This is a genomic window from Qipengyuania aurantiaca (assembly GCF_019711375.1).
Taxonomy (GTDB): Bacteria; Pseudomonadota; Alphaproteobacteria; order Sphingomonadales; family Sphingomonadaceae; genus Qipengyuania; species Qipengyuania aurantiaca.
Map to the genome: position 1 here is coordinate 2,200,749 of NZ_CP081295.1, position 55,642 is coordinate 2,256,390.

Genomic DNA, 55,642 nt, shown 5'->3' on the forward strand with positions numbered 1-55,642 from the left:
GAACGGCATCCGTATCCTCGACGAAGAAGATCACATGCGGGTTGCCCACGTTTACCGCACCGGGGTCCTCCAGCATTTCCCAGCCGACCGGCATGGAGAGCGTGTCCATCGGATAGGCAAGGGGGATCGCGTCCCAGTCGAAGCGCGGCGCTCCCATGTCCACGCTTGCCCCGCCGTCGGAGGGGGATGCCGAAAGCAGCCCGCCGGCGGTCTCGATCCGTGCCTCTTCGCCGTGAAGCAGCGCAACGGCGCGCGTGGCGTTGCCGCAGGCGCCCACTTCGCTGCCGTCCTGATTGAAGATGCGCATCCGGAAATCGGCGCTCTTGCTCGGTTCGAGCAGGATCAGCTGGTCGCAGCCGATGCCTTCGTGGCGATCGGCAATGGCAGCGGCGCGGCTCGTGTCGAGCGCAGGCAGGGCGTTTTCGCGCGCGTCGAGCACGACGAAATCATTGCCGAGGCCGTGCATCTTGATGAAAGGGACGCGCATAGCCCAGCGCATCTAGGGTGTGGGGCGCTGAGCGTCCAGTGTCAGCCGGCGCGGCTGCCGCCGTCGGCTTTCTTGTCGTCCGAATTGGCCACCGGGTTGAGCGGCAGCGCTGTGGCCTCGCTTGCCGCATCGTTGGCAAGGCGCCCCGCCTCGGCAAGGCGCTCCAACACGCGCTGCGCGGGTTCCGGGCGGCCGTAATGATAGCCTTGGCCTTTCAGCTTCCCCCAACGACCGAGCGCGTCGAGAATATCGGCGTTCTCAATGCCTTCCGCCGTGATCGGCAGCTTGAGCCCGTCGCTCATCGAAATGATCGCATCGACCAGCTTGTCGTTGCTGTCCTGCTTGTTGAGATCGCGGATGAAGCTGCGGTCGATCTTGAGGCGGTCGAAGGGCAGGCTGCGCAGCTGCGAGAGGCTGGCATAACCCGTGCCGAAATCGTCGAGGCTGACCTTCACGCCCTGGTTGCGCAGCGAGGTGATCATCGAGCGGACCATGCCGATATTCTCGTGCAGGCAGGTCTCGGTGATCTCGATCTCGAGGCGGTGGGCGGGGAAGCGGTGCTTGACCAGCAGCTTGAGGATTTTCTGGGCGAACCAGGGGTCGCGCATCTGGACCGGCGAGATGTTTACCGACAGCGTCAGCTCCGGATCCCACTGGCTGGCGTCGGCGAAAGCGGCTTCGATCAGCTGCTCCGACATTTGAGCGATCACGCCGATTTCCTCGGCAATAGGGATGAAGATCTCGGGCGTGACCATGCCGAGTTCCGGCGAATCCCAGCGCGCGAGCATTTCGAAGCCGACCAGCCTTCCGCTGTCGAGGTCGATCTGCTGTTCGTAATAGGGAACGAACTCGCCCGCCTGCACGCCGCGGCGGATGCCGGCTTCCAGCTCGTTGCGGAAGCGCAGCTCGTTTTCCATCGGCGGTTCGAACCAGTAGAAGCGGTTCTTCCCCTTCTTCTTGGCGTGATACATGGCGATATCCGCCTTGTGCATCAGGTCCTGCGCGGGAGTTTCCTTGCTTTCCGGATCGATCTGGAGCGAGCTGGCGCTGCCGATCGAGATGGTGACCTCGATGGCGCTGCCCTGATGCACGACTGGACGTGAAATCTGTTCGATGATCCGCGTAGCGAGCAGGTCGATGCGGTCGCTGGCGTCGGTGTTGTAGGGCACGACGCAGAGGAATTCGTCCCCGCCGAGCCGGGCGATCATCGCTTCTTCGGGCAGCAGGTCGATAATGCGCTTGGCGGTGGTGCTCAGCACGGCATCGCCCATGGCATGGCCGTTGAGGTCATTGACCTGCTTGAAATTGTCGAGATCGATGGCAATCGCGGCGACGGCGCGCTTGCGGCCGGTCCTTTCCTGCAGCATCGCGTCGAGCAGCTGCGCGAGGCTCCGGCGGTTGAGGCACCCGGTCAGGTCGTCGTAATCGGCCAGCCTGCGGGCCTCTTCTTCCAGGCGGCGGTGCTGCGCAATCTCGCCGGTCAGCGCCTTGTAGCGATTCCAGCCCAGCAGGATCAGCGCGATGTTGAGGAGGAGGGCTGCGGTCAGCAGCAGGTTGGGCGACGAATCGCCGTTCGCTGCGGTGGCGGCTGCATCGAGCAGGGCGTTGCTGGCGGTGGCCACGAACAGCGCAATGGCCGCAAGGACCACGCCCAGAGTGACGAGATCCTGCCCCTTGCGCCCGCGCAGGACGCGCGGCAACGCCCCCTTGGCGAGGTCGCGCTTTTCCAGGTCAGGTACTGGTTCTTGCGGCAAATGTGCCCCCACATGCTGATCTGCACTCGCTCGAATATCCACATGAGGCTAAAATCGGGTTAATTTTTCGCTACCGCTACCTCCTCGCTGGCCAGTGCGGGGATGGCTCGCTAGGCAGGCGCCAGTATTCCATCCCATACCCTAGGAGAGCCTCCGCATGGCCCGTTACTGGCTGATGAAATCCGAACCCTTCAAGTACAGCTGGGACGATCTCGTCGCCGAAAAGGAAGGCACGTGGGACGGGGTGCGCAACCACCGCGCGAAGAACAATCTCGCCGCGATGGAAGTGGGCGACCAGGCGTTTTTCTATCACTCGCGCGAAGGGCTGGAGATCGTCGGCATCTGCGAAGTGAGCGTGGCGGGGATCACCGACCCGACCGACCCCGAAGGCAAGTGGGCGGCGGTAAAGATCGTCCCCAAGACCAAGCTTCCTTCGCCTGTCTCGCTCAAGCAGATCAAGGCGGAGCCGCAGCTCGCCGATTGCGAATTGGTCAAGCTGTCGCGCCTGTCGGTGGCCGAGATCAAGCCGGAAGAATGGTCCATCATTCTCGAGATGGCGGGCATCTGACGCGGCGAAGCGAAGGAACGGCGCGGGGCTCTCGCCGGTTCGCTTAGGGAACCCACCCTTTGCGAACGGAGAGCCCGATGGCCCGATTTACCAACAAGCGTTTCCTTATCACCGGCGGCACCAGCGGCTTCGGCCTCGAAGCGGCGAAGATGATCGTGGCCGAAGGCGGCCATGTCGCGGTGACGGGTATGAGCGAAGGGCACCTGGACGAAGCGCGCGAGGCGCTGCCGGATGATGCACTGGTCCTCAAGAACGACGCTTCCGATCCCGAGGCGGCGAAACAGCTGGCGGCCAGCGTACGCGACCGGTTCGAGCAATTGGACGGCGTCTGGCTCAACGCAGGCTACGGCAAATTCGGCCCCAATGACGAGAACGACGCCACATTCTTCGACACAATGATGAACACCAACGTCCGCGGGCCGGTGCTGCAGATGGCTGCTATGATGGCGGACATTGCCGATGGCGGTTCGGTGCTGCTGACTTCCTCGGTCGCGCCCTATCTTGGGCAGGCGCAGGGCGCGGTCTATGCGGCGACGAAGGCGGCGTGCCTGGCGCTCGCGCGCAGCTGGTCGAGCGCCCTGGCACCGCGCAAGATCCGCGTGAACTCGGTCGCGCCGGGACCGATCGATACCAATTTCATGGAAGGCATGGGCCTGTCGGACGAGCAGAAGGAACTGTTCGTGTCGCAGATCAAGGATCAGGTGCCGCTGGGTCGATTAGGCGAAGCGCGCGAGGTGGCCGAGGTCGCGCTCTTCCTGCTTTCGGAGCAGTCAAGTTACGTCACAGGCAGCGAATATTTCGTCGATGGCGGCATGACGAAGCGCTGACGCGGCCTGCCGCATTCGGGTTTCGGGTGGTCGCAATCAAGCGGAACGGGATGCACCCTCGCCCCGTTATCTCCCTGTAAGCGCGCCGTTTTTGGCGTAACAAAACAAAAGGAGAGGCCCCATGGGCGAACTGACCGAAAAGATCAAAGGCAACACCAACGAAGCCATCGGCAATGTGAAGCAGCAGTCGGGTGATCCCGAAACGCGCGCCGAAGGCCGCCAGCAGGAACAGAAGGGCGAAGCCCAGCAGTTCAAGGGCGAAATCGAGGGCAAATTCGGCAACGACATTTGACGCCGACGCTTCACGCTGAGTTTCAGCGAGGAAGGGCCGTCTCCTTACCGGGAGGCGGCCCTTTCGCTTGAGTCACTTGTTCCTGAGGCCCGACACGGTTGCTCCGCTGGCCGCGAGCTGTTCGATCTCGATGTGGCAGTGGATCAGACGCAGGCCGCTGCGGCCTTCTGCGGCAACGAGCGCGTCCTTGAATTCCTGCGTGGTCCGTGCAGTCGCCGACCAGCCGCCGAAGGCTGTGGCCAGCGCGGCAAAATCGGGATTGGCGAGGCGGGTGCCGCTGATCCTCTCTTCGCCCGGGAATTCGCGCTCCTGATGCATGCGGATGGTGCCGTAGGCGGAGTTGTCGACCACGATGACGATTAGGTTTGCGCCGTGCTGGACGGCGGTCGCCAATTCCTGCCCGTTCATGAGGAAATCGCCGTCACCCGCCACGGCGACCACGGTGCGGTCCGAGTGGCGCAGAGAGGCGGCGACGGCGGCTGGCACGCCATATCCCATGGCGCCGCAGGTCGGGGCGAGCTGCGTCGGATAGCCCTCATAGCGCCAGTAACGATGCCACCAGCCGGCGAAATTGCCCGCTCCGTTGCAGATGATCGTGTCGGCAGGGAGCGTGTCGCGCATGAACTGGACGCACTGGCCCATGTCGAGCGCGAAATCGGGCGAAGGGTGCGCAGTCGCCCAGGCCTGCCATTCGGCATGCGCCTCGGCCCCGGCGTCGAAGTCGAGCACCTCGCCTTCGTCCCACAGAGCCGCGCTTTCGGCGAATTCGTCCATCTCGGCGCAAATCGCGAGATCGGCCGGGTAGACGCTGTTGAGTTCGTTCGGGTCGGGATGGATGTGGACCAGCTTGCGGTCCCCATCGACCAGCGGCGGGACGGCGTAGCCATCGGTCGTCGCCTCGCCCAATCGCGCGCCCACGGCGAGGACGAGGTCGGCATTCTTCACCCGCTCGACCAGCTTGGGATTGGGCCCGTAACCGAGGTTGCCCGCATAGACGCGGCTTGAGGGCGAGATCGCGTCCTGCCGCCGGAAGGCCGTCGCCACCGGGATGCCGAGCCGTTCGGCGAAGAGCTGGAAGTATTCGCGCGCCTTGGCGTTCCATCCCGCACCGCCGATCACCGCGATGGGTGAGGCGGCGTCGGCAAGCAGGGCCATCATCGCCTGCATCGCGTCGGGGCAGGGGGCCTGCGCCGGACGCTCGACGCGGGGGCGCGGCTTTGCCCCGGTGTCGCGGCTCAGCATGTCTTCGGGCAGGGCCAATACGACGGGTCCGGGGCGGCCTGAAATGGCGGTGGCGTAAGCGCGTGCGACATACTCGGGAATGCGATCGGCCGAATCGATCCGCGCGGCCCATTTGGCGATGGGGCCGAAGAAGGCTGCAAAGTCGACTTCCTGAAAGCCCTCGCGGTCACGCATCTCGCTGTCGACGTCACCGACAAACAGGATCATCGGCTGCGAATCCTGCATCGCGACATGGACGCCTATACTGGCGTTGGTCGCGCCCGGACCGCGGGTGACGAAGGCGACACCCGGCCTCTGCGTCATCGCGCCATCGGCGCAGGCCATCATCGCCACCCCGCCTTCCTGCCGGCAGGTGACGAGGTCGATCGCGTCTTGCTGCCCCAGCGCGTCGAGCACCTGGAGAAAGCTCTCGCCGGGGACGGTGAAGATCCGCTCGCACCCCTGTTCGATCAGGCAGTCGACGAGCAGCTTGGCGGCGGCGGGGGTAGGTCGCGTGGTCATGGCCACGCCGGTTAGCGAGGCGTGCGGTCTCGCGCAATCGAATGCATCGCGGTTCCCACTTATCCCCGTGATTTGGAAAAGCTGTCCCGAACTGGGGCAGGGCGGATTTGCGGGGAAACCGATAGTTAAAAAAACGTTAAACAGGCATCATGAGACGCGCACTTGTCCTCTCGAACGAAGCCGCCCGCCACTGGATGCGGGCCAGCTTGCCGACCCGCCGCCGCATGTTTGCGGACACGCCGCAAGGCACGCTGGTCGACTGGAAGCTGACGGCGAACGACGTGCGCGGTGTGGCGACGACCTATTTCGCGACTGTCGCTGCGGTTCTCGCCTTCATCATCTAAAAAGGGGCGAGGGCCAAGAGCCCTATTCTTCGTGCATCCCGGAGGCGCGCTCGGCCTCGAGTAGACGCTTGCCGAGCCATGCCGACACGAGGCACATGGCTGCGCTTATCAGCACCTGTTCCACGATCGGCACGCCCGCGGCGCTCATCGCCATGGCAAGAAGTGATCCGCCCACCATCGCGCCCGAATTGACGATATTGTTCGCCGCTATCGTGCGGGAGGCCTTGTCCGGCGCCACGCGCGTGGTGAGGAAAGCGTAGAGCGGTACGACGAACATACCGCCCGCGACCGCAATGCCGAGCAGGCACAGAAGGATGACCGAGGCCATCGGCCAGGCAAGGAAGCCCGCGACGTCGAGCAACTGGTCCGGCTTGTCCGCCTGCCACAGCTTGCACACGGCATAGAAGGCGACCACGAAGACGCCCATCGCGATCACCGATTGCGGGGCGTAGCGCGCCGAAACCTTGCCCTTCAGCAGCGCACCCACCGCGACCGAGCCGATGGCAACCCCGACCGAGAAGACCACGAGAAAGATGCTTGCCACTTCCTTGCTCGCCATGATCACGTTCTTGGCGAGCGGCGGGAACTGGATGAAGAGCACTGCGCCGATGGTCCAGAAGAAGCTTATGGCAAGGATAGCGTAGAAGACTTCCGCCTGGTGCATCGTGTCGCGCACCAGCTTCACCGAGGCGCGCAGGATGTGCCAATCGAGCTTTTCGACCGCGCCCTGCGGCGGAGCGTCCGGCACCTGCCGGGACACCAGATAGCCCACGACGGAGGTCAGGATAATGCCAACGGCAGCCACCTCGACCGGGATCCAGCCGGCAAGGATGGTGCCCGCCAGAATGGCGATATAGGTGCCCGCCTCGACGAGGCCGGTGCCCGCCAGCACTTCCTCCTTGCGCAAATGTTGCGGCAGGATCGCGTATTTGATCGGGCCGAGGAAGGTCGACTGGATGCCGGTCATGAACAGCGCCAGCAGCATCAGGAGGACCGGCACGCTGGTGTCGATGCCAAGGAGGTTCACCGGCATTTCGTACCCGCGCCAAGCAAGGAATAGGCCGGTCGCGCCGATCAGCATGAGCAGGATTTCGAAGGCCTTCACCCGGCGGATGATCGCGGCCTTGTCGCGCATGTCGGCCAGCTGCCCCGCCAGCGCCGAGAGGACGAAGAAGGGCAGGATGAACAGGCCCGAAGCCACGGCGGAGAACATCCCTTCCGCCTCTTCCGAATTGTAGATCTGATAGACGACGAACAGGACCATCGCGGTCTTGTAGAGATTGTCGTTGAAGGCGTTGAAAAGCTGCGTGACGAACAGCGGCAGGAACCGCCGCGTGCGCAGGAGATGCGTACTTGTGAACATGACCCCCCGGGAGGAAACCTTCCGTATAGGAACCCTTGGTAGAGACATCGCGGCGGCGGACAACCCCGCTTGGTATCTTTTGCGGCAGGGCGAATGCCGTTAGGGGAGCATTCCAGATGCTGAATTTGCCCAACATCCTGACCCTGTCGCGCATCGTGGCGATACCCGTGCTGGCTTTCCTGTTATGGTGGCCGGGCTGGGAGGCAGGCTATCTGATGGCGTTCGGCCTCTATGCGCTGATGGCGATTACCGACTATTTCGACGGCTATCTGGCGCGCACCAGCGGAACGGTGTCGAAGCTTGGCATCTTCCTCGATCCGATTGCGGACAAGATCATGGTGGCAGCCGTGATCCTGGTGCTGGCGGCGCAGGGCGTGCTGCGCGGGCCTTATGTGGGCGACGCGCACGTGATCGCGGGCCTCATCATCCTCGTGCGCGAGATTGCCGTGTCGGGCCTGCGCGAATTCCTGGGTGGCCTGCAGGTATCCGTGCCCGTCAGCCGGCTGGCGAAATGGAAGACGACCTTCCAGCTTCTTGCCCTCGGCTCACTCATCCTCGGGCAGGGCCTGCCGGAATGGAACGTCATGCTGGGCAGCGTGGAGGCCAACGTGCCGCACACGGTCGGCCTCGTGACGCTTTGGGCGGCCGCGGTGATGACTGTCATCACCGGCTGGGATTACCTGCGCGTCGGCCTCAAACACATGGATTAAGGCAAGCGCGGCCACATTGCTGCGACGAAACGGTTTGCGGCATAGATGCAACGCGCGTTGCATGGTGAACGATTTATCAACCAATCGCGTTCATACCATGAGACATGAGCGCAACCATTCATATGCTTCTCGCAGCACTGCTCAAGGTCGGTGCCGTCGCAATGATCTTCAACGAGGTCCGTGGTCTCGTACTGGCCGCACCCGTGCTTTACGGCATGTATACATCGGGTGGCACGGGTATGGCGATCTGGCTCGGTATCTGCGCGCTCGGCGGGATTGCGCTCAGCGTGATCGTGCCGCTCTTTGCCTATAAAAAGCTCGACAAGTTCGTGAAGAGCAAGGCGCAGGCGCAGCCCAAAGCCGCCTAACCGGCGCGCAATTCCTCAGCCAGCAATTCGAAATCGTCTCGGCGCGGTGAATTCTTGCGCCAGATGAGCGCGATCTCGCGGCTCGCCTGCCTGGATTTGAGCGGGCGCGCGACGACGTCCGTCCCTTTCAGGATCCCTGCGTCCACGGCCATTTCGGGCAGCATGGTGAGCCCGAGCCCGTTGTCGACCATCTGGACCAGCGTGTGCAGGCTGGTCCCGATCATCGTGGTCGAGCCACGTAGTTCGGGCCGGTTGCAGGCCGCCAGCGCGTGGTCCTTGAGGCAGTGGCCGTCTTCCAGCAACAGCAGGCGCCCGTCGTCGATCATGTCGGCCGTGACGGTCTCCGGCGGATCGCGGGGGTCGTCCTTGGGAAAGGCGACATAGATCGGATCGTCGGCGATATGCGCCTTGTCGACCTCGCCGGTGGCGAAGGGCAGGGCGAGAAGGACGCAGTCTACCCGGCCATGCTGGAGCGATTCGACAGCGTCGTGGCTGGTTTCCTCGCGCAGGAACAGCTCGAGATCGGGGCGTTCCTTGCGCAGGCGCGGCAGGAAACGCGGCAGCATGAAGGGCGCGATTGTGGGGATGACGCTCATCCGCAGCTGGCCCGCCAGCGGCTTGCCCGCCGCCTGGACCAGATCGGCCAGTTCCTCGGTTTCGCGCAGCACGCGGTGCGCCTTCTCGACCACCTGATTGCCAAGCGCAGTGAAGCGAACGACACGGCGGCTGCGTTCGACCAGTGTCACGCCAAGCAGCGATTCAAGCTCGCGAATGCCTGCCGACAGCGTCGACTGCGATACGAAGCTGGCGTCCGCCGCACGGCCGAAATGGCCATGTTCGTGCAACGCGACGAGGTATTGCAGCTGCTTGAGGGTAGGGAGGTAAGTGGACATGTCGTTTCGGCTCTATCCGTTTGCCCTGAGCTTGTCGAAGGGCCGTACTTCACTTCTGGTGACGCGCTAGAAGAAAAAGCGGTGCTTCGACAATCTCAGCACGAACGGAAACTCTACTCGCCCGTGATCACCTCGTCCTGCGCGGCTTCCATCATGCCGGCGTGCATATCGTCGACATGGGTCATCAAAAGGCGGCCATCCTTGACCGCGAAAGCAAGGCGGCCTTCGACCAGTTCGAGCGCGTCCTTGCCGAACACCTCGTAGCGCCAGCCTTGCAGGATAGGCAGTTTGCGCACACCCGCCGCCAGAGCTTCCATCTCGTCCGCGCGGGTCAGCAGGCGGGCGGCTACGTCGATCTCGCGGGCGCGGATCTTGAGGAGGAGCTTGAGCAGGTCCGCCACCAGCGCGCCTTCCTTGCCCAGCGGCGCGCCGCGCTTGGGCTTTTCGGGCATTTCGTCCTTGGGCAGCGGCTCGGCCTTGTCGATGACCTTCATCAGCCGCTTGCCGATGTCGTTGTCTTTCCACGCGTTCGATAGGCCGCGCACCTTGGTCAGGTCGCCCTGCTTCTTGGGCGGATGGCTGGCGATATCGGCCAGCGTTTCGTCACGCATGATGCGTCCGCGAGGAATGTTCTTATGCTGCGCTTCGCTCTCGCGCCAGGCCGCAAGCGCCTTGAGGCGGCCGAGTACGGTGGGATTGCGCCCCGGCGAGCGGATGCGTTTCCACGCCAGATCGGCATTGTTCGCGTAATTCGCCGGATCCGCGAGCTTGTCCATTTCCGCATCCAGCCAGACGCCGCGCCCGGTCTTGATCAGCTTGTTGAGGATCATCGGGAAGATCTTGGACAGGTGCGTCACGTCGCCGATGGCGTATTCGATCTGGCGATCGGTCAGTGGACGGCGGCTCCAGTCGGTAAAGCGCGCGCCCTTGTCGACCGTGATCCCCATCCAGCTTTCGACGAGATTGGCATAGCCGATCTGTTCGTTCTGGCTGATCGCCATCATCGCGATCTGCGTGTCGAAGATGGGGTGCGGTGTCTTGCCGGTGAAATTGTAGACGATCTCGACATCCTGCCCTCCGGCGTGGAAGACCTTGAGGACCTCCTCGTTGTCGCACAGCAGATCCCACAGCGGCGCAAGGTCGATCCCGTCGGCCAGCGGATCGATCGCCGCGGCCTCTTCCTCGTTGGCGATCTGCACCAGGCACAGTTCCGGCCAATAGGTGTTTTCGCGCATGAACTCGGTGTCGACAGTGACGAAGTCGCTCTTCGCCAAACGCTCGCACAGGGCGGCGAGGGTGTCGGTATCGGTAATCAGGTCGTGTATTTTCATCGTGTCTTTTCTTGTCTTGAGCGGAGTACCGCTCCCGGCCTGGACGGACTTGACAAAAAGTCGCCCTTGCCCTGTTAGCGCGCGCGATTCCTCGCTAGAGGGCTGCGCCACGCACCAAGTGATTCAGGCGCGCCCTTAGCGCCATACATCCCAAATTGGAAAGAATTCCAGATGCACGCCTATCGTACCCACACCTGCGCCCAGCTGACCAAGGACAATGTCGGCGAAACCGTTCGCCTGTCGGGCTGGGTGCATAACAAGCGCGACCATGGCGGCGTGCTCTTCGTCGACCTGCGCGATCACTACGGCATCACGCAGATCGTTGCCGACAGCGACAGCAGCGCGCTGCCGGTGCTGGAAAAGCTCAAGCTGGAATCGGTCGTCACTATCGATGGCACCGTGAAGGCGCGTGACGAAGTGGCGGTGAACAAGAACCTGCCCACCGGCGAGATCGAGGTTTTCGCCCGCGAGATCGAAATCCAGAGCCGCGCGGAAGACCTGCCGCTGATCGTGAACCAGGCGGAAGACTATCCGGAAGAAACGCGTCTCAAGTACCGGTTCGTCGACCTGCGCCGCGAGCGCGTTCATAAGAACATCATGCTGCGCAACCAGGTCATCACCAGCCTGCGCCGCCGCATGACCGACCAGGGCTTCAGCGAGTTCCAGACCCCGATCCTCGGCGCATCCTCGCCCGAAGGCGCGCGCGACTATCTCGTGCCCAGCCGCCTTCACCCGGGCCGTTTCTACGCCCTCCCGCAGGCGCCGCAGATGTTCAAGCAGCTGCTGATGGTCGCCGGTTTCGACCGTTACTTCCAGATCGCGCCCTGCTTCCGCGACGAAGACCTGCGCGCCGACCGCAGCCCCGAGTTCTACCAGCTCGACTTCGAGATGAGCTTCGTGACGCAGGAAGACGTCTTCCAGGCCATCGAACCGGTGCTGGCCGGCGTGTTCGAGGAATTTGCGGACGGCAAGACCGTGACGCCCGCCGGTGAGTTCCCGCGCATCCCCTATGCGGAATCGATGCTGAAATACGGCACCGACAAGCCCGATTTGCGCAACCCGCTGATCATTAGCGACGTCACCGACCACTTCACCACTTCGGGCTTCGGCCTGTTCGAGAAGATCGTCGGCACCGGCGGCCGCGTGCGCGTGGTCCCGGCCCCGAACACGCAGGACAAGAGCCGCAAGTTCTTCGACGAGATGAACGACTGGGCGCGCCGCGAAGGTTTCGCGGGCCTCGGCTACGTCACCCGCAAGGGCGGCGAATTCGGCGGCCCGATCGCCAAGAACCACGGCACCGAGGGTATGGAAAAGCTCTACGCCGAACTTGGCCTTGGCGAAAACGATGGCCTGTTCTTTGCCGCGGGCAAGGAAAAGGACGCGGCCAAGCTGGCAGGGGCTGCGCGCACCCGCGTGGCCGAGGAGCTGGGCCTCATCGAGGAAGGCTGCTTCAAGTTCTGCTGGATCGTCGACTTCCCGATGTTCGAATACGACGAAGACGCCAAGAAGGTCGATTTCAGCCACAACCCCTTCTCCATGCCGCAGGGCGAGATGGAAGCGCTGGAAACCAAGGACCCGCTCGATATCCTCGCCTGGCAGTACGACATCGTATGCAACGGCTACGAACTGTCCTCGGGCGCCATCCGTAACCACCGCCCGGACATCATGTATAAGGCGTTCGAAATCGCCGGTTATACGCAGGCCGACGTGGACGCGAACTTCTCGGGCATGATCGAAGCCTTCAAGCTGGGCGCCCCGCCGCACGGCGGTTCGGCCCCGGGCATCGACCGCATCGTGATGCTGCTCGCCGACGAGCCGAACATACGCGAAGTGATCGCATTCCCGCTCAACCAGAAGGCGCAGGACCTGATGATGGGCGCGCCCAGCGTGGTCGCCCCGAGCCAGCTGCGCGATGTGCATATCCGTCTTGGCGGTGCGGCGCTGGAAGCCCAGAAGGCGGCCAGCCCGGCGGAAAAGACGGACCTGAACTCCGAAGCCACGAAGCGCGACGCTCCGCCGGAGGGCTGACCGTCACCTCGGCCTACGGGTAGGTCCGGTTCACGATGAAGGCGTCGCCCCGGCACTTGCCGGGGTTGCGCGCCCACGTGATCATTTCGTCGATGGTGTTGTACCCGCCCTGGAAGCGCGCGACGGTGCCCAGATCAATGCGGGCGCCGCCGTTTTCGGACGGCAGGATGATAGTGTCTCCTGACAATCGTGTGCCGAGAGGCATGATGAGGTGCACGAGTGGCTGCCGCTGCCCGTCGAGAACCGGCTCGATGATCAGGCAGCGGTCGATGAGATCCACCTTGCCTTTGATCGTCGCGCCGAGGTCGATGCCGGCGTATCTGTAGCTGGGGAGCGGCGGCGGTGCTGTGACGCAGGCGGCAAGGGCCGCGGAAGCCAGCAGTAAGGGGAGTGGGGAGCGCATTTCCCCTCAACGCCCAACAAGCAAAAAGGGCGCGGAGATCAAACTCCGCGCCCTCTCTTTTACGACTGCTCGCTGGATCAGTCGTACTGCTGTTCGATCATGTCGCCGAAGCGTTCGCCTTCGCAGATTTCGTTGTAGCACTGCTCGACGATGGCGCGTTCCTGCGCTTCGAGCTGGTTGCTTTCGAGCGCTTCCTGGAACTTGCCCTTGATGTAGTCTTCGCCTTCCTCGACGCGTTCGGCAGCGGCTTCGTCGTCGCTCTCGAATGCGGAGGTAATGCTCTGCCACATCTGGTGCGCTTCACCGGTCATCGTGCCCTTGGTGACGAGTTCGTCGCCTTGGCGTTCGAGTTCCGCGTTCATCTGGCGCAGCGTGCCTTCACGCTGGCTGCAACGCTGCTGCAGGGCCTGCTTCAGCTGCGGGCTGTCGGCCTTTTCGCCGGCCTGGCGGTATCCTTCGACCGAATCGAAGGTGGTGTCGGTGAGGCTCTTGAATACGGTGGTAGCCATGATTTTGCTTCCCTTTTCAAAATGGTAACTGCCCAAGCAACGACCAAAACCGACAATGGGTTCGAATGACCGGACGAGTTGCCCTTGCGCTGCGCCGCGCCGTTCATTAGGGCGTGACGCAACGTAATAACCCCCAAGATGAGAGGGAATATAAATGAGCGATACTGCCGACCGCGTGCAGAAGATTGTCGTCGAGCATCTCGGCGTCGAAGCAGACAAGGTCACCCAGGAAGCCAGCTTCATCGATGACCTGGGCGCAGACAGCCTCGACATCGTCGAGCTGGTCATGGCCTTCGAAGAAGAATTCGGCGTGGAAATTCCCGACGATGCGGCTGAGAAGATCACCACCGTCGGCGATGCGACCAAGTACATCGAAGAGCACAAGGGCTAAGCCCAAAGTGCTTTTTGCACCCGCGTAACGCGGGACCGGACAGGCCCGACCCTGATAATGGGCCGGGCCTGTTGTCTTTTTTGCGGAGAATTTCATGCGTCGTGTGGTCGTTACCGGACTTGGCCTCGTCACCCCGCTGGGCGGCGACGTCGAAACCACCTGGTCAAACCTTATCGCCGGAAAGAGCGGGGCAGGGCAGATCACCCGCTTCGACACCACAGGCCAGAAGGCCACCATCGCCTGTGAAGTGAAGCCCAAGGACCATGAATACGGCTTCGACCCCGATAAGCGCGTCGACCATAAGGTCCAGCGCCAGGTCGACCCTTTCATTGTCTACGGCATCGACGCCGCGGGACAGGCGCTGGAAGACGCCGGTCTCACCGAGATGGACGATGCAACCAAGGAACGCGCCGGCGTCTCCATCGGTTCCGGCATCGGCGGCCTGCCGGGCATCGAGAGCGAATCGCTCGTGCTGGAAGAGCGCGGCCCCGGCCGGGTCAGCCCGCACTTCGTCCACGGACGCCTGATCAACCTCATCAGCGGGCAGGTCTCGATCAAATACGGCCTGATGGGCCCGAACCACGCGGTCGTCACCGCCTGTTCGACCGGCGCGCACTCGATCGGCGATGCGGCGCGTATGATCGCGCTGGACGATGCCGACATCATGCTGGCAGGCGGCGCAGAAAGCACTATCAACCCGCTCGGCGTGGCAGGCTTTGCGCAGGCGCGCGCGCTCAACACGAGCATGAACGACCGCCCCGAAGAGGCTAGCCGCCCCTACGACAAGAATCGTGACGGTTTCGTCATGGGCGAAGGCGCTGGGGTGGTAGTCCTCGAAGAATACGAACACGCCAAGGCACGCGGCGCGAAGATCTACGCCGAAGTCGTCGGCTATGGCCTGTCGGGCGATGCCTATCATGTCACGGCACCGCATCCCGAAGGCCGCGGTGCAGAACTGGCGATGAAGATGGCGCTGAAGAAGTCGGGCCTCGAACCCTGCGACATCGACTACGTAAACGCCCATGGCACCTCGACCATGGCGGACACGATCGAACTGGCCGCGGTGAAGCGCGTGCTGGGCGACGATCTGTGCGGCGCTTCGATGAGCAGCACCAAGTCGGCGATCGGCCACCTTCTCGGCGGTGCGGGCGCGGTGGAGGCGATCTTCTGCATCCTCGCCATCCGCGACCAGGTCGTGCCGCCCACGCTCAACCTCCACGATCCGGACGAAGGCACCGAAGGCGTCGATCTCGTGCCGCTGACCGCGAAGAAGCGTGAAGTGAAGGCCGCGCTCAACAACAGCTTCGGCTTCGGCGGGACCAACGCCTCGCTGATCGTCAAGAAGGTCGACTAAGGTGAAGAAGCTCGCCCTAGTCGGGGCGGTGCTGGCCTTGATCGCCGTGCTGGCCACGGGCTGGTTCGTCGCGCCCTACAACGCGGCGAGCAATCTCGAGGAAGACACGCCCTATGTCGTCAAGCAAGGCGCGACGCTGACCTCGATCGCCCGCGACCTCGAGACACAGGGCATCATCGACGATGCCGACGCCATGCTGCTGCGCGCCAAGGTTCTGGGCGGCGATGACCCGATCCAGGCGGGCGAATTCATGCTGCCTGCGGGCGCGAGCTTTTCCGCGATCGTCGACACGCTGCAGAGCGGGGACGTCATCCGCCGCTTCGTGACCGTGCCCGAGGGCCTGCCGTCCATCCTCGTCTACGAACGGCTGATGGCCGAAGACCTCCTGACCGGCAATATCGAGGTGCCGGAAGAAGGCTCGGTGCTTCCCGACACCTATGATTTCGAACGCGGCGAGAGCCGGGCAGCCGTTCTCGCGCGCATGCAGTCCGCGATGGACACCTATCTCGCCGAGGCGTGGGAAAGCCGCACTGCAAAGGCCGTGGTCAAGTCTCCGCAAGAAGCGCTCGTCCTCGCCTCCATCGTCGAGAAGGAAACCGCGCAGGCCGACGAGCGCCCGATGGTGGCGGGCGCGCTGTCCAACCGCGTGCGCATCGGCATGATGCTGGGCGCGGACGCGACGACGATCTACCCGATCACCAAGGGCAAGCCGCTTGGTCGGCGTATCCGGGTGTCGGAATTGCGCAGCACCAATCCCTACAACACGCGTGCCGTGGCAGGCCTGCCGCCCGGGCCGATCACGAATCCGGGCCGCGAGAGCATCGCTGCAGTGCTGGACCCGGCCGAAACCAAGGCGCTCTATTATGTCGCCGACGGCAGCGGCGGGCACGTCTTTGCCGAGACGCTGGAAGAGCATAACCGCAACGCCGCCGCCTGGCGCAAGCTGCGTCGCGAGCGCGGGGAAATGTGAGCGCAAGTGTGAGCGGCGAGGGCGCGCCCCTGATCCTGACGGCGGAGCTCCCGCCCGAATTGCATCGCCGTTACACCGATTTGCGCACGCAGCATTTCCCGCCCGAGCGCAATTATCTCGAGGCACACGTCACGCTTTTTCACGCCATCCCCGCGCAATGCGAGGAGGAGGCGCGCCGCTACCTCGCGCGGCTGGTGGGCGAGGTTCCGCCGATCAAGGGGCAGGTCGAGGGGTTGATGTCCCTAGGTGGGGGGACCGCAATCAAGCTGTCGAGCCCGGAGCTTCTCGCCCTGCGGGACGAAATTGCCGAGTATTTCCGCGGGATGCTGACCCAGCAGGACCAGCATCGCCCCCGGCTCCACGTGACGATCCAGAACAAGGTCACCTCGAAGGAGGCCAAGGCGCTGCAGGCCCAGCTTTCGGGCCTGATCGAGCCGCGCGAATTCGCCTTTCCGGGCCTCGCTCTCCACGCCTATCGCGGCGGTCCGTGGGAATTCCTGCGCCGCTTCGCATTTAGGGGCAAATGAGTGTTGACCGCATGGGCTTCGCGCCCTAAATGCGCCGCCTGCCGAGCGGGCCAACAGGCGCGCCGCATGGCCTTTCGGGGCGGAGTAGCTCAGGTGGTTAGAGCAGCGGAATCATAATCCGCGTGTCGGGGGTTCGAGTCCCTCCTCCGCTACCAAATTTCCCGCATGACGGATCGCAACGCTTCCCGCCGCCGGCGCGCGCGCGGCGCTGTTGCATTGCGCGTTACCGATCTCGCGTATAGCAAGGCTGCTCGCCCAATGCCGGGGAGGCTAGCTTGGCTGAAATCTTCATCTCCTACGCACGGTCCACGGCCGAGCAGGCGCAGGCGGCTGCACGCGGCTTGCGCGAGGAGGGGTATGAAGTCTGGATCGACGACGCCTTGCCCGCGCATCGCGAATTTTCGGTTGTCATCGAGGAGAAGCTGCGCGAGGTCGATGCGGTGCTCGTCGTGTGGTCGGACGACGCGCGGCGGTCGCGTTGGGTGCTGGCCGAGGCTGATTTGGCGCATGAGCAGGGCAAGCTGGTGCAGTTCAGCCTCGACGGGACGATTCCGCCTTTTCCGTTCAATCGCGTGCATTGCGAGCAGGGTATAGGCTGGTCGGGCGACATCACCGCGGCCCCCTGGCGCAAGATCGTCGCCTCCGTGGAGGACTTGGCGGGGACCGGCGCGGATACCTTGCCGGGCCTGGGTCAGGAGTTCGCTCGCCCGACATCGCGCGACCCGCTGCTGGCAGTAATGCCCTTCGACAATTTCAGCGCCGATGCCGAACTCGACTTTTTCTGCGATGGCATCTCGGAAGAAATTCAGCGCACCGTGGCGAGCGGCAGCAGCCTCAAGGTTGTCGCCCGCGCGTCCAGCTTCCAGTTTCGCGGTGCGGACAAGGACACAGCGCGCGTCGCCTCGGCGCTTGGCGCAACGCACCTCCTCGACGGGTCGGTCCGGCGGGCGCAGAACCGGGTGCGGATCAGCGCCGAACTGGTCGAATGCACCACGCGCAGCGCCATCTGGGCCGATCGGTTCGACGGCGAACTCGACGATGTCTTCGATCTCCAGGAACGCATAGCGGAGAAGGTGGCCGAAGCGCTGAAGGTGGCGCTAACCCCTGCGCACAAGGAGGAGGCGCTCGATCCCGCTTCCTACGAAGCCTACATGCGCGCTCGCGGCATCATGGCCGAAGGCGATCCCTTGTTCGACGATGCCTATCGCGAATCGATCCCGCTGCTGGAACGGGTGGTGGAGGCCGCGCCCAATTTCGCGCCGGCGTGGGAAAGCCTCGCCGAATGCCGCGCCTGGACGCTGCGATCGGGCCGCTACGACAAGGCCTATCACATCGGGCGTGACGGCGTGATCGAGGCGGCGAAGACCGCGCTCAGGCTCGATGCCAAGAGCGGGGGCGCCTATGTCGCGCTCGCCATGCTTGAACCCTGGGGCGCCTATGCGGAGCGCGAGGCGCTGCTGCTGAAGGCGCTGGAAGTCTCGCCGCGCGATACGGCGGCGCTGACCGATATGAGCACCTTCTGCTGGAGCGTCGGGCGGTTCCGCGACGGGCTGCGCTATGCCGAGAGGGCGTGCGAGCTCAATCCGCTCATGCCGTCCGCGCGGCTCAACGTGGCGCAGATGCGCGCCTACGTCGGCGATATCGACATCTGCGTGGCGATGCACGAACAGCTTCACCGGCAATGGCCCGACAACCCCGGGATCCTGATCTCGCTGGTCAACACCGCCGGCACGCTCGGCTATTGGGACGCCTTCGACAGGGCGGTCCCCGATGTCGGCCAGCTCAACGAATGGCAGAGCCGCGACATGCGCGCCGCGCTTGCCTTTGCGCAGGCGGTGCGCACCAAGGACCCCGAGCTAATTGACCGGCGGATGACGCGGTACCGCGAATATCTCGACAAGACCGGGCACCTGCCGCTCAATCTCGTGGTGTCGATCGGCGAATTCGGATTGCCTGACGAAGCGCTCGATATGGCCGAGCGCGCCTCCTACGATTTCGTTTTCAACCCCGATGGCGCGCGGCCGAGCGCCTACTTCCCCGGCACGATCATGGGGCCGTGGAGCAAGGTGCTGCAAAAGCCGCGTTTCGTGCATTTATGCACGCGGCTGGGCTTTTCGGAGTACTGGAAGAGCACCGGCAAATGGCCCGATTGCGAGGATTGGGTGGAGTATGATTTCCGCGCCGAGGTCGAAGCCTCGCTGGAAGCGGCTCAGGGAGAAAAAATGCCCGCACCATAGGTGTGCAGCGTTTCCAGCACCTCGAATTTGGCGTCCGACTGAAAGGCGAGGGCGAGAACCACGTCCTTGCGAATGATCGGCAGGTGCCAGTCGGTGGCCAGTTCCGAAGGCGTGGCATCAGCATCGGTGAAGGCGAAGTCTTCCTCGGCGGCGGAAGGTTCGTCGATATCGAAAAGCGTCTTTAGCTGCTCGCGCATCGTGTCTGACCAGGCGAAAGCCAGATCGACGTCCGAGCCCCGGAAATAGCGAAGTCCCTGCACGTTTTCATGCGTTGCGCGCGAGGCGATGATGGCGCGATAGGCGGCCACCCGCATATCGAACGCATCGCGGAATTGCTTGAGCGTATCGATATGCACGCCGTGGGCAGGCTTGTCCTTGTCGCCCCCAAGTCCCGGGATGGCGCTGCCCCATTCATCCAGCAATTGCCGGGCCTCGCCATGCGCGTCCGCATGAGCAATCATCGCGTCGTAATCGACCGCTTCGGTTCCGGGATCGAGATTGATGCGCAGCACGCCGATCGAGTGCGAGCGCGAGCGCGGCTTGAACTTTGTGAAGCCCTGTATGGCCACGTCGAGATGCAATTCGTCGGTCTTGTCGCCGGTCTCGAACCCGATGTCCGCCATCTGTTTCTCGCTGCCCCAGATCTCGCGGCTGGCGAACATGACGGTCGAATTGTCGACGAGGTAGAAGGGCTGGATCCAGACGAGGTCGGGTTCCTGCGAAGCAAGGTTGTCGCCATCGACCGCATAGCGATAGGCGGGAAACTGCCAGAACAGCTCGCGAAAGGCGACCGTGTCCCAGCCTTCGCGCTGGCCGCCCGCGCAGGAAAACTGCGGATGGTCCGTCACCATCAGGATGCCGTAGGTCGGCTTGCCGAGCGCCTCGTAGCGATAGGGCGAAGGATCGGGCCCCGGCGCGTTGAGGTGGCTGTCGAGATAGTCCTGCATGCAGTGGCGCGGCACTTCGAGGACGAAAGCCCAGTGCCGGCTGCGCAGTGTGCGCCAAGGCGGGATCAGCGACTGGTCGGAGAAGGAGGGGACGAAGTCGGTCATCGCTTGAACAGGCCTTCCAGCAGCCCCTTCATCGGCCGGAACCAGGCGGCGGCAAGGTCGCTGCGCGCTACGCGCGGCTGGATGCCGTCGATGCCATCGATGGGAAATTCGTGGATCACGCGCATCTGGTCGTAATCGATATCGGCGCAAAAGCGGAAGGCGGCGACCGGATGGGTGCTCATCGTGGCGCCGAGGCCGACCTTGGAGCTGGAAATCAGCGTCGAGATGATCTGGCGGAAGCTACCCTCGCTGTTGAAGCTGATGTCGACGTCCTGCTCGCTGTAGAACTCGATGGAGCGCAGGTTGGAGAAATAGGACCGGCAGGTCACCAGCGCTTGATACACGGCCTTGTCCGGGTGTTTCGCATCGCGATATTGCTTGAGTCCGACGGTGCGCATCACGGTGGGGATGGTGCCGAGGGAGGCGAAATTCACGAAGTTGGAGAGCTTCGACATGGTCTCGAAGAGCGAGGCCGCTTGCGGGGTGTCGAATAGCGAATAGAGCGATTGCTCGTCACCCTGCGGCGTGGCGCTCGGCATGGGCGCGCCGGTGGTGACGGTCACGAACTCGCGATAGGCCTGCACCTCGTGCGGCGCGCCGTCCTTCCAGCCGGGCAGGCGGACCTTGCCAAAAAAGCTCTCGGGCTCTTCGTTCTCGCCGAAGTCGATCTCGGCCAAGAGCTTGCCGAGCCCAAGCATTTCGCGCCCGCACACGCTCGACCACGGCTCGCTCACCACGATGACCGGGACAATCCATTCCACCGCCGCGCGGGTCATGGCGGTCAGCGGGTTGGTGCCATAGCGAATGACGGGAATGGCCACGAAGGCCTCGCGCTGGCTGGTGATCCCGCGGTCAGGATAAGGCGTCTCGCCGAAATCGTAAACGTCGCGCGCCGAGCTGATCATCTCGGGGTAATCGAGAAACATCAGCGTGGCGTAAGGCCAGGCGGCGAGGGGGCGATAATGGAAGCCCCGTTCGGCCGCAGTGCCGAGATTGAGGTAAGTGTCGCAATAGGCCTGCACCTTGGCCATGTCCGCCGGCCAGATGAAGGTGTTCACCCGCACATTGGGGAAGTGATAGGGCGGCGGCACGTCCTGGCTGATTGCCGACTGGACGTAGGGCACGAAAGGCCCGTCGCGGATCATGGCGCCGTCTCGGCAGGGGTAAGGCTCTCGAACACGCCCGCGCCGGCGTCGACGACCAACTGCGCCCCGAATGCGCTGGCAGGAGTCTGGAACCCGGCGGGAGCCTCGCCGTCGAGGACGCGGCGAACCACCTCGCCCGCGCACAGCACGCTGGCGGTGTAGCCGTCGAGCGTATGCAGCTTGAGCCGCCTTACGCGCCGCCACTTGTCGAGCGCTTCGACCACCATGGCAAAACGCGCCCTCTCGCGCGCTTCGGGCGACGGCGAGCGCGGCCAGGCCACCGATAGCTGGTCGGCAAATTCGCGCGCCTGCCGTTCTCCGGTCACACGCATACCGATGCCCGACATGCGATAGGCGGTGCGCTCGTGCCATTTCATCTCGGTGTAGACCTCGATATTGGCAACGCCGGTGGAGACGGGGGCGGTGACGACATCCGCCCAGCTCATCGCGACGCAGTCGCTGAGGCCGCTGCCGAAGTCGAACGGACGCTTCAGGCTTCCTGCCGGTACGCGCTCGAGCTTCGTGTCGCGGCAGATCATCGCATCGGCATCGAGCAAACGCGCAGCGGTCGAGACGCTCCCGCGCGAGATGACCTGCGCGCGCGAAATGCCGAGGCACAGGCGATCCGTATCGGGCCACAACTCCACCGCACGCTTCAGCAGGCAGTCGGTCGCGGCGACGGTGAGGCCTATGCCGGGGAGGATCATAACGCCCGCATCGCGCGCCTCGCGATCATGTGTCTTCAGTTGCTTGAAGACCGGCCATTCCCCACCAAGGTCGAGATAATGCGTCCCGTTCGCCGTGCAGGCGCGCACGAGGTGGCCGGCGGTCTCGTTGAAGGGCCCGGCGGCGTTGAGCATGGCCTTGGCCTCCCCGACGTGCCGCTCGGCGGCCTTGGTGTCGTCGAGATCGAAGGCGACCCAGGGCACGCCCAGTTCCTCGGCAATCGCACGGATCGCCTCCGGATTGCGTCCGGCAAGCTTGAGGTCGACCTTCCCGGCAAGATGGTGCGCCACTTCGAGGCCGGTGACGCCGTTGGCGCCGTAGAGGAGGACCGGACCGCTCATGGCCGGTCGAATACCCAGCTCGGCAGGATTTCGAGGAAGTCGAGCTCGGCGCTCGGCGGCAGGCCGTCATAGGCGGTGCGAAATTCCATCATCGCCACGCCCGCCATCGCATCGGCGACCTGCCGCGCGTGGCGGATGGAGCCGCGCTCCTCCATGAGGGCCGCGAGCCAATCGATCTCTTCCGCAGGCCGTTCGGCGCGCGGCAGGCCGAGCAGGTGTTCGAGCCGCGCCTTCTCCTCCGCCGAGCAGGCCCCGTGGACATGGATCAGCATCAGCGTGCGCTTGCCCTCGTAGAGGTCCCCGTTGCGCTCCTTGCCGTAGCCGGGGTTGTCGGTGAGATTGCGCAGATCGTCCTCGATCTGGAAGGCGAGGCCGAGGAAATGGCCGAAGCGCACCACCCGCGCCGGGTCGACGCGCCCGCGCGCGCCCATCAGCACGCCGAGCTGGGCAGGCCAGATCATGCCCATCCACGCGGTCTTCTTCAGTGCCATGCGCAGGTAGTCGGCTTCAGTCAGGTCGAGCACGTTCCGGTCACGCCAGCCCAGTTCCAGCGCCTGTCCCTCGGCGGTCTGCCGGGCCATCGCAATGGTGACATCGAGCACGCGCTTGCCGACGTCCGAGCCGAGCGGCCGAATGGCATCGAGCAGGGGCTGGAAGGCGGTGAAGAGCAGGGCGTCTCCGGCGTTGATCGCCAGCGAGACGCCGTGCTGGGCGTGCAGCGTAGGCAGGCCGCGGCGAAATTCGCTCTCGTCCTGCACATCGTCATGGATGAGCAGCGCGTTGTGGAGCAATTCGACCGCCGCCGCGCAGCGCGCCGCCTGCTTCAGCTCGCCGCCAAAGATCAGCGCATTGGCGATACAGATACCGGGGCGCAGCATCTTGCCACCGCGTTTCGGATATTCGGTCAGCAAAGCGTCGAGATAGGGCGCTTCGGTGTCGGGGGTGAGATAATGCTGGAGGTAAACGCGCGTCTCCTGCCCGAAGCGCTGCAAAAGGCTCGCGGCCTCGCTGTGCTGGCGGTCGAAGCCCTGATGCGCCTCGGCGTTCATGAGGCTGCGAGGACTTCGATGGTGAGCACGCCGAGCGGCACATCCTGCCCTTCAGCCATGATGAGGCCGTAGTAAAAGCCGGGCGGCTGGTCTGTCGGGATGCGTATGCTGACAGAGGGACGCTCGCCGACCGCGGCGGTGAAGGCGGTGCATTTGAGCGGTTCGGCCTTGATGCCTTGCGGCTCGAGTTTGGTCGGACGAATTTCTTCCGGGCGCGTCGGGCGCATGGGCTTCTTCATGCGGCTGGAATGGCTTACCGCCTTGCCGTGACCCGTGAAATGCGTCTCGAACTCGATTTCGTCGACATCGCGCGGCGCTTTGATCGAGCCTTCCGCGTGGTTGGCCCTTTGCGGCATGGTGCTGCGAAAGGGCGGGACCTGCGCGGCGACCTCGCCGGGCGGTGGCGGGGCGGCCGCGGCGCTCATCTGGGTGACCATCTGCTCGCACAGGTTGAGCGTCGAGGTGCTAAGTTGCCGCACGACTTCGATGGCTTTCAGCGAGATCGAGGCGATGTCGCCGGGCAGCGCGTCCATCGACATATCGCCCTTCTCCAGCCGGTCCATGCTGCTGCGGGTCTGGCGTACGGCCTCGTCGAGCACGTCGTAGCTGCTCTGCACCGCCTGGGCGACGGCTTCGTCCATGCTGGCAGCCGGATCGCCTGCGGGAGCGCGGGGTGCAGCGCGCGCACGGACATTAGCCCCGTTGCGGATGGGCCGCATGCGCTCGGCCTGCGGGGTTGTCTTGCGCGCGGAAGGATCACGGGTGGTCATAGGCGGTGATGTCCTCGAGCCTGGGTGAACCGGAAAGGGCGTGCGCGGCGAGCAGCCCCGACATTACCGCGCCCTCGACACAGCCGGAATGGAAGCCGCTGTCGGTCCAGTCTCCGGCGATGGTGAGATTGTCGTAAGTGCGATCCAGCGGCGAGATGCGGTAGCGGAAGCTGCCAGGCGTATGGATTACGTAGCGGTCGGAAGGGTTGACGTTGGCGCGCCAGTACTGGGTTGCGAACCGTCCTTCGTCGTTGAGCTTGCGGTTGCCGCCATATTCCTCGGCCACCGAGAGCAGGTTCCAGCGGAAATGGCCGTGCTCGTCATAGGCGCCGGGCCACACCTCGCGCACCGGCCCTTTCAGGAAGCCTTCCGCATTGGCGCGCACCTCCTCGGTTCGCAGCGAGAGATAGTCGGTGTCCTCGTCGCTCGGCGGGGTTTCGGGATCGGGCAGGACGGCGCAGAAATAGACCGAGGTAGCCGGCGGCGTCTTCCACGCCTCTTCCGGCACGACATGGGCCATGTCGCACCAGGTGTCGAAAGGCTTGGCGAAGGCGCCGGTGATATAGGCGGGGCCCGGCCATCCGAGGTCTTCGAGGCTCTCGTCCATCCAGATCTGGAAGGCCTGCGAGGCGACCGTCTTCACATGGACGCACATATCCGCCCAGCGCTGGTCGTGCGCGACGATCTCCGAAGCAACGTGCGGAATAGCGCCGACGCCGACGGTGAGCGCGACGAAGTCGAAATCCTCCGTCACGCGAAGGGTTTTGGTGCCCGCGCGGCGGCGGTCCCAATGGGATTCGAAATGCCAGCCTTCCGCTTGCGCTGTCTGGCCGTCCTTGAGCTGCGCGTAATCGGGCTTCGACGGCCAGCACGGCTTGCCCGCGACGTCCACGAGCGGCTGGTATTCGCCGCCGCCTTCGATTTCGGCCTGCACGTCGAAGGTCAGGCTGGCGACATGGCTGCCGTCTTCGGAAAGGCCGGTGTTGGTGAGGCGATGGAAGAATTCGAACTTGACCCCGCGGTCGCGCATGGTCGTGTAGAGCGGGGCGAAGACGACATCGCCCATGCCGGCGCGCATTCGCCACATGAAGGCGCCGCGATAGCCGAAGAAGGTGCGCAAGGTTCCGCGCAGGCCCTGACCGGCGGACAGCGCAGGCTTGCTCTCGTCGCCGTTCTCATAGCCCATCGACAGGTCGTAAAGGCCGCGCAGGAAGGGCGATTGCAGCGCCCTGATCGAAGCGCCGTTGATGCGCATCCATTCGCGGCATTCGTAATCGTCGATTGCGTCGAGCCCGCGCTCGTCGGTGAGGATGCCATAGCGGATCATGCCGGTGATCGTCGCCACCGTGAGATCGGCGACTTCCCACATGAAGCGATGCTGGTCGTCGGCGATCCATTGGTCCTCGACCCATTGCCGCAGCTGCGACAAGATGCCCTCGGACGCCTTGAGCAGCCCGTCCGAACTGGCTGGGGTCACCGATCGTAACAGCGCGGCCAGAACGCCGAGACCTTCGGTCAGCGCCGCCGCTCCCGCAAAGCGGCCGAGGCGCGCAAGATGGGCGAGGCGGTGCGAAATGTCGCCCGAGGCAGGATGCTCGAAATCGGTGACCGGCGTCTTGCCGTCGACCTTGGTGTCCAGCACCAGCGCCTGCAGCAGTTCGAAGGCCCGCGCCATGTAATGCGGAAGCGAGAAGCCGGTATCGGGCGGCAGCGGATCGCCGGGCAGGCCGGCGCGTGCAGGCATATGCACGCTCCAGCTGGTAAAGCCGCCGCGCTCGTCGGAGGAATGCAGGACGATGTCGTTTTCGGGCGTCCACGCATCCCGCCAGTCGCCGTAGATATGGCCCTTGCCGGCGGCTTCGAGCTCGGCATGGCACTCGCGCATCATGCGGAAGGAGTTGTCGTAGAAACCCAGCCAGATGTGGAGGCCATGCTCCTCGATCCGGCCCGAAACGCCGCGGCCCGACGCGCCCTTGCCGCCAAGACGCCAGCCTTCCTGGTAGACGGTGACCTCGTATTTCCCGTCATGTTCGGGGCGCGAGAGTTCCCAGGCCAGCGCCATCGCCGCGCAGCCGCCGCCGATGACGGCAACCCGTGTGGGCGAGCCGCTCAAGCGGTCATTTCCGGCATAGTCCGGCCATCGAATGTGCAGATATACCGCGCACGAGTCCTCGCCTCCCCAAGCGACCTCGGTCAAATACCTATAGAAAAACGCCCAATCTGGGAAGTCGCCATGCCGTAACGGCGCGCGTGGCCATGCGTCGCTTGCAGTTTAACCGATGTTTTGCGTAATCTGCGCCGATGTTCACCCTGGCGATATCGCTGGTTCTCGTCGCCGCGACCATTGCTGTGCACTACGAGACCTTGCGGTTCACCTCGCAGCGGCTGACGCATCTTCGCATAAGCCCGCGCGCCCGCATCATCGTCATGCTTGTCGCCGCGCTGTCATCGCACATGATCCACGCGCTTCTCTATGCGCTTGCCTATCTGGGGCTGGAGGAAGTCGGCGGTTTCGGCACGATCGGCGGCGAGCGGGGACACAGTCTCGAAGACGCCTTCTATTTCTCGATCACCAGCTACACGACGCTGGGTATCGGCGATCTTTTCCCGACCGGTGCGCTACGCATTATCAGCGGGATAGAGGCCCTCAATGGCCTCGTCATGGTCGGATGGACGGCGTCCGTCACCTATATCTACATGGAGAAATTCTGGCATATCCGGCCAAGTTAGGTCAGACCATGCCCGAGCACTGCCCTGGGGAGGGGGACGGCACATGGCGAATACGACGGCGGGTGAACCGCAGCAGGACCTTCTGCCACGGCTCGTCCTGAGGTTCGGCATCACCGGCCATCGACCTCCGCGCCTTGCGCTCGAACATCATGACGCGGCGCGCAAAGCCTGCGCCGACATCTTTGCCGAGGCGAAGACTATTCTTGCCCGGATCAAGGCCGCGCATGGCGAGCTGTTTTCCGATGAGGAGCCGCTCGTGCGGCTGGTGTCCGCGCTGGCATCGGGAGCCGATACGGTCGCTGCCGAGGCCGCGCTCGACCAGGATATTGGGCTTTCGACCTGCATGCCCTTTGCCGCATCGGTCTATCGCAAGGACTTCTCGGAAGAGGATTGGGAGGGGGCCGAAATGCTCGCCTCGGCAGCCGACAGCAACTTGGAGCTGACCGATCATCCCGGCGGCGACGAGGCGGCCTATGAGGCGGTGGGCAGGCTGGTGCTTGCGCAGGCCGACATCCTCATCGCGATATGGGACGGAGAGGCGGCGCGCGGTCGTGGCGGCACCACCGATATCGTGGCCGAGGCCATCGCGCGCCACATCCCGGTCATCCACATCAATCCCGACGGGGCGCATGAGCCGATCCTCCTGTGGAGCGGCCTGCATCAGGAAATTCCCGATCGCCCTTCCATCGACGGGGTCAACCGCGTCCCGCTCGCCAAGGCCTATGGCCCGGTGATCGAGGCGCTGTGTACGCCTCCCGAGGGGAGGGAACTCGATGCGTTGCACCAATTCCTTTCCGGCGAAACCAGCGGGCGCGAAACGAGCTTTGCCTGGCCCCTGCTGCTGGTCGCCTGCGGAGCACGCAAGTGGAGCGAAGTGCAGTTCCGCAACCCAAGCGCAGAAGAGGAAGAGAACTATTTCGCGCCCATCGTCGCGCCTTTTGCAAAGCTCGGAAAATTCGGAAGGCAATTGACCGGTGACCTGCTCGACCGCTTCGGGCGGGCGGATGCCGGCGCGAGCGGGGCAGCGCTTCAATATCGCAGCACTTTCGTCACCAACTTCTCGCTTGCCGCCGTGGCCGTGGCGCTGGCGCTTGCAGGGATCGCCGCGCCGCAAGCCAAGGTCTGGCTGATCACCGCCGAGCTGATCGTGATCGGCTTGATCATCGTGAACATAAGGCGCGGGACGAAATGCAACTTCCACCAGATATGGATCGACCGCAGGCATCTGGCTGAACGGCTGCGCCTGCTGGCGATGTCGGGAATGCTCGGACGGTTATCCCTGCGCGATGTGGAGGATGGGACGACGCATCCCGGCTGGGTGACTTGGTACGCCCGCGCCACCGCGCGCGAATTGGAATTGCCGCAAGGCGAGCTCGACAAGGCCTATCTCGGCAAGGTGCGCGATGCCGCTTTCGCGCTGATCGACGACCAGCTGTCCTATCACCGCAAGAACGCGCATGTGATGGAGCATGCCAACCATCGCCTGCACAAGGCGGGCGACTGGCTCTTTGTTTGCACCATCCTGTTCTGCCTCGCCTATCTCGCCGCGAAGTTCTTCGCCCCCGGTCTGGTGAAGGGGGAAGGGCTTGGAATGACCCAGATCGTGACCATGGCGACGGCGTTTTTCCCGGCGCTTGCCGCGGCACTTTACGGCATCCGAATGCAGGGCGATTTTGCCGCCACCTCCGAACGTTCGGCGGCGATTGCGGGGCGGCTCGCCAAGCTGCGTTCCGCGATGGAGGCGGACACGCTCTCCTACGACCGGTTGGTCGACCGGCTGCGCAGGCTGGGAGACATCATGCTTTCCGACATCCACCAGTGGCAGCAGCAATACGAGATGCGGCCGCTAACCCTGCCGGGCTGATCGGCGTTAGCGGTTTGTCCAGCGCGAAAGCCCGTCTTCATGCGAGCGGATTTCGCCCGGCTGCCCCACCGGCTCCTGATCGCCTGAAGTAAGGAAGGCGATCATCGCTGCGTCCTCGGCAGGGACATGCGCAAGAGTGCGTGCACCTGTCGGTGTTCGGGCAACGATGACACCGGAGCGCGGCGATCCGTCGCGGGCATAGTGCACGGTGTAGGTCTCGATCGTGGCCTCACCCGCATAGTCTTCGTCCAGCGGCGGCACGTCGCCGCGCTGCGCATCGGCTTCGTGCTGGTAGTCGAAGTCCTGCGGGAAGACGGCCCCGGTCGGTGTGCCCGAGAGCAAGATCGTGTGGTTGTGCGTCGCGTAGCCGCCATTGGCGAAAAGCAGGCCCTTTTCGGTCGTCCCCCGCAAGCGCAGCACCATCTCCGCCACGGCGTGGCTCATGTAATTGCCGATGGGGCCGCCGCCGAACGTCAGGCCGCCGAAGACGGTGGCGGGGCGATCCAGAGGCCAGCCCAGCACGCGGCGAGCCATCTTGGGGACGCAGGGGAAGCAGGAGTAGAGCTCGACATGCGCAAGATCGCTTGCGGTTACCTCGTTCAGCGCCATCGTGCGCTTGATCGAGACCGCCAGGCTGGGCGAGGCGGCGTAGCTGTCGCGGGTGAGGAAATTGCCGTCCTCGTGGCAGGCGGCACCATGCCCCACGAAGACCAGCCGATCCTCGGGCACGCCCCTATCCCGCGCTTCGGCTAGGCTGGTTACGAGGAAGCCCGCCCCCTGGTTGACCGAGGAATTGGCGACCTGCAGTTTGGTATAGGGAAACGCGATGGGCCGGTTGTCGGGTGAGGGCGTGATGACCTCCTCAGCCGCCACAGGCTCGCGCAGCCACGCGCTGTCGTTACCGGCCGCCACCTCGCTCATGTCCGCCCAGATCGCGCCGCTTTCGGACTGCCCCTCCGCGAGGCTCTGGCCATTGGCCGCGCGGCCCGCGTTCTCGTAGAGCGGGTAGACATCGGTCGGGACGACGAGGCCGTAGCTCGGCGCATAGCCGGCGCGCTTGCGGTGGCTCGCGTCGCGCAGGGCGTTGGGTTTCTCGCCATCCTCGCGCGGCTTCATGGCGGCGAGCTTCGCCGCTGTGCGCAGCGCCTCCCCGCCGACTATCGCGCACACGCTGGCTTCGCCGCGCGCGATGCGGTTGGCAGCCTCGTGCAGGAGGAGGATAGGGCTGTCGCCATTGGGCATGGCGGTCTGCAAGCGGTGCGCCGGATCGATGCCGAGATGCTCGGCCAGCTTGCCGTCCACCGGGTTCAATTGCGGCCAGGCCAGCTGCGCGACGACGCTGAGCGAATCGCAATTTCCGAGCCAGTCGCCGCCCGCGTCTTGGTCTGCACGGTTCAGCGCGGCAGCCATCAGGCCGATGGGATCGAGCCCGTCGCCCGGATTCTCCGGGCGGTCGTTGATCTGGCCGACGCCGATGATGACGGGAGTTTTGCGCGGGTCCGGTTGGCTCATGCACCAAGGCTTAGCGACGCGGACGATTTTGGCAAATGGGGGAGGCTGGCTGGGGTGGCAGGGATCGAACCTGCGAATGGCGATACCAAAAACCGCTGCCTTACCACTTGGCTACACCCCAGCAGCGGGCGCTCCTATAGCGCCTGCAGCGACAATGTGAAGGGGTGGCGGTAAGCAATTGCATGGTCGATAGCGATGCCATGACCGATTACGCGACCGCCCGCTCGATTCTCGAAACGCTGATCGCCTTCGACACCACCTCGGCGCGCAGCAATCTGGCGCTGATCGAGTGGGTGGAGGCCTATCTTGCCGAGCACGGCGTGGCCTCGACCCGGGTGCCGAACGAGAGCGGCGAAAAGGCCAATCTCTTCGCCACGGTCGGCCCCTCGGTCGAAGGCGGAGTGATCCTGTCGGGACATAGCGACGTTGTGCCGGTGGAGGGACAGGACTGGAGCGCCGACCCCTGGACCTTGCGCGAAGAAGGCGGACGTTATGTCGGGCGCGGGTCCTGCGACATGAAGGGCTTCCTTGCGCTGGCGCTCGCCTACGTCCCGAGATTCGTGCGCGGATCGAAGCCGGTACACCTCGCCATCAGCTATGACGAGGAGGTCGGCTGCAAGGGCGCGCCCGCGATGATCGAGCGCATGGCCGCGACAATTCCCGCACCGCGGCTGGCCTTGATCGGCGAGCCGAGCAGCATGCGGATCATCACCGGCCACAAGGGCATCAGCGTCTTCGAAGTGACCGTCCGCGGGCACGAGGCGCACAGTTCCCTGGTCGACCACGGCATCTCCGCCAACATGATCGCCGTGCGGCTGATGGCGAAGCTGGACCAAATTGCCAGGAGCCTCGCCGAGAACGCGGTTCGCGACAACGGGTTCGACCCGCCGCAGGCCACGCTGACCATCGGCGAGATGCAGGGCGGCACGGCGGCCAATATCCTCGCCGGGCACGCGCGCTTCGTGTTCGACCTGCGCTGCCCGCCCGATGTCGACCCGCAGGCCACGCTGGCCCCGTTCCGCCAGCTCTGCGCCGAGCTGGATGCCGGAATGAAAGCGCGCTTCCCACAGACCGGGATCTCTCTGGAGCAGCTGTCCTCGGCCCCGCCAATGACCGCGGCGGGCAGCGAGGAAGCGGTCGCCTTCGTCCGCACGCTCACCGGCGAGAACGCACGGCCCTCGCAGGTCGCTTATGCGGCGGAAGGCGGGCAGTTCCAGGCGGCGGGCTTCCCGACGCTGATCTGCGGTCCGGGTTCGATCGCGCAGGCGCACCAGCCTGACGAATGGATCGCGATTTCCCAGTTCGAGGAAGGCGCTCGCTTCATGGAGCGCCTAGCCGAAGCGCTCGCCTAGAGCCTTTTGCCTTCGAAATCGGCGGCGGAATGGCGGGTCAGGAGCTGCGTGTCCTCATCGCCCCAGGCCTTGTTGACGATCCGGCCGCGTTTGACGCCGGGTCGCTCGGCAATCTGTTTGGCCCACCGCGCGACGTTCTCGTAGTCGTCGATCGAAAGGAAGGTCTTCGCCTCGTTGTAGATCTTGCCTTCCACGAACGGCGCGAGCCAGGGCCAGGAGGCGATATCGGCAATCGTGTATTCGTCGCCGCCGAGATATTCGCTCTTCGCGAGTCGCTGGTCGGCGACATCGAACAGGCGCTTGGTCTCCATCGCGTAGCGGTTGATCGGATACTCGTACTTTTCCGGCGCGTAGGCGTAGAAATGGCCGAAGCCGCCGCCGATGAAGGGGCCGCTGCCGACCTGCCAGAACAGCCAGCTGAGCACTTCGGCGCGGGTATGGTCGGTGGGCAGGAAGGCGCCGAATTTCTCGGCGAGGTGCAGCAGGATCGCGCCGCTTTCGAAGATGCGCACGGGCGTGTCGCCGCTGCGGTCGAGCAGGGCAGGGATCTTGCTGTTGGGGTTCACGTCGACGAAGCCGGACCCGAACTGTTCGCCATCGCCGATGTTGATCGTGAAGGCGTCGTATTCCGCGCCCGCATGGCCCGCTTCGAGCAGTTCCTCGAACATGATCGTCGCCTTCACCCCGTTGGGCGTGGCGAGCGAATAGAGCTGGAAGTCGTGCTCGCCCGTGGGCAGTTCCTTTTCCTCGCGCGCGCCGGCGGTCGGCCGGTTGATACTGGCGAACTTGCCGCCGCTCACGGTGTCGGCGCTCCAGACTTCGGGCGGGGTGTAGGTGGGGTCGGCCAAGCTCTATCTCCTTGTTGGGGCAGGGGTCTCACGCCCAACCGTTCGTCGCAAGATGGGGAACGGATACACCCGCGCCAAGGTTCTTCCCTTCGCCATGACGAAGCTCATCTATGTCGACGACCAGCTGCCCGGAATCACCCGCAAGGGTGCGGGCAAGGGATGGGCCTATTACGATCCGCAAGGTGCGTTGATCACCGACCGGGCCGAGAAGAATCGGCTCAACGCGATCGCCCTTCCGCCGGCTTATGTCGATGCGTGGTTCTGCCCGGCGCCCAACGGCCACATCCTTGCCACCGGCATCGATGCCAAGGGGCGCAAGCAGTACCGCTACCACCCCGAATTCCGCGCTCAGCGCGAGAGCGAGAAGTTCGACAAATGCCTCGCCTTCGGCAACCTCCTGCCGCTTGTGCGCAAGAAGGTGGAAGAGGATCTGAAGGCGCGCAAGCTCACCCGCGAACGCGCGGTGGCGAGCGTCGTACGCCTGCTCGACCTTGGCGCCGTGCGCGTTGGTAACGAAGGCTATGCCGAGCGGAACAAGAGCTTCGGCGCGACCACCCTGCGCCGCCGTCATGCCGAGGTAACCGGCAAGACACTCAAGCTGCGCTACAAGGGCAAGTCTGGGCAAATGCGCGAGGTCACGCTGACCGACGGCAGCCTCGCCACCGTCGTGCGCAGGATGCAGGACCTGCCGGGTCAGAACGTGTTCAAGTATATCGACGAGGACGGCGATGTGCAGGCCGTGACTTCGGGCGATGTAAACGAATATCTCGAAGCCTGTATGGGCGAGCGTTTCACCGCCAAGAACTTCCGCACCTGGCACGCCAGCGTCATGGGTTTCGAATGCCTGCGCACCGGCGAGGGCAAAATGCCGATGAAAGCGTTGCTCGAATGCGTGGCTGGCCAGCTTGGCAACACCCCGGCCGTCACACGCAAGAGCTACATCCACCCCGCCGTCATCGACCTGGTCGAACGGCAGGAGGAATGGCGCGACGGCCTGCAACTGCCGCGCGCCACGCGTTGGCTGACACGCGAGGAGCGTGGCTTGATCGCCCTGCTCCAGGACTGCCCCAGCGCGGCGGAACTGCTCGCGGCAGCGTGACGGGAGTTGCCTCGATTATCTTTTCGGGATAATCGCCTGTCATGCATCTCGCGGGACGCAAAATCAAACAGTGGCGCCAGTCGCAAACCCCTCCGCTTTCGGCAGAGGAGTTCGCCGCGCGCCACGGCTTCAAGACGCAAACCGTATTCGGCTGGGAAAGCAAGGGCCGGATCGCGCGCGCCGAGGCCCAGCGGCAACTTTCCGCGCTCGGCATCTGCGAGCCGGCCGACTGGCTCGAACCCGCGCCCCCACTTCAGGAAAAACCGACACCCATGGCGACCAGCGACACGCACCCCTTCTACGACCTCCACACGCACGGCTTCGTCCGCGTGGCGACGGCGACGCCCAAGGTGCGGACCGCCGATGTAGCCTACAACGCGCAAGGGATTATCGAACAAGCGGAGAAAGCGCACGCGCAAGGCGTCGATCTGCTGCTCTATCCCGAGCTCAGCCTGTCATCCTATGCCATCGACGATTTGCACCTGCAGACCGCCATGCTGGAAGCGGTAGAGCGGCATCTGGCCGAGATAGTTACCGCCTCTGAAGACCTGTCGCCCGCGATGGTGATTGGAGCCCCGCTGCGCCGCAACGGACGTATCTACAATTGCGCAATCGTGATCGCGCGCGGGCGCCTGCTCGGCGTGGTGCCGAAGAGCTACCTGCCCAATTACCGCGAATTCTACGAAAAGCGCTGGTTCAGCCACGGGCGCGAATGCGTGGGGCTGGAAATCGCGGTGGGCGGGGAAACCGTGCCCTTCGGGACCGACCTCGTCTTCGAGGCGGACGACCTGCCCGGCTTCACCTTCGGCATCGAGATTTGCGAAGATTTCTGGTCGCCCAATCCGCCCGGCACGCTTGCCGCGCTGGCGGGGGCAACGATTCTTCTAAACCTGTCCGCCTCCAACATCACGATCGGCAAGTCGGACGAGCGGCACATGCTCACCCGCGCCAGCTCCAGCCGCTCGGTCTGCGCCTATGCCTATTCGGCCAGCGGCTATGGCGAGAGCACGACCGACCTCGCATGGGACGGGCAGGGCATGATCTACGAGCTGGGCGACCTCTTGGTGGAAAGCGTGCGCTTCGATCTCGCGCCCGAACTCTGCGTGGCGGATATCGACACCAGGCGCATTCTTGCCGAGCGCATGCGGATGCAGACCTGGGGCGATGCCGCCGATGCCGCGGGCCGTCCAGAGGATTGGTATCGCCGCGTGCGCTTCGAGCATGGCCATGCGCCGAAGGACATCGGACTGAAGCGCCCCGTCCGCCGCTTCCCCTTCGTGCCCAACCGCAAGGAAAAGCTCGACGAGGACTGCTACGAGGCCTTCAACATCCAGGTCGACGGTCTGATGCGCCGGATCGATGCGACGCGGCCCAACTGCCTCACCATCGGCATTTCGGGCGGTCTCGACAGCACGCACGCGCTGCTTGTGGCGGCCAAGGCGATGGACCGACTGGGCCGTCCCCGCACCGACATTCGCGGCTACACGATGCCGGGTTTTGCGACCTCCGATGGCACCAAGTCGAATGCGTGGAAGCTGATGGAGGCCTTCGGCATCACGGCCGAGGAAATCGATATCCGCCCTACCGCGCGGCTTATGCTTGAGAATATCGGCCACGCCTTTGCCGATGGCGAGCCGGTTTATGACGTGACCTTCGAAAATGTGCAGGCGGGGCTGCGCACCGACTACCTCTTCCGCCTTGCCGGCCAGCATGGCGGTTGGGTGGTCGGGACAGGCGATCTGTCCGAACTCGCGCTGGGCTGGTGCACCTATGGCGTCGGCGACCAGATGAGCCATTACGGTGTCAACGCGGGCGTGCCCAAGACGCTGATCCAGTACCTCATCCGCTGGACCACCACGACGCGCCAGTTCGACGAGGGCGTGGACGAGGTGCTGCTCGATATCCTCGACACGGAGATCAGCCCAGAACTCGTGCCCGCGGGTGAGGACGGGTCGATCCAGTCCACCCAGTCGATCATCGGGCCCTACGAGCTCAACGACTTTTTCCTCCACCACGTGATCCGCTGGGGCCAGAGCCCGAGCCATGTCGCCTTCCTCGCGTGGCACGCGTGGAAGGATGCGGAGGCCGGGCAATGGCCGATCGATTTTCCGGAAGAAGCCAAGAACACCTACGATTTGGGGACGATCGCCAAATGGCTGGAGAACTTCGTCAAACGCTTCTTCGGCTTCAGCCAGTTCAAGCGCAGCGCCCTGCCGAACGGCCCGAAGGTGAGTGCGGGCGGCGCCCTCTCCCCGCGCGGAGACTGGCGTGCCCCCAGCGACGCGGTGGCCGATATCTGGCTTGAGGACCTAAAACGAAACGTGCCGGAAAGCTGAAAGCAACTCTCCGGCACGTAATCGGCGCGTAAGGGAGGGGGAGGGACAGGTTTACGCCGCCAGTTTTTCGACCTCTTCATGCGCTTCGGCGATCTTCTCTTCGCCGCCTTCGCCCATGATCCCGTCGGCTGCGACAAGCTCGACGTCCTTCATGCCGAGGAAGCCGAGGAAGAACTTCAGCCAGGGCGACATGAAGTCGATTTCGCTACCCATGCCTGTGCCGCCGGACGCGGCCGTGATGTAGACCTCCTTGCCGGTCAGCAGGCCCTCGGGGCCATTCGCAGTGTATTGGAACGTGCGGCCTGCGCGGGCGACGAGGTCGGCCCAGGCTTTCAGTGTGGCGGGCACGGTGAAGTTGTAGACCGGCACGCTGAACACGATGGTGTCGGCCGCTTCGAGTTCGTCGATCAATTCGTCGGCGATCTTCGCAAGGCCGTGCTGCGCGTCCGAACGCTCGGCATAGGGGGCGAGGTTGGCGGCGTGACGCTCCGCATCGATGAAGGGCAGGTCGTTCTTCGCAAGATCCCGGGTGACGACAGTTGCATCCTGCTTGTCCGCGAGGCCCTCGACCAGCTTGGTGCCGAGACTGCGCGAAACGCTTTCGTCGCCGCGGATGCTGGCGGTGATGTGGAGGATATTGGTCATGAAAATTCTCCTGCTTACGCCGCGTCGACGAGGACGAGTTCGCTGTCCTCGAGCGCGGTGATGGTGATGCTGTCTTCCTTGGTGATGGCAAGGCCGTCGCGGGCCTGCGCCTCGATATCGCCCACGCGGATGCTGCCGGTGGCGGGCACGAGGTAGAGGTGGCGTCCCGCGTCGCGCGGGGTGTAGGTCACGCTTTCGCCGGCCTTCACCGTCGCGCCGAGCACGCGGGCGTCGGTGCGGATCGGCAGTGCCTCGTCATCGTTGGCGACGCCGCTGGCGAGGGGAACGAACTGGCCTGCACGGTCGCCCTTGGGGAACTGGCGCGCGCCCCAGCCGGGATCGCCGCCGCGCTCCGACGGGATGATCCAGATCTGGAACAGCGTGGTCTGCTCGTCTTCGAGATTGAATTCCGAATGCGCCACGCCGCGCCCGGCGCTCATGACTTGCACGTCGCCCGCTTCGGTGCGGCCTTCGTTGCCCATGCTGTCGCGGTGCGTGATGGCACCGGTGCGGACATAGGTGATGATCTCCATGTCGCTGTGCGGATGGGTGGGAAAACCGCTCTTGGGCGCGATGGTATCGTCGTTCCAGACGCGCAGCGCGCCCCAGTTGACGCGGGCAGGGTCGTGATAACCGGCGAAGGAGAAATGGTGGTTCGCGTCGAGCCAGCCGTGGTTGGCCTTGCCGAGCGTGTTGAAGGGGCGATGTTCGATCATGCTTGGTCTCCAAAGAGATTGCTCTGTTGGACCAAGAGTTAGGCGTTGCCCTGCGTTCCGATAACTGCGATAAAACACGCCAAGATGTTCAGGAAATTCGAACAATGAAGCTGGGCGAGCCGAGCCTCGACCAATTGCGCATCTTCCTCGCCGTGGCGGAGGAGGGCAGCTTCGGCGCGGCGGCGCGCAAGATGGGCAGGGCGGTCTCGGCGGTCAGCTACGGCGTTTCGCAGATGGAATCTCAACTCGGCGTGACGCTGTTCGAACGCGAAGGATCGCGCCGGCCCGTGCTGACAGAGGAGGGGCGGGGTTTGCTGACCGAGGCCAAGGCGGTGGCGGACGGCATCGACCACCTCCTCGCCAAGACACAGAGCCTGCATGCTGGGCTGGAGAGCGAGGTGTCGCTGGTGGTCGACGTCATGTTGCCGGGCGAGGTCACAGCCAGCGTGCTGCGGGATTTCCGCGTGATGTTCCCGACCGTCGCGCTGCGCCTTCAGGTCGAAGCTTTGGGGGCCGTCGCGGCGTGCCTGCTGGAGGGCGGCGCGGACCTCGGCATCGGCGGGCCGGTTCTGGCCGACCATCCCGAACTCGAACGGCAGGCCATCGGGTCGGTCGAACTCGTCCCCGTCGCCGCGCCCTACCACCCGCTTGCACGTGCGGGCATCGAACCGGGGGAGAGCCGCAAGCACTTGCAGCTCGTCCTTACCGACCGTTCGCCGCTCACCGAGGGGCGCGAATTCTCGGTCCTGTCACCCGAAAGCTGGCGGCTGGCCGACCTCGGCGCGAAACACGCGCTGCTCAAAGAGGGCATCGGCTGGGGGAACATGCCGCGCCACATGGTCAGCGGCGATATCGACGAGGGGCGGTTATGCTTGCTCGACCTCCCTGAAAAACCCGGCGCGCATTATACGCTGAGCGCCCTGTGGCGCCGCGATGCGCGCCCCGGTCCTGCGACCAGCTGGCTCATCGACGCCATGCGCGAGCGGATAGGAAAATGCAGCGGCGTGGAACCGTCGGTCAGCGGCGAAGCCTAGAGCTTCATCGTCCAGCCGTGCGTGTCCTCGACCGCGCCCTTCTGGATGCCGACCAGCTTTTCGCGGATCTTGTTGGTCATCTGCCCGGTGCCGCCGCTGCCGATGGTGAATTCGCCATCGGGGCCGAGCACGGTGCCGACCGGCGTGACCACGGCAGCCGTGCCGCACGCCATCGTCTCCAGCAGCTTGCCGGTCGTGGCATCGGCGCGCCACTGGTCGATGCTGTAGGGTTCCTCGCGCACAGCCAAGCCCTCTTCGCGCAGCAGCTGGATCAGGCTGTCGCGCGTGATGCCGGGCAGGATCGTGCCGGTGAGCGGCGGGGTGATGACCGTGCCGTCGTCGAAGACGAAGAACAGGTTCATGCCGCCCAGTTCCTCGATCCACTTTTTCTCGACCGCGTCGAGGAAGACGACCTGGTCGCAGCCGTGCTCGATACCCTCCGCCTGAGGGACCAGGCTGGCGGCGTAATTGCCGCCGGTCTTGGCCGCGCCCGTGCCGCCGGGAGCCGCGCGGGTGAAGTTGCGGCTGACCCAGATTTTTACCGGCTTCGCTCCGCCCTTGAAATAGGGGCCGACGGGCGAAGCGATGAGGATGTATTTGTATTGCCGCGCCGGACGCACGCCGAGGAAGGCTTCCGACGCGAACATGAAGGGGCGCAAGTAGAGCGAGCCATCGGGATCGCCCGGCACCCAGTCGCGGTCGGCGGCGACCAGTTGGCGGATGGACTCGAGAAATAGCTCTTCCGGCAGATCGGGCATTGCCATCCGGCGCGCACTTTCGTTGAAACGACGCGCGTTCTGTTCGGGGCGGAACAGGGCAAGGCTGCCGTCACCCTGCTTATAGGCTTTCATGCCCTCGAAGATTTCTTGCGCATAATGCAGGACGGCGGCGGCCGGATCGAGGCTGATCGCCTCGCGCGGACCTAGCGTCGCCTTGTGCCAGCCACCCTTGTCCGCGTCATAGTCGATGACGACCATGTGGTCGGTAAACAGCTTGCCGAAACCGGGGTCCTGAAGCGCCTGCTGGCGGGTCTCGCCGGGAACGGGGGCGGGGTGGGGAATGTGCTCGAAATCCATGGCAGCGCGGGTAATCGGAGAGCGCGCCTAGGGCAAGTTTTGATAGGCACAAATGAGAAGAGCGACCCTCGCCCGTAGGAGGATCGCCCTTCGCATGGTCAGCGGTCGCAAAGCGCCGCTCACGAAGCCTTACTCGGCAAAGGAAACTACCGAATATGCTCCGTAGGGGTCTTCACCGACCTCGCTACTGAACCATGAGACATCGGATCACCTCCTTTCAAGCTTGTGAGCTACAACCCCGTTTCACCGGAGAAGAAGACCGCGTGCGCCGCTGATCTTGATAACAATTTGTGTCTTTTGAGGGCCTGAAACAAGGCTTGCAAAAAAGTTTTCCCACGTCAGAATTGTCATTTGTGGCTCGGAGCATTCTCCGGGCCTTTTTCGTGGGTGGTGCGGCGGTGTCTCGCAAGGCGACAGGCGCATTCAAGAATCGCCTCAGCGGCAATCCTCGATAACACGCGTCACTTCGGCCCAGGCGGGCAGGTAAAGTGTGGGCCTTTCGGAAGTTTCCACAGCGAATCGCCCCTTGGTCAGCGCCATCGCGTCGAGCAGCGGGTCGGTCGGGCGTACGACCGCTGCGACCATCTTCCTGCCTTCGGGATCGCGCGGAGCCATTATTGTGCGGTCGGTCGTCTCGGTGCGTATCGTCAGCGGGAGCTGGCCCACGCTGTCCACCCAGCGTTGCAGAACTATATTCCCGCTTCCGGAGCACATGATCGTGAACAGCTGCGTGCCATCTGGCGAATTGTAGTTCGCCACCCCGTATCGCGAATTGCCCACCATTTCCGCGTAATAGCTCCAGTTCCCCGGGGTACGCGGCGCGTCCATCCAGCTTTCATATTTCGGCTGGGACGTCGCAACCGGTGTCGGCGAGGGCGTCGGCGCAGGGGCCTGCTGGACCGGCGCGGCGGTCTGCTCGGGCGAGGGCGTGGAATCGGGCGCGGGTACGCAAGCGGCGGCGAGCAGCGCGCTCGACAGGAGCAAGGTTCGGGCGATGGCACAATGCGAGGCTTTCATGCTTCCCCAATGCTCGCTAACGGCTTTGTTTCCATGGGAAAGAAACGTCGCCTCGATCAAATGCTGGTAGACCGCGGGCTGGTGGAAAGCCGCACCCGCGCGCAGGCGCTGGTGATGGCGGGGCTGGTCTTTTCCGGCGAACAGAAGCTTTCCAAGCCCGGCCAGCAGATGGCCGAGGACGCTCCTTTGGACGTGCGCGGGCGCGACCATCCCTGGGTCAGCCGTGGCGGGATCAAGCTTGCCCATGCGATCGAGCATTTCGGGCTCGATCCCACGGGCGTCACCGCGATGGACATCGGCAGTTCGACCGGCGGCTTCACCGATGTCTTGCTGCAAGGCGGGGCGAGCCACGTCTTCGCCGTCGACAGCGGGACCAATCAGCTCGCCTGGAAACTGCGGCAGGACGAGCGCGTGACCGTGCTCGAACAGACCAGTGCGCGCATCCTGACGCCCGAGATGATCGACCGGCCGGTTAGCTGGGTCGTGTGCGATGCGAGCTTCATCGGGCTCGCCAAAGTGCTCGAACGTCCGCTGGAATTGGCGGAGCGGGATTGCCGCATGGTTGCGCTGATAAAACCGCAATTCGAAGTCGGGCGCGAGGAGGTAGGGAAAAAGGGCGTTGTGAGCGATCCGGCTCTCCACCAACGTGTATGCGACGAAGTTCGCGAATGGGCCGAAGGGCTGGGTTTTGAAGTGCAGGGCATTGTCGAAAGCCCCATCACTGGCCCCGAAGGCAATGTCGAATTCCTGATTTCCGCGCTTCGATCGTAGTCGCGCGATTGACGTAGCGGCATGGCTCGCCCTAGGCGCTCGTGCAAACGTATTTCACGGGAAGAGAACATGTCCGCCAATATCGCCGAAATGGAACGCCGCCGCGAAGCTGCAGAGCTGGGTGGTGGTGAGAAGCGCATCGCCGCACAGCACGCCAAGGGCAAGCTGACCGCGCGCGAACGGCTCGACGTGCTGCTGGACGAAGGCAGCTTCGAGGAACTCGACCGCTATGTCGAACACGACTGCGTTGATTTCGGGATGGAGAAGCAGAAGATCCCCGGCGATGGCGTGGTGACGGGCAGCGGCACGATCAACGGCCGCCTCGTCTATGTTTTCTCTCAGGATTTCACCGTCTTCGGCGGCTCTCTTTCCAAGCGGCATGCAGAGAAGATCTGCAAGGTCATGGACACCGCGATGAAGGTCGGCGCGCCGGTGATCGGCCTCAACGACAGCGGCGGCGCGCGCATCCAGGAAGGCGTGGCCTCGCTCGGCGGGTATGCCGAGGTGTTCCAGCGCAATGTGCTCGCCAGCGGCGTGGTGCCGCAGATCAGCCTCATCATGGGGCCGTGCGCGGGCGGCGCGGTTTACTCGCCGGCGATGACCGACTTCATCTTCATGGTCGAAGACTCAAGCTACATGTTCGTCACCGGCCCCGACGTGGTGAAGACGGTGACCAACGAGGTCGTCACGCAGGAAGAACTGGGCGGGGCGAAGACGCACACCACCAAGACCAGCGTTGCCGACAACAGCTTCGAGAACGACATCGAAACGCTGCTCGCGACGCGCGATTTCTTCGATTACCTGCCGCTCTCGAACCGTGAGGAAGTGCCCGAGCGCCCGACCAGCGACCCGTGGGACCGCATGGAGGACAGCCTCGACACGCTGATCCCCGACAACGCCAACCAGCCCTATGACATGCACGAAGTCATCCGCAAGACGCTGGACGAGGGCGACTTCTTCGAGATCCAGCCGAACCATGCCGCCAACATCATCTGCGGCTTCGGCCGGGTGGAAGGGCGGACGGTGGGCGTGGTGGCGAACCAGCCGATGGTGCTCGCCGGCGTGCTCGACATCGCATCGTCCAAGAAGGCCGCGCGCTTCGTACGTTTCTGCGATGCCTTCGAAATTCCGATCCTGACCTTCGTAGACGTGCCCGGCTTCCTTCCCGGCACGGCGCAGGAGCACAACGGCATCATCAAGCACGGCGCGAAGCTGCTCTTCGCCTATGCCGAGGCGACCGTGCCCAAGATCACCGTGATCACCCGCAAGGCCTATGGCGGGGCCTATGACGTGATGGCCTCCAAGCACCTGCGCGGCGACCTCAACTACGCCTGGCCCACGGCCGAAATTGCCGTGATGGGCGCGAAGGGCGCGGTGGAGATCATCTTCCGCCAGGATCGCGACGATCCGGGCAAGATCGCCGAGAAAACCAAGGAATACGAAGACCGCTTCGCCAACCCCTTCGTGGCAGCGCAGCGCGGCTATATCGACGAGGTGATCTACCCGCACTCGACCCGTAAGCGGATCGCTTTGGGGCTAAGGAAGCTGCGGACGAAGCAGCTGGAAAACCCGTGGAAGAAGCATGACAATATTCCGTTGTGAGTCAAAGCCGTGGTTGTGAAGTTCTTACTCCTTCTAATCACCCTGTCCCTTTCGATTGGCTTTGGAAACAGAGCGTTGCGGGCGTGGCGAGGCGAGCGAGCAATACTAGTCCCGTCAATGGAAGCAGATATCCAGTCTGACCCGAAAGCTCACGCTGTGATTAGATGGGGTCTCATCCCGCTTACCTTACTTTGGGCATGTCTCACGATTTGGATAATTGCTGATATTTGGAGTTCAGTTGCATGAAACTCGGCCGTCTCAACCATATCGGCGTCGCCACGCCCTCGATCGAGCAATCGATCCGCTATTACCGCGATGTCATGGGCGCGACGAAGTTTCACGAGCCCTTCGATCTGGAGGCGCAAGGGGTGAAGGTCTGCTTCGTCGACACGCCGGGTGAGGATGGCACGAACGGCACGCAGATCGAGCTGATCGAACCGCTCGGCCCCGATAGCCCCATCGCCAAGTTTCTCGAGAAGAACCCCGCCGGCGCGCAGCATCACCTGTGCTACGAGGTCGAGGATATCGAGGACGCGCGGACATGGTTCGAGGGGCTGGGCAAGCGCATCCTCGGCCCCACCCGCATCGGCGCGCATGGTACGCCGATTTTCTTCCTCCACCCCAAGGACATGATGGGCCAGCTGACCGAGATCATGGAAACGCCCAAGTCGGGCGCGCACTGGTCGAACTGAGCTCTTACCATGACGCGCAAGAGGGAGCGGCATCTCTTCGAATGGAACGAGGCCAAGCCGTTCAGCTGGAAGGGTTTCCTCCAAGGACTCAAGGAAGATAGCCGTCGGGCGGAGGAACGGTCCGAAGGCTGGGGCGGCATCGTCGCGCTGATCGCCCTCACCGCCTTCGCAATCGGCGCCGCCTATATCGAGTTCTTCGGCCCCGGCCTCGAATCCACCCACTATATCCGCCGCAACTGGCCGGCCGATCCGGAGCTGGGCAAATACTATCGCTGGATCGGCTGGGGCTTTCTCGGGCTGGGAGCCTGGACCGCGCTTGGCACGCTATGGATAGCGGGACGCGAGGGCATGTCCGCGGCGCGCTTCGTCAAAAGCCTATGGGTCGTGGCGGTGATCGCCCTCGGCGGCCTCTACTGGTTTGCAACGGCGCACCAGTATGACCGCTGGTTCGCGATCCATGGCGCCATGACGCAGGAAGAACTGCGCGCAGCACCCGCCTGGACCGAACCGGGCCTGCCGCCTCTCGACGAGCTTTTCTAAGCACCGGCTTTCCTGCGCATAGGAATGCGGTTAGGGGATCGCCCATGACCGACGCACCCAAATACGAAGACTGGAAGCCCCTCGCCGACAAGGAAGTGAAGGGCCGCGACCTTACCTGGCACACACCCGAGGGCATCGAGGTGAAGCCGCTCTACACCAGCGAGGACACCGAAGGTCTCGACCCTGGCGTCCCCGGAATTGCGCCGTTCACGCGCGGGCCTTACGCTTCGATGTATACCGGTCGTCCGTGGACCATCCGCCAGTATGCGGGCTTTTCGACCGCCGAGGAATCGAACGCCTTCTATCGTCGCAACCTCGCGGCGGGGCAGAAGGGCCTGTCGGTCGCTTTCGACCTTGCTACCCACCGCGGCTATGACAGCGACCACCCGCGCGTGGTCGGCGATGTCGGCAAGGCGGGTGTCGCGATCGACACCGTGCGCGACATGGAAATCCTGTTCGATCAGATTCCGCTCGACACCATGAGCGTCAGCATGACGATGAACGGCGCGGTGATCCCGGTGCTCGCCTTCTACATCGTTGCGGCGGAGCGGCAGGGCGTTTCGCAGGAGAAACTGTCGGGGACCATCCAGAACGACATCCTCAAGGAGTTCATGGTCCGCAACACCTATATCTATCCGCCCGAACCGAGCATGCGGATCGTCTCGGACATCATCGCATATACCTCGGCCAACATGCCGAAATTCAACAGCATTTCGATCTCTGGCTATCATATGCACGAAGCCGGGGCGACCGCTGTGCAGGAACTCGCCTTCACCATTGCCGACGGCAAGGAATACGCCAAGCGCGCGATGGAAGCGGGCCTCGATATCGATGCCTTTGCGCCGCGCCTGTCCTTCTTCTGGGGCATCGGCATGAACTTCTTCATGGAGATCGCCAAGATGCGCGCCGCGCGTCATTTGTGGCACGATGTCATGGAAGGGCTCGGGGCGCAGAACCCCAAGTCGAAGATGCTGCGCACGCACTGCCAGACGAGCGGCGTGAGCCTGCAGGAGCAGGACCCCTACAACAACGTCATCCGCACAACGATCGAGGCGATGGCGGCGGTGCTGGGCGGCACGCAGTCGCTCCACACCAACGCGCTGGACGAGGCGATTGCGCTGCCGACCGACTTCTCCGCCCGCATCGCGCGGAACACGCAGCTGGTGATCCAGGAAGAGACCGGCATCACCAATGTCGCCGATCCGCTGGGCGGCAGCTATTACATCGAAAGCCTCACCGCCGCGCTGGTGGACGAGGCCAAGAAGATGCTCGACGAGGTCGAGGCGGCGGGCGGCATGACCGAATATGTCGCCAGCGGTAAGCCCAAGGCGCAGATCGAGCAGGCTGCCGCGGCCAAGCAGGCCAGCGTCGACCGGGGCGAGACCGTGATCGTGGGCGTGAACAAATATCGCCGCGACAAGGAAGACGAGATCGACACGCTCGATATCGACAACCACGCCGTGCGCCAGAGCCAGATCGCGCGTCTCGAGAAAGTCCGCGCGGGCCGCGACGAGTTTGCGTGCAAGGCTGCGCTCGACGCGCTGGCTCGCGGTGCAGCACAGCGCGAAGGCAACCTCCTCGACCTCGCCGTCGAGGCCGCGCGTCACGATGCGACGCTGGGCGAAATCAGCCAGGCGATGGAAGACGCCTATGGCCGCTACGACACCAACCCGAAGCCCGTGCGGGGCGTCTACTCCGAAGCCTATTCGGACGATGCGCGCTATGCGCAGGTGGTCGAAGGCGTGAAGGCGGTCGAACGCCGCCTCGGCCGCGCGCCCAGGCTGATGGTCGCCAAGATGGGCCAGGACGGCCACGACCGCGGCGCGAATGTGATCGCCAGCGCCTTTGCCGACATGGGCTTCGAAGTCGTCTCCGGCCCGTTGTTCCAGACGCCGGAAGAAACCCGTGACATGGCGCTCGAAAACGATGTCGACGCCATCGGCGCGAGCAGCCTTGCGGCGGGTCACAAGACGCTCATCCCCGAACTGATCGGCCTGCTGAAGGACGCGGGCCGCGCCGACATCAAGGTGATCGCTGGCGGCGTGATCCCGCAGAAGGATTACGACTTCCTGCGCGATGCAGGCGTGCAGGGCATCTACGGCCCGGGCAGCAATGTCGTGGAATGCGCGGCGGACGTGCTGCGCCTGATGGGGCACAACATGCCGCCTGCGGGAGAGGATCTGGACGAGGCGGCGGAGTGAAGAAACTATCTTTGGTCATAGCTGCATCAGCATTGCTATTCGGACATTCGGCTTTCGCGAAAGACGGCGTTGAATCCATTTTTGCCGACGAGCAGTTGTCCGTCGGACAGCAGTATTCACAAGCGGCTGATTATTGTGCGAACGACGCCTACCCTAACGAATTCAATTGTGCACAAGCACTCTCGAAACGCGCGGAAGCTCAGCTGGCCATGGCAGTTCGAAAATACGAGCAGGTTGCGATGCTAGTCTCCAACGAAGAAAATTCGAAATGCTCAGCTGACGCTGACGTTGAAGGTAGTCCGCAATGCAATGGTGCTGACATCGTTACCGACCTCATGGAATCGCAGCGCGCTTGGGAATTGTACCGCAGCCATCATTGTTCCTTGGAAGCGCGTAATTCTCTCGGTGGATGGGGAGCGAGTGCCAACTACTGGCTTTGCAACGCTCGCCTTATCGGCAATCGCCTGAGGAATTTGCAAGCCATCTTTCGCTTCTACGAAACACAGTTCGAGGTTCAATGACCCAAATCCGCACCGACTGGACCCGCGAGGAAATCGCGGACCTTTTCGACCTTCCCTTCACCGAACTGCTTTTCCAGGCCGCCACCGTTCACCGCGAGTTCCATCCGCCCGAGCAGATCCAGCTCTGCACGCTGCTGTCGATCAAGACCGGCGGGTGTCCGGAGGACTGCGGCTATTGCTCGCAGTCGGTGAAGGCCGACAGCGGGGTCGAGGCGACCAAGCTGATGGAGGTGCAATCGGTCCTCCAGCGCGCGGCGCAGGCGAAGGACCAGGGTAGCCAGCGCTTCTGCATGGGCGCGGCGTGGCGCAATCCCAAGGACCGCGACATGCCCGCGATCGTCGAGATCGTGAAGGGCGTGCGCGCGATGGGGCTGGAGACCTGCATGACGCTGGGCATGCTGACGCCGAAACAGGCGGATATGCTCAAGGAAGCAGGCCTCGATTACTACAACCACAATGTCGACACCGGGCCGGAATATTACGAGCGCGTGATCTCGACCCGCAACTATCAGGACCGGCTCGACACACTCCAGAACGTGCGCGATGCAGGCATCAACGTGTGCAGCGGCGGGATCGTGGGCATGGGCGAAACGCGCGAGGATCGGGTGGGCTTCGTCCACACGCTCGCCACGCTCGAACGCCATCCCGAAAGCGTGCCGGTCAACGCGCTGGTGCCGGTCAAGGGCACGGTGCTGGGCGACATGCTGGCGGACACGCCGCTCGCCAAGATCGATGACATCGAGTTCGTCCGCACCGTGGCGGTCGCGCGCATCACCATGCCGATGAGCATGGTGCGCCTCTCCGCAGGGCGCGAGTCGATGTCCGAAGCCACGCAGGCGTTGTGTTTCCTCGCGGGCGCGAACTCGATCTTCACCGGCGATAAGCTCCTCACCGCGCCCAACGCTGGCGACGACAGCGATGCGGCGCTCTTCGCGAAGCTGGGGCTAACGGCGCTGGCGCAGGAGGAGCCGATGCGGGCATGCAAACTGGCGGAGCCTGCCGAATGATTACCATCCTCGCATCGGTTGTTCTCGCCTCGTCGGCACCAGTCGCTGCAATCGAGCCCGAACCGCTGGTCATCGGCGAAAGCTACAGCTTCGACGCGCTCGATGCGGAGCGTTCCGTCAACGTCATCCTGCCGCCCGATTACGAGGCCGAGCCGGAGAAAAGCTGGCCGATCATAGTCCAACTGGACGGCGGTACGGGACAGGACCTGTTCCTCGGAAATGGCGTCGAGAAATGGAACGGGCTGTGGGGTCGCAGCCGTCCGGCGATCCTTGTCGGCATCCAGACGGTCGACCGCCAGCGCGAACTGCTCCCCACCACCCGCATTCCAGAAGAGCGGGAGGCCTATCCCACGGCGGGAGAGAGCGCACAGTTTCGCTCCTGGCTTGGCGACACCGTCCTTCCGCTGGTGAAATCGCGCTATCGTCATGACGGCACCGTGGTGTTGGTCGGCGAAAGCGCGGCAGGACATTTCGTGGTCGAGACTTGGCTGGAAGAACCCTCCCTCTTTACCGGCTATGCGGCGATTTCGCCCAGCCTGCAGTGGGATGGGCAGGCCATGGCTCTGGCAGCCGAGAGCGCCATCGATGGCCGCCCGCCGCTCTATCTCTCGCTGGCCGACGAGGGCGGCGAAACGGAGCAGGGCATGTTCCGCCTGCTTTCCAAGCTCGACGCGGACCAGTCCTTCTGCTTCTCCGACCGGCGCAACGACCTTCACCATTCGACGAGCCTGCACGGCCTGATGCCCGAGGCGCTCCAGTTCCTGCTCCCGACTGGCGCAGATTGGCTGGAAGACTACGGCCTGACCCTGCGCTGCGAACAGGGCGGGCCGGAGAGCGGGGCCGAGTGACCCTCGGCTTTTCCGTCGACGAATTGCTGCCCAAGGCGCGGGGCGGGGGCGTGCTAAAGATGGGGCTCGCCAAGCTCGACGAGAGCAATTGGCTCCAGCCCGATCCAGACCTTGCCGCGCGCGCCGGGGGCTTTGCAGCCTTTCCCGAAGGCGTCCAGTTGTCGCCCGAAGGCGAGGCCCCGGGCGCGGAACTCGCCGCCTTTCTGGGCCTGTCCGGCGGCCTGCCCGAAGCCGCGCGGGCGCAGCACGAGGACATGTGCCTCCTCACCCTGCGCCCCGGCGAGGAGCAATACCGCTTCGTCGGCGCAGCGGTAGCGTGGCCGTCCGACTGGACGCCGTCCGACAAGATGGGGCTGCCGTTGCGCGCGCTCCATGCGCCGATCCAGGGTTATGAGGAGCAGCTAGCCAGCGGCGTCGATCACTTCATGGCCAAGCTCAAGCCGAGCGCAATCTACGGGCGCTGCAACTGGTTTATCGCCGCCACCGGGGAACGACGTTGGGTGGCCGAGGCCCCTGAAGAAGCCTTCGCCCATGTCACTCCGGAAAATGCGGGCGAGACCTTGTTCGTCCGCTCCGAACGCCAGACCCTTCGCCGCCTTCCCGAAACCGGCGCGATACTGTTCACCATCGGCATTTACGTCTCGCCATTGGGAGAGCTTGGCGCCGACAACCAGCGCCGCCTCGCCGACGCGGTCCAGCTGCTTCTCGACGGAGAGGGCGAGCGGCGCGGCGCGGGGCATTATGCGCCTGCGCTCATCGAATTTGTAAGGACGCGACAGAATGCCTTCGAAAGCTGAGCGAAGGCCTGCGCAAACTTGACTCCCGCTCCAATTGAGTGACTAGATCGCGCCACAGCTGGGGGGACATCAGCAAAATTCGGATCGCTTCTTGGGTCGTGTTTCCATCATTTGGGAGTGGACTGTATGAAGAAGCTACTTTTGACCGTCGCCGCCATCGGCATGGGTCTATCCGCGACACCCGCAATCGCCGATAACCATACGCCCGAGTTGCGCGAGGTCGACTGGTACAACATCAGCATGATCAAGTGGAAATCGGGCAAGGGGCAGCGCGCCCACGAAATCATCAGCATGTTCGAAAAGGTGGATGAGGCGCTAGGCCGCAACGACGTGATCGATTTCCATATGCAGACCGGCGAATGGCATTCGATCGTCGCCTTCAAGATGCACGATGGCCCGGCCGCCATGGCGTGGAAGGAAAACCCTTACGACAAGGCATGGGAGGTCGAATTCGCGCGCCAGAATGGCGGCGAGGACAAGGCCAAGGCGCTGTGGGCCGAATTCAACGACTGCATTCTGGAAGAGCAGCGCCAGATCGGCCACGTCGACATCAACGAGTAATACTGCTCGCACCGCTTGATACCGGGCCTCCGCTACGGCATGGGCGTGCATACGTTTGTACGCCCAGCCTATCGGAGGCCCGACCTGTTTCTTCTTCCGCTCGTCTTTCTTGCCGCTGCGCAAGGACAGCCTGACGTCGCTTCGCCGGCATGCGACCAAGCGCGCGCGGACGAGGGTATCCAGCCCGAAATCAATCGCTGCGCCCATGCCGATTTCCTCGCCGCGGACGCCGAACTCAACGCACTATGGAAGCGCACCGCCGCCCTCATGCGCCGGCTGGACGATGAGTTCGCGCCCTATCACGACGAACGTCCCGGCTATTTCGACAGCCTCCTCGCCTCCCAGCGCGCTTGGCTCGCCTATCGCGACGCGCATTGCGTGAACGAAGGCTATTGGGCACGCAGCGGCTCCATGGAACCCATGCTGGTAAGCGGCTGCCTGGCCGCACTCACAAACCAACGCACCGAACAATTGCGCCAACTGGCGGAGTATCCCGAATAATGTTCAAGAAGATCCTGATCGCCAACCGCGGTGAAATCGCCTGCCGCGTCATCAAGACTGCGCGCCGCATGGGCATCCAGACGGTGGCCGTCTATTCCGATGCCGATGCCCGCGCGCCTTTCGTGCGCATGGCGGACGAGGCGGTGCACATCGGCCCCGCGCCGGCGGCCGAAAGCTATTTGATTGCCGACAAGATCATCGAGGCGGCCAAGCAGACCGGCGCCGAGGCGGTGCATCCGGGCTACGGCTTCCTGTCCGAACGCGCGAGCTTCGTCGAGGCGCTGGAGGCGGAGAACATCGCCTTTATCGGTCCGCCGGTGAACGCCATCGCGGCCATGGGCGACAAGATCGAATCCAAGAAGCTGGCGAAGGAAGCGGGCGTGAACGTCGTCCCCGGCTTCGTGGGCGAGATCCGCGACACCGACCATGCGGTCGAGATCAGCAACGACATCGGCTATCCGGTGATGATGAAAGCCAGCGCCGGCGGCGGCGGCAAGGGCATGCGCCTCGCCTGGTCTGAAAAGGACGTGCGCGAAGGCTTTGAGGCGACCAAGCGCGAGGGATTGAACTCCTTCGGCGACGACCGCGTCTTCATCGAGAAATTCATCGAGAACCCGCGCCACATCGAAATCCAGATCCTCGGCGACAAGCACGGCAACGTAATCTACCTCAACGAGCGCGAATGCTCGATCCAGCGCCGTCACCAGAAGGTGGTCGAAGAGGCGCCGTCTCCCTTCGTCACGCCCAAGATGCGCAAGGCCATGGGCGAGCAGTGCGTCGCCTTGTCGAAGGCAGTGAATTATCACAGCGCCGGCACGGTCGAACTGATCGTTTCGGGCGCGGACCCGACGGGCGAGAGCTTTTACTTCCTCGAAATGAACACGCGCCTGCAGGTGGAACATCCGGTCACAGAAGCGATCACCGGTGTCGACCTCGTCGAACAGATGATCCGCGTGGCGGCGGGCGAAAAGCTCCCCATGACGCAGGACGATGTGAAGATCGACGGTTGGGCGATCGAGAACCGTGTCTATGCCGAAGACCCCTATCGCGGCTTCCTGCCCTCCACGGGCCGCCTCGTGCGCTACCAGCCGCCGGTCGAACCCTGGGCCGATGATGGTGCGGAAAACGGCCGTCGCGGCGTTGCCGGTATCCGCGTCGACGATGGCGTTTTCGAGGGCGGCGAGGTGTCGATGTTCTACGACCCGATGATCGCCAAGCTGGTGACCTGGGGCGAAACGCGTGACGAGGCCGCGGACCTGCAGGTCGCCGCGCTCGACGCTTTCCGCATCGAGGGGCTGGGCCACAATGTCGACTTTCTCAGCGCGATCATGCAGCACCCGCGCTTCCGTTCGGGCGAACTGACCACCGGCTTCATCGCCGAGGAATATCCCGAAGGCTTCGAAGGGGCTCCGGCGGACGAGCGCCTGCGCGGCGTTCTGGCAGCCGTCGGCGGCGTGATCGCGACGGCCGATGCCGATCGTGCGCGGCGGATCGACCAGCAGCTCGACGGCCAGGAATACGCACCGGGCGACTGGACGATCCGCATCGGGGAGCGCGAGGAAGGCTCGACCACGCACGAGATCGTGCTTGGCGAGGATGCGCTCATCGTCGATGGCGAGCCGGTCACGATCGAGATGCAGTACACACCGGGCGAATCGATGGTGGACGTGGCGCTTTACGACAATGGCGCGGACGAGGATGCCGAGCCGCTGGAGGTCTATACGATCCAGTTGAAACCCACGCGCACCGGCTACAAGATGACCACGCGCGGGGCGACGCACAGTCTGCGCATCCTGCAGTCACGCATCGCGCATCTTGCCGGGCACATGATCGAGAAGACGCCGCCCGATCTTTCCAAGATGCTGATCTGCCCGATGCCGGGCCTGCTGGTGAAACTGCATGTTGCGGAAGGAGAGGAGGTCCAGCCCGGCCAGCCGCTCGCGACGGTGGAGGCGATGAAGATGGAGAACATCCTGCGCGCCGAAAAACAGGCCACCGTCGGCACGATCAACGCCGCGGAGGGCGACAGCCTGGCCGTGGACGAGGTCATTCTCGAGCTCGAATAGGCGCTGCGCTTTCGATTCACCAAAAGCGCGCGCAATATGAGGCGGCGTTGCAGGATAGAATCTTGCGAATTTGGCCCTTTGCGGGACGTTCTTGGTAAACGCGCTGGTAACGACTCGGCGCGCTGGAGATACTGTCTGTCTTCGAGTCGCATGTGAAACGACATGCAGGAGCAGACACTATGGCACACAGGGGAACAGGGTTCTTCGATACCCGGGGGCATTTCTACAAGACCCCCGATGAAGCGACGATCAGCGATCTCGCCAGCGTATTGGGCAAGATTGGCGACGGGGAAAGTCTCGCGCCGGGCATCGCCCAGACCATGCTGGACCGCCGTTGCGAAATCGAACGGCTTTTTGCCGAGCACGACGCGATGATGGCGGATTACCAGCCCATTGGCGCCGGCAAGGTCACACGGCTGCAAACCCGCGCGAGCTGAGGCACTGGGGGCCTGACGCCCCGATCAATGCGCCTGGATCTGCTCGTCGAGGAAGGCGGCAATATCGGCCAGCTCGACGTCGCGCGCCAGGTAAGCCTCGCCGATGCCGCGCAGGAGGATGAAGGGCAGGGTGCCTGCGTCCATCTTCTTGTCGTGCAGCATGTGATCGGCGAGCGTGCGGCCGTCGCAATCCAGCCCGAGCGCCGCGATCTCCGCCGGCAATCCTGCCGCATCCACGGCCCGGGTCACCCGCGCCGCATCCTCTCGCGAAATTTCGCCGCGCCGCGCGGAGTATCGCGCGGCCAGCACCATGCCGAGGGCGACGCCTTCGCCGTGCAGCAGCCTGTCCGAAAAGCCGGTTTCGGCTTCCAGCGCATGGCCGAACGTGTGGCCGAGGTTGAGCAGCGCGCGCGCCCCGCTGGTCTCGCGCTCGTCCTCGGCGACGATGCGGGCCTTCGCGGCAACGCTGGTGGCGACCGCTTGTTCGAGCGCGGCGTCTTCCAGCGAAAGCACATCGCTTCCCTTTTCGACCAGCCAATCGAAGAAGGTCGCATCGCCCAGCACGCCGTATTTCAGCACCTCGGAATAGCCTGCGCGCAATTCGCGCGGCGGCAAGGTCGAGAGCGTGTCCAGATCGGCCAGCACCAGCGAAGGCTGGTGGAACGCACCGACAAGGTTCTTGCCCGCAGGGGTGTTGATCGCGGTCTTGCCGCCCACCGAACTGTCCACCTGTGCGAGCAATGTCGTCGGCAATTGCACAAAGCCGCAGCCGCGCTTCAGGATGGCGCAGGCAAAACCGGTGAGATCGCCGACCACGCCGCCGCCCAGGGCCAGCACATGGTCCCCGCGCTCTACGCCTTCGGCCAGCAGCCAGTCGGTCAGCCGCGCGAGGTTTTCCCAGCTCTTGGAGCCTTCGCCGGACGCAACCTCGTACCAGCGCGGCTCCTTGCCCGCAGACGCGAGCGATTGCTCGACCGCCGAACCCCAGTGGGCCTTCGCATTGGCATCGACGACGATCGGGACGCGGGGCTTGCGCAGGAATGGCGCCGCCTCTTGCGCGATATCGGATAGGAGGCCGCGCGCCACGCGGACCTCGTAGCTGCGGCCAGCGAGCTCGACCGGGATTACTGCCATGCGGCCAATTCTTTCACGATACGCTGGACGGTCGCCTCGTGCGGCCCCTCGTCGGTCACCACATGGACCTGCGCCTGGGCATAGGCGGCGCTGCGCCGTTCCTTGAGATCGCGCAGGATTGTGCGCGGATCGCCGCTCTTGAGCAGCGGGCGCGTATCCTTGCGGCTGGTGCGCTCGACCAGCGTATCGAGATCGCAATCGAGCCAGATCGCAAGGCCCTGTTCCAGCACCAGCGCGCGGGTCTCGTCGTCGACGAAGGCGCCGCCGCCGGTAGCGATCACGCCGTGGCCTTCTTCCATCAGACGGGCAATCACGCGCCGCTCGCCATCGCGGAAATAGGCCTCGCCATGCGCTTCGAAGATTTCCGCCACACTGCGATTGGCCGCGCGTTCGATTTCTTCGTCGGCGTCGACGAAATCGCGCTCGAGCGTCGCGGCAAGCCGCCGGCCGATCGTGGATTTGCCGACGCCCATCAGCCCGACCAGCACCAGCGGGCGCGCGATCCGGCGCGCCTTGAGCACCTGCTGCAATGTTTGGTCGGAAGTCTGCGCGTTGTTCATTGCCGCTCGGCCTATAGATGCGCTAGGGCGCGGGCAAGACATACGGATTTGAGCAAGGATACGAAAAAGTTGGCCGTCAAACGTTCGAACATCGTGTGGGTCGTCCTGCTCGCGATTGCCGGTATCCTTGTGGCCGCCTGGGTAGACGGGGGTGAGGAGCCGCTGCGCACGATCAAGCAGCCGGTCGATCTGCCGGAGGGCGCGCTATGAGCCGCGGCCTGCTGCTGGCCGGTGCCGCGCTGGTCGTTTCCTCGACAGTGGTCCTCGCGCAGCGTGCGCCGGAAAGCATCCTGCCGCCTGCGCAGGAAGCGGCGACGGAAACGCCCACACCCGCGCCTGCACCGGCTGAGCCCGATCCCGAGGGAGCGGTGGTGCAGCCGGTGCCCTCGGCGCCGACGCGGGTCGATACCTCGGGCGTGGATCTGTCCGACATTCCTTCTGCCGCCGAGCTCGAGGCCATGACGACGGAAGAGCTCGACGATCTGTTTGGGCTCAAACCGCGCTATGACATTCCTCCTGCCGCACGCCGCTCGACCGAACAGGTCGGTGTCCTGTCGGCAGAAGAGGGCGGCCTTCCCGCCGCCTCGCTCGTCCGCCAGCCCGCCTCGCTCGTGCGCGCGGCTCTGGAAGCCAGCGAGGGACCGGTAATTTCGCGCTGGGGCCACATCCTCCTGCGTCGCACGCTTGCCAGTCGCCTTGCCTCGCCCGACGGCCTGGACCCGGTCGAATTCGCGGCCCTGCGTGCCTCCATGCTGAACGCGATGGGCGAACACGCGGCGGCGCGTGCGCTGGTGCAGGATGTCGACACGGCGAATTACAACGGCGCGCTGACCAACGCGGCGCTCAGGGCCTATCTTGGCACGGCCGATATCGTGGGCGCCTGCCCGGTGGTGCGGCTCGACGGCGTCGACGGCGAGGGCCTGCAATGGTCGATGTTCGAAGGCATTTGCTCCGCCTATGCCGGCGAGACGACATCGGCGCAGAACGATTTGC

The 55,642-nt window shown here is 64.1% G+C and carries 55 protein-coding genes and 2 tRNA genes (2 of these 57 only partly in view); 34 read left to right on the forward strand and 23 right to left on the reverse strand.

Going from position 1 to position 55,642, the window contains the following annotated elements:
* Together dapF and K3148_RS10710 are read right to left on the reverse strand one after the other, a co-directional pair.
* Positions 1-487 carry the 5' portion of a diaminopimelate epimerase gene (gene dapF / locus K3148_RS10705; RefSeq protein ID WP_221424784.1) on the reverse strand. Its footprint begins 323 nt before the window's first position, so 487 of the gene's 810 nt are visible here — the first part of the coding sequence; its start codon is at positions 485-487; its stop codon lies off the left edge, out of view.
* Between the two features lie 41 nt (positions 488-528).
* A complete protein-coding gene (locus K3148_RS10710) occupies positions 529-2,241 on the reverse strand; it encodes a putative bifunctional diguanylate cyclase/phosphodiesterase (RefSeq protein WP_247711552.1) in 1,713 nt (570 codons plus the stop codon).
* Between the two features lie 157 nt (positions 2,242-2,398).
* Between K3148_RS10710 and K3148_RS10715 the strand changes: the two genes are divergently transcribed.
* From K3148_RS10715 to K3148_RS10725, 3 genes are all read left to right on the forward strand, one after another.
* A complete protein-coding gene (locus tag K3148_RS10715) occupies positions 2,399-2,809 on the forward strand; it encodes an EVE domain-containing protein (RefSeq protein WP_221424785.1) in 411 nt (136 codons plus the stop codon).
* A gap of 77 nt (positions 2,810-2,886) precedes the next feature.
* Positions 2,887-3,636, forward strand: a complete 750-nt coding sequence (locus K3148_RS10720; RefSeq protein WP_221424786.1) for an SDR family oxidoreductase — start codon at positions 2,887-2,889, stop codon at positions 3,634-3,636.
* 121 nt (positions 3,637-3,757) lie between these two features.
* On the forward strand, positions 3,758-3,928 hold the full coding sequence (locus K3148_RS10725; RefSeq protein ID WP_221424787.1) for a CsbD family protein: 171 nt from the start codon (positions 3,758-3,760) through the stop codon (positions 3,926-3,928).
* A 72-nt stretch (positions 3,929-4,000) separates the two neighbouring features.
* On the opposite strand, the gene K3148_RS10730 is transcribed toward K3148_RS10725, so the two are convergent.
* On the reverse strand, positions 4,001-5,671 hold the full coding sequence (locus tag K3148_RS10730; protein ID WP_221424788.1) for a thiamine pyrophosphate-binding protein: 1,671 nt from the start codon (positions 5,669-5,671) through the stop codon (positions 4,001-4,003).
* Between the two features lie 149 nt (positions 5,672-5,820).
* Between K3148_RS10730 and K3148_RS10735 the strand changes: the two genes are divergently transcribed.
* Positions 5,821-6,015, forward strand: coding sequence for a hypothetical protein (locus K3148_RS10735; protein WP_221424789.1), 195 nt, complete (start codon positions 5,821-5,823; stop codon positions 6,013-6,015).
* A 22-nt stretch (positions 6,016-6,037) separates the two neighbouring features.
* Here the strand turns inward: K3148_RS10735 and K3148_RS10740 are convergent, their stop codons facing one another.
* Positions 6,038-7,378, reverse strand: a complete 1,341-nt coding sequence (locus K3148_RS10740) for an MFS transporter (RefSeq protein ID WP_221424790.1) — start codon at positions 7,376-7,378, stop codon at positions 6,038-6,040.
* Between the two features lie 116 nt (positions 7,379-7,494).
* Here K3148_RS10740 and pgsA point away from each other — a divergent pair, with 116 nt between their 5' ends.
* The gene (gene pgsA, locus K3148_RS10745; RefSeq protein ID WP_221424791.1) at positions 7,495-8,088 is read left to right on the forward strand and encodes a CDP-diacylglycerol--glycerol-3-phosphate 3-phosphatidyltransferase; all 594 of its coding nucleotides are present in this window, start codon (positions 7,495-7,497) and stop codon (positions 8,086-8,088) included.
* 104 nt (positions 8,089-8,192) lie between these two features.
* On the forward strand, positions 8,193-8,456 hold the full coding sequence (locus K3148_RS10750) for a hypothetical protein (protein ID WP_221424792.1): 264 nt from the start codon (positions 8,193-8,195) through the stop codon (positions 8,454-8,456).
* Here K3148_RS10750 and K3148_RS10755 read toward each other — a convergent pair.
* Positions 8,453-9,349, reverse strand: coding sequence for a hydrogen peroxide-inducible genes activator (locus K3148_RS10755; protein ID WP_221424793.1), 897 nt, complete (start codon positions 9,347-9,349; stop codon positions 8,453-8,455). The genes K3148_RS10750 and K3148_RS10755 overlap by 4 nt on opposite strands.
* A gap of 113 nt (positions 9,350-9,462) precedes the next feature.
* Positions 9,463-10,680, reverse strand: a complete 1,218-nt coding sequence (gene rnd, locus K3148_RS10760) for a ribonuclease D (protein WP_221424794.1) — start codon at positions 10,678-10,680, stop codon at positions 9,463-9,465.
* A gap of 171 nt (positions 10,681-10,851) precedes the next feature.
* Here rnd and aspS point away from each other — a divergent pair, with 171 nt between their 5' ends.
* Complete coding sequence (gene aspS / locus K3148_RS10765) at positions 10,852-12,708, forward strand: aspartate--tRNA ligase (RefSeq protein ID WP_221424795.1); 1,857 nt, start codon at positions 10,852-10,854, stop codon at positions 12,706-12,708.
* Between the two features lie 13 nt (positions 12,709-12,721).
* Here the strand turns inward: aspS and K3148_RS10770 are convergent, their stop codons facing one another.
* Both K3148_RS10770 and K3148_RS10775 read right to left on the reverse strand, forming a co-directional pair.
* Complete coding sequence (locus tag K3148_RS10770; protein ID WP_221424796.1) at positions 12,722-13,111, reverse strand: hypothetical protein; 390 nt, start codon at positions 13,109-13,111, stop codon at positions 12,722-12,724.
* Positions 13,112-13,188: 77 nt separating this feature from the next.
* A complete protein-coding gene (locus K3148_RS10775; protein ID WP_221424797.1) occupies positions 13,189-13,620 on the reverse strand; it encodes a ferritin-like domain-containing protein in 432 nt (143 codons plus the stop codon).
* A 154-nt stretch (positions 13,621-13,774) separates the two neighbouring features.
* On the opposite strand from K3148_RS10775, the gene K3148_RS10780 reads away from it, so the two are divergent.
* From K3148_RS10780 to K3148_RS10805, 6 genes are all read left to right on the forward strand, one after another.
* Entirely contained in the window at positions 13,775-14,011 is a 237-nt protein-coding gene (locus K3148_RS10780) for an acyl carrier protein (protein WP_006834437.1), read from the forward strand.
* A 94-nt stretch (positions 14,012-14,105) separates the two neighbouring features.
* Complete coding sequence (gene fabF / locus K3148_RS10785; protein WP_221424798.1) at positions 14,106-15,365, forward strand: beta-ketoacyl-ACP synthase II; 1,260 nt, start codon at positions 14,106-14,108, stop codon at positions 15,363-15,365.
* Between the two features lies 1 nt (position 15,366).
* Positions 15,367-16,335, forward strand: coding sequence for an endolytic transglycosylase MltG (gene mltG, locus K3148_RS10790; protein ID WP_221424799.1), 969 nt, complete (start codon positions 15,367-15,369; stop codon positions 16,333-16,335).
* Positions 16,332-16,862, forward strand: a complete 531-nt coding sequence (locus K3148_RS10795; RefSeq protein WP_221424800.1) for a 2'-5' RNA ligase family protein — start codon at positions 16,332-16,334, stop codon at positions 16,860-16,862. Before mltG ends, K3148_RS10795 begins: the two co-directional genes overlap by 4 nt.
* A gap of 78 nt (positions 16,863-16,940) precedes the next feature.
* Positions 16,941-17,017, forward strand: a tRNA-Met gene (locus K3148_RS10800).
* 120 nt (positions 17,018-17,137) lie between these two features.
* The gene (locus tag K3148_RS10805) at positions 17,138-19,099 is read left to right on the forward strand and encodes a TIR domain-containing protein (RefSeq protein ID WP_221424801.1); all 1,962 of its coding nucleotides are present in this window, start codon (positions 17,138-17,140) and stop codon (positions 19,097-19,099) included.
* On the opposite strand, the gene K3148_RS10810 is transcribed toward K3148_RS10805, so the two are convergent.
* From K3148_RS10810 to K3148_RS10835, 6 genes are read right to left on the reverse strand one after another with little or no spacing between them, the layout of a single operon-like run.
* Entirely contained in the window at positions 19,072-20,151 is a 1,080-nt protein-coding gene (locus tag K3148_RS10810) for a hypothetical protein (protein ID WP_221424802.1), read from the reverse strand. The two genes, K3148_RS10805 and K3148_RS10810, sit on opposite strands and share 28 nt — an antisense overlap.
* Positions 20,148-21,296: an acetoacetate decarboxylase family protein gene (locus K3148_RS10815; RefSeq protein WP_221424803.1), complete on the reverse strand. Its 1,149-nt coding sequence runs from the start codon at positions 21,294-21,296 to the stop codon at positions 20,148-20,150. Before K3148_RS10815 ends, K3148_RS10810 begins: the two co-directional genes overlap by 4 nt.
* Entirely contained in the window at positions 21,293-22,363 is a 1,071-nt protein-coding gene (locus K3148_RS10820; protein ID WP_221424804.1) for a saccharopine dehydrogenase family protein, read from the reverse strand. The genes K3148_RS10815 and K3148_RS10820 overlap by 4 nt, the downstream gene beginning before the upstream one ends.
* Positions 22,360-23,412, reverse strand: coding sequence for a polyprenyl synthetase family protein (locus K3148_RS10825; RefSeq protein ID WP_221424805.1), 1,053 nt, complete (start codon positions 23,410-23,412; stop codon positions 22,360-22,362). The genes K3148_RS10820 and K3148_RS10825 overlap by 4 nt, the downstream gene beginning before the upstream one ends.
* Positions 23,409-24,182, reverse strand: a complete 774-nt coding sequence (locus tag K3148_RS10830) for a hypothetical protein (RefSeq protein ID WP_221424806.1) — start codon at positions 24,180-24,182, stop codon at positions 23,409-23,411. The genes K3148_RS10825 and K3148_RS10830 overlap by 4 nt, the downstream gene beginning before the upstream one ends.
* Complete coding sequence (locus K3148_RS10835) at positions 24,169-26,295, reverse strand: FAD-dependent oxidoreductase (RefSeq protein ID WP_247711553.1); 2,127 nt, start codon at positions 26,293-26,295, stop codon at positions 24,169-24,171. Before K3148_RS10835 ends, K3148_RS10830 begins: the two co-directional genes overlap by 14 nt.
* A gap of 188 nt (positions 26,296-26,483) precedes the next feature.
* On the opposite strand from K3148_RS10835, the gene K3148_RS10840 reads away from it, so the two are divergent.
* Together K3148_RS10840 and K3148_RS10845 are read left to right on the forward strand one after the other, a co-directional pair.
* Complete coding sequence (locus tag K3148_RS10840) at positions 26,484-26,912, forward strand: potassium channel family protein (RefSeq protein ID WP_221424807.1); 429 nt, start codon at positions 26,484-26,486, stop codon at positions 26,910-26,912.
* Between the two features lie 43 nt (positions 26,913-26,955).
* Complete coding sequence (locus K3148_RS10845; RefSeq protein WP_221424808.1) at positions 26,956-28,776, forward strand: hypothetical protein; 1,821 nt, start codon at positions 26,956-26,958, stop codon at positions 28,774-28,776.
* A 6-nt stretch (positions 28,777-28,782) separates the two neighbouring features.
* Here K3148_RS10845 and K3148_RS10850 read toward each other — a convergent pair whose 3' ends face one another.
* Complete coding sequence (locus K3148_RS10850) at positions 28,783-30,288, reverse strand: acetyl-CoA acetyltransferase (protein WP_221424809.1); 1,506 nt, start codon at positions 30,286-30,288, stop codon at positions 28,783-28,785.
* 46 nt (positions 30,289-30,334) lie between these two features.
* Positions 30,335-30,409, reverse strand: a tRNA-Gln gene (locus K3148_RS10855).
* Between the two features lie 79 nt (positions 30,410-30,488).
* Between K3148_RS10855 and argE the strand changes: the two genes are divergently transcribed.
* A complete protein-coding gene (argE, locus tag K3148_RS10860; protein ID WP_221424810.1) occupies positions 30,489-31,640 on the forward strand; it encodes an acetylornithine deacetylase in 1,152 nt (383 codons plus the stop codon).
* On the opposite strand, the gene yghU is transcribed toward argE, so the two are convergent.
* Positions 31,637-32,488 carry a glutathione-dependent disulfide-bond oxidoreductase gene (gene yghU, locus K3148_RS10865; RefSeq protein ID WP_221424811.1) on the reverse strand — a complete coding sequence of 284 codons (852 nt, stop codon included), beginning with the start codon at positions 32,486-32,488 and terminating at the stop codon, positions 31,637-31,639. The two genes, argE and yghU, sit on opposite strands and share 4 nt — an antisense overlap.
* 94 nt (positions 32,489-32,582) lie before the next feature.
* Between yghU and K3148_RS10870 the strand changes: the two genes are divergently transcribed.
* Together K3148_RS10870 and K3148_RS10875 are read left to right on the forward strand one after the other, a co-directional pair.
* Positions 32,583-33,587 carry a DNA topoisomerase IB gene (locus tag K3148_RS10870; RefSeq protein ID WP_247711554.1) on the forward strand — a complete coding sequence of 335 codons (1,005 nt, stop codon included), beginning with the start codon at positions 32,583-32,585 and terminating at the stop codon, positions 33,585-33,587.
* A gap of 272 nt (positions 33,588-33,859) precedes the next feature.
* Positions 33,860-35,923 (forward strand): NAD(+) synthase, encoded by a 2,064-nt coding sequence (locus K3148_RS10875; protein ID WP_221426695.1) that lies wholly within the window; start codon positions 33,860-33,862, stop codon positions 35,921-35,923.
* A gap of 51 nt (positions 35,924-35,974) precedes the next feature.
* On the opposite strand, the gene K3148_RS10880 is transcribed toward K3148_RS10875, so the two are convergent.
* Both K3148_RS10880 and K3148_RS10885 read right to left on the reverse strand, forming a co-directional pair.
* A complete protein-coding gene (locus K3148_RS10880) occupies positions 35,975-36,568 on the reverse strand; it encodes an FMN-dependent NADH-azoreductase (RefSeq protein WP_221424813.1) in 594 nt (197 codons plus the stop codon).
* A gap of 14 nt (positions 36,569-36,582) precedes the next feature.
* Positions 36,583-37,284 (reverse strand): pirin family protein, encoded by a 702-nt coding sequence (locus tag K3148_RS10885; protein WP_221424814.1) that lies wholly within the window; start codon positions 37,282-37,284, stop codon positions 36,583-36,585.
* 104 nt (positions 37,285-37,388) lie between these two features.
* Here K3148_RS10885 and K3148_RS10890 point away from each other — a divergent pair, with 104 nt between their 5' ends.
* Positions 37,389-38,318: a LysR family transcriptional regulator gene (locus tag K3148_RS10890; protein ID WP_221424815.1), complete on the forward strand. Its 930-nt coding sequence runs from the start codon at positions 37,389-37,391 to the stop codon at positions 38,316-38,318.
* Here K3148_RS10890 and K3148_RS10895 read toward each other — a convergent pair.
* The gene (locus tag K3148_RS10895; protein WP_221424816.1) at positions 38,315-39,394 is read right to left on the reverse strand and encodes a branched-chain amino acid aminotransferase; all 1,080 of its coding nucleotides are present in this window, start codon (positions 39,392-39,394) and stop codon (positions 38,315-38,317) included. The two genes, K3148_RS10890 and K3148_RS10895, sit on opposite strands and share 4 nt — an antisense overlap.
* A 435-nt stretch (positions 39,395-39,829) precedes the next feature.
* Positions 39,830-40,411 (reverse strand): hypothetical protein, encoded by a 582-nt coding sequence (locus K3148_RS10900; protein ID WP_221424817.1) that lies wholly within the window; start codon positions 40,409-40,411, stop codon positions 39,830-39,832.
* 33 nt (positions 40,412-40,444) lie between these two features.
* Here K3148_RS10900 and K3148_RS10905 point away from each other — a divergent pair, with 33 nt between their 5' ends.
* The 13 genes from K3148_RS10905 (at position 40,445) to K3148_RS10965 (ending at position 52,955) form a co-directional block, all read left to right on the forward strand.
* Positions 40,445-41,182, forward strand: a complete 738-nt coding sequence (locus tag K3148_RS10905; RefSeq protein WP_221424818.1) for a TlyA family RNA methyltransferase — start codon at positions 40,445-40,447, stop codon at positions 41,180-41,182.
* Positions 41,183-41,251: 69 nt separating this feature from the next.
* Positions 41,252-42,784, forward strand: a complete 1,533-nt coding sequence (locus K3148_RS10910) for an acyl-CoA carboxylase subunit beta (protein WP_221424819.1) — start codon at positions 41,252-41,254, stop codon at positions 42,782-42,784.
* 242 nt (positions 42,785-43,026) lie between these two features.
* Positions 43,027-43,476 carry a methylmalonyl-CoA epimerase gene (gene mce / locus K3148_RS10915; RefSeq protein WP_221424820.1) on the forward strand — a complete coding sequence of 150 codons (450 nt, stop codon included), beginning with the start codon at positions 43,027-43,029 and terminating at the stop codon, positions 43,474-43,476.
* A 9-nt stretch (positions 43,477-43,485) separates the two neighbouring features.
* Positions 43,486-44,016: a hypothetical protein gene (locus K3148_RS10920; protein WP_221424821.1), complete on the forward strand. Its 531-nt coding sequence runs from the start codon at positions 43,486-43,488 to the stop codon at positions 44,014-44,016.
* Positions 44,017-44,060: 44 nt separating this feature from the next.
* The gene (gene scpA, locus K3148_RS10925; RefSeq protein WP_221424822.1) at positions 44,061-46,217 is read left to right on the forward strand and encodes a methylmalonyl-CoA mutase; all 2,157 of its coding nucleotides are present in this window, start codon (positions 44,061-44,063) and stop codon (positions 46,215-46,217) included.
* Positions 46,214-46,738, forward strand: coding sequence for a lysozyme inhibitor LprI family protein (locus K3148_RS10930; protein ID WP_221424823.1), 525 nt, complete (start codon positions 46,214-46,216; stop codon positions 46,736-46,738). The genes scpA and K3148_RS10930 overlap by 4 nt, the downstream gene beginning before the upstream one ends.
* Positions 46,735-47,745 carry a biotin synthase BioB gene (gene bioB, locus K3148_RS10935; protein WP_221424824.1) on the forward strand — a complete coding sequence of 337 codons (1,011 nt, stop codon included), beginning with the start codon at positions 46,735-46,737 and terminating at the stop codon, positions 47,743-47,745. Before K3148_RS10930 ends, bioB begins: the two co-directional genes overlap by 4 nt.
* Positions 47,742-48,593, forward strand: coding sequence for an alpha/beta hydrolase (locus K3148_RS10940; RefSeq protein ID WP_221424825.1), 852 nt, complete (start codon positions 47,742-47,744; stop codon positions 48,591-48,593). Before bioB ends, K3148_RS10940 begins: the two co-directional genes overlap by 4 nt.
* On the forward strand, positions 48,590-49,390 hold the full coding sequence (locus K3148_RS10945) for a heme-dependent oxidative N-demethylase family protein (protein ID WP_221424826.1): 801 nt from the start codon (positions 48,590-48,592) through the stop codon (positions 49,388-49,390). The genes K3148_RS10940 and K3148_RS10945 overlap by 4 nt, the downstream gene beginning before the upstream one ends.
* A gap of 126 nt (positions 49,391-49,516) precedes the next feature.
* On the forward strand, positions 49,517-49,951 hold the full coding sequence (locus K3148_RS10950) for a hypothetical protein (RefSeq protein ID WP_221424827.1): 435 nt from the start codon (positions 49,517-49,519) through the stop codon (positions 49,949-49,951).
* Positions 49,952-49,996: 45 nt separating this feature from the next.
* A complete protein-coding gene (locus K3148_RS10955) occupies positions 49,997-50,452 on the forward strand; it encodes a lysozyme inhibitor LprI family protein (RefSeq protein ID WP_247711555.1) in 456 nt (151 codons plus the stop codon).
* A complete protein-coding gene (locus tag K3148_RS10960; protein ID WP_221424829.1) occupies positions 50,452-52,518 on the forward strand; it encodes an acetyl-CoA carboxylase biotin carboxylase subunit in 2,067 nt (688 codons plus the stop codon). The genes K3148_RS10955 and K3148_RS10960 overlap by 1 nt, the downstream gene beginning before the upstream one ends.
* 179 nt (positions 52,519-52,697) lie before the next feature.
* On the forward strand, positions 52,698-52,955 hold the full coding sequence (locus K3148_RS10965; protein WP_221424830.1) for a hypothetical protein: 258 nt from the start codon (positions 52,698-52,700) through the stop codon (positions 52,953-52,955).
* Between the two features lie 24 nt (positions 52,956-52,979).
* On the opposite strand, the gene aroB is transcribed toward K3148_RS10965, so the two are convergent.
* Positions 52,980-54,089: a 3-dehydroquinate synthase gene (gene aroB, locus K3148_RS10970; protein ID WP_221424831.1), complete on the reverse strand. Its 1,110-nt coding sequence runs from the start codon at positions 54,087-54,089 to the stop codon at positions 52,980-52,982.
* A complete protein-coding gene (locus tag K3148_RS10975) occupies positions 54,080-54,649 on the reverse strand; it encodes a shikimate kinase (protein WP_221424832.1) in 570 nt (189 codons plus the stop codon). Before K3148_RS10975 ends, aroB begins: the two co-directional genes overlap by 10 nt.
* A 69-nt stretch (positions 54,650-54,718) precedes the next feature.
* Here K3148_RS10975 and K3148_RS10980 point away from each other — a divergent pair, with 69 nt between their 5' ends.
* On the forward strand, positions 54,719-54,859 hold the full coding sequence (locus tag K3148_RS10980; RefSeq protein ID WP_221424833.1) for a hypothetical protein: 141 nt from the start codon (positions 54,719-54,721) through the stop codon (positions 54,857-54,859).
* Positions 54,856-55,642, forward strand: the beginning of a protein-coding gene (locus K3148_RS10985; protein WP_221424834.1) for a hypothetical protein. Its footprint extends 1,022 nt past the window's final position; only the first 787 of its 1,809 coding nucleotides appear in the window; it begins with the start codon at positions 54,856-54,858; the stop codon falls past the right edge of the window. Before K3148_RS10980 ends, K3148_RS10985 begins: the two co-directional genes overlap by 4 nt.

Excerpts from the sequence above, each read along its gene's own strand:
- K3148_RS10715 (WP_221424785.1), top strand. The coding sequence starts at position 2,399 with ATGGCCCGTTACTGGCTGATGAAATCCGAACCCTTCAAGTACAGCTGG.
- K3148_RS10720 (WP_221424786.1), top strand. The coding sequence starts at position 2,887 with ATGGCCCGATTTACCAACAAGCGTTTCCTTATCACCGGCGGCACCAGC.
- K3148_RS10725 (WP_221424787.1), top strand. The coding sequence starts at position 3,758 with ATGGGCGAACTGACCGAAAAGATCAAAGGCAACACCAACGAAGCCATC.
- K3148_RS10730 (WP_221424788.1), bottom strand. The coding sequence starts at position 5,671 with ATGACCACGCGACCTACCCCCGCCGCCGCCAAGCTGCTCGTCGACTGC.
- K3148_RS10735 (WP_221424789.1), top strand. The coding sequence starts at position 5,821 with ATGAGACGCGCACTTGTCCTCTCGAACGAAGCCGCCCGCCACTGGATG.
- K3148_RS10740 (WP_221424790.1), bottom strand. The coding sequence starts at position 7,378 with ATGTTCACAAGTACGCATCTCCTGCGCACGCGGCGGTTCCTGCCGCTG.
- pgsA (WP_221424791.1), top strand. The coding sequence starts at position 7,495 with ATGCTGAATTTGCCCAACATCCTGACCCTGTCGCGCATCGTGGCGATA.
- K3148_RS10750 (WP_221424792.1), top strand. The coding sequence starts at position 8,193 with ATGAGCGCAACCATTCATATGCTTCTCGCAGCACTGCTCAAGGTCGGT.
- K3148_RS10755 (WP_221424793.1), bottom strand. The coding sequence starts at position 9,349 with ATGTCCACTTACCTCCCTACCCTCAAGCAGCTGCAATACCTCGTCGCG.
- rnd (WP_221424794.1), bottom strand. The coding sequence starts at position 10,680 with ATGAAAATACACGACCTGATTACCGATACCGACACCCTCGCCGCCCTG.
- aspS (WP_221424795.1), top strand. The coding sequence starts at position 10,852 with ATGCACGCCTATCGTACCCACACCTGCGCCCAGCTGACCAAGGACAAT.
- K3148_RS10770 (WP_221424796.1), bottom strand. The coding sequence starts at position 13,111 with ATGCGCTCCCCACTCCCCTTACTGCTGGCTTCCGCGGCCCTTGCCGCC.
- K3148_RS10775 (WP_221424797.1), bottom strand. The coding sequence starts at position 13,620 with ATGGCTACCACCGTATTCAAGAGCCTCACCGACACCACCTTCGATTCG.
- K3148_RS10780 (WP_006834437.1), top strand. The coding sequence starts at position 13,775 with ATGAGCGATACTGCCGACCGCGTGCAGAAGATTGTCGTCGAGCATCTC.
- fabF (WP_221424798.1), top strand. The coding sequence starts at position 14,106 with ATGCGTCGTGTGGTCGTTACCGGACTTGGCCTCGTCACCCCGCTGGGC.
- K3148_RS10810 (WP_221424802.1), bottom strand. The coding sequence starts at position 20,151 with ATGACCGACTTCGTCCCCTCCTTCTCCGACCAGTCGCTGATCCCGCCT.
- K3148_RS10815 (WP_221424803.1), bottom strand. The coding sequence starts at position 21,296 with ATGATCCGCGACGGGCCTTTCGTGCCCTACGTCCAGTCGGCAATCAGC.
- K3148_RS10820 (WP_221424804.1), bottom strand. The coding sequence starts at position 22,363 with ATGAGCGGTCCGGTCCTCCTCTACGGCGCCAACGGCGTCACCGGCCTC.
- K3148_RS10825 (WP_221424805.1), bottom strand. The coding sequence starts at position 23,412 with ATGAACGCCGAGGCGCATCAGGGCTTCGACCGCCAGCACAGCGAGGCC.
- K3148_RS10830 (WP_221424806.1), bottom strand. The coding sequence starts at position 24,182 with ATGACCACCCGTGATCCTTCCGCGCGCAAGACAACCCCGCAGGCCGAG.
- K3148_RS10840 (WP_221424807.1), top strand. The coding sequence starts at position 26,484 with ATGTTCACCCTGGCGATATCGCTGGTTCTCGTCGCCGCGACCATTGCT.
- K3148_RS10845 (WP_221424808.1), top strand. The coding sequence starts at position 26,956 with ATGGCGAATACGACGGCGGGTGAACCGCAGCAGGACCTTCTGCCACGG.
- K3148_RS10850 (WP_221424809.1), bottom strand. The coding sequence starts at position 30,288 with ATGAGCCAACCGGACCCGCGCAAAACTCCCGTCATCATCGGCGTCGGC.
- argE (WP_221424810.1), top strand. The coding sequence starts at position 30,489 with ATGACCGATTACGCGACCGCCCGCTCGATTCTCGAAACGCTGATCGCC.
- K3148_RS10870 (WP_247711554.1), top strand. The coding sequence starts at position 32,583 with ATGACGAAGCTCATCTATGTCGACGACCAGCTGCCCGGAATCACCCGC.
- K3148_RS10875 (WP_221426695.1), top strand. The coding sequence starts at position 33,860 with ATGGCGACCAGCGACACGCACCCCTTCTACGACCTCCACACGCACGGC.
- K3148_RS10880 (WP_221424813.1), bottom strand. The coding sequence starts at position 36,568 with ATGACCAATATCCTCCACATCACCGCCAGCATCCGCGGCGACGAAAGC.
- K3148_RS10885 (WP_221424814.1), bottom strand. The coding sequence starts at position 37,284 with ATGATCGAACATCGCCCCTTCAACACGCTCGGCAAGGCCAACCACGGC.
- K3148_RS10890 (WP_221424815.1), top strand. The coding sequence starts at position 37,389 with ATGAAGCTGGGCGAGCCGAGCCTCGACCAATTGCGCATCTTCCTCGCC.
- K3148_RS10895 (WP_221424816.1), bottom strand. The coding sequence starts at position 39,394 with ATGGATTTCGAGCACATTCCCCACCCCGCCCCCGTTCCCGGCGAGACC.
- K3148_RS10900 (WP_221424817.1), bottom strand. The coding sequence starts at position 40,411 with ATGAAAGCCTCGCATTGTGCCATCGCCCGAACCTTGCTCCTGTCGAGC.
- K3148_RS10905 (WP_221424818.1), top strand. The coding sequence starts at position 40,445 with ATGGGAAAGAAACGTCGCCTCGATCAAATGCTGGTAGACCGCGGGCTG.
- K3148_RS10910 (WP_221424819.1), top strand. The coding sequence starts at position 41,252 with ATGTCCGCCAATATCGCCGAAATGGAACGCCGCCGCGAAGCTGCAGAG.
- mce (WP_221424820.1), top strand. The coding sequence starts at position 43,027 with ATGAAACTCGGCCGTCTCAACCATATCGGCGTCGCCACGCCCTCGATC.
- K3148_RS10920 (WP_221424821.1), top strand. The coding sequence starts at position 43,486 with ATGACGCGCAAGAGGGAGCGGCATCTCTTCGAATGGAACGAGGCCAAG.
- scpA (WP_221424822.1), top strand. The coding sequence starts at position 44,061 with ATGACCGACGCACCCAAATACGAAGACTGGAAGCCCCTCGCCGACAAG.
- bioB (WP_221424824.1), top strand. The coding sequence starts at position 46,735 with ATGACCCAAATCCGCACCGACTGGACCCGCGAGGAAATCGCGGACCTT.
- K3148_RS10940 (WP_221424825.1), top strand. The coding sequence starts at position 47,742 with ATGATTACCATCCTCGCATCGGTTGTTCTCGCCTCGTCGGCACCAGTC.
- K3148_RS10950 (WP_221424827.1), top strand. The coding sequence starts at position 49,517 with ATGAAGAAGCTACTTTTGACCGTCGCCGCCATCGGCATGGGTCTATCC.
- K3148_RS10960 (WP_221424829.1), top strand. The coding sequence starts at position 50,452 with ATGTTCAAGAAGATCCTGATCGCCAACCGCGGTGAAATCGCCTGCCGC.
- K3148_RS10965 (WP_221424830.1), top strand. The coding sequence starts at position 52,698 with ATGGCACACAGGGGAACAGGGTTCTTCGATACCCGGGGGCATTTCTAC.
- aroB (WP_221424831.1), bottom strand. The coding sequence starts at position 54,089 with ATGGCAGTAATCCCGGTCGAGCTCGCTGGCCGCAGCTACGAGGTCCGC.
- K3148_RS10975 (WP_221424832.1), bottom strand. The coding sequence starts at position 54,649 with ATGAACAACGCGCAGACTTCCGACCAAACATTGCAGCAGGTGCTCAAG.